The sequence below is a fragment of the Tessaracoccus rhinocerotis genome (assembly GCF_007197885.1).
Lineage (GTDB): Bacteria > Actinomycetota > Actinomycetes > Propionibacteriales > Propionibacteriaceae > Arachnia > Arachnia rhinocerotis.
In genome coordinates this window covers 1-56864 of sequence record NZ_VKKG01000008.1, presented here as the reverse complement: position 1 = coordinate 56864, position 56864 = coordinate 1, and the positions used below count along the sequence as shown (strand labels likewise).

Annotated in this window: 54 protein-coding genes and 2 tRNA genes (1 of these 56 running past the window's edge); 49 read left to right on the top strand and 7 right to left on the bottom strand. The window is 68.9% G+C overall.

Going from position 1 to position 56864, the window contains the following annotated elements:
• The 6 genes in view from FOJ82_RS15755 to FOJ82_RS15730 are tightly spaced (at most 34 nt apart) and all read left to right on the top strand, a layout consistent with a single transcriptional unit that may run on beyond the window.
• Window positions 1-166: the final stretch of a ParA family protein gene (locus FOJ82_RS15755; protein WP_185975854.1), read on the top strand. Its footprint begins 677 nt before the window's first position; only the last 166 of its 843 coding nucleotides appear in the window; its start codon lies beyond the left edge, outside the window; its stop codon occupies window positions 164-166.
• The gene (locus FOJ82_RS15750) at window positions 151-555 is read left to right on the top strand and encodes a hypothetical protein (RefSeq protein WP_143939451.1); all 405 of its coding nucleotides are present in this window, start codon (window positions 151-153) and stop codon (window positions 553-555) included. The genes FOJ82_RS15755 and FOJ82_RS15750 overlap by 16 nt, the downstream gene beginning before the upstream one ends.
• Window positions 552-1394, top strand: coding sequence for a segregation and condensation protein A (locus FOJ82_RS15745; RefSeq protein ID WP_246099926.1), 843 nt, complete (start codon window positions 552-554; stop codon window positions 1392-1394). Before FOJ82_RS15750 ends, FOJ82_RS15745 begins: the two co-directional genes overlap by 4 nt.
• Window positions 1391-1975 carry an SMC-Scp complex subunit ScpB gene (scpB, locus tag FOJ82_RS15740; protein WP_143939450.1) on the top strand — a complete coding sequence of 195 codons (585 nt, stop codon included), beginning with the start codon at window positions 1391-1393 and terminating at the stop codon, window positions 1973-1975. Before FOJ82_RS15745 ends, scpB begins: the two co-directional genes overlap by 4 nt.
• Window positions 1972-2733, top strand: coding sequence for a pseudouridine synthase (locus FOJ82_RS15735; RefSeq protein ID WP_143939449.1), 762 nt, complete (start codon window positions 1972-1974; stop codon window positions 2731-2733). The genes scpB and FOJ82_RS15735 overlap by 4 nt, the downstream gene beginning before the upstream one ends.
• A gap of 34 nt (window positions 2734-2767) precedes the next feature.
• On the top strand, window positions 2768-3790 hold the full coding sequence (locus FOJ82_RS15730) for an FKBP-type peptidyl-prolyl cis-trans isomerase (protein ID WP_185975853.1): 1023 nt from the start codon (window positions 2768-2770) through the stop codon (window positions 3788-3790).
• A gap of 10 nt (window positions 3791-3800) precedes the next feature.
• On the opposite strand, the gene gluQRS is transcribed toward FOJ82_RS15730, so the two are convergent.
• The gene (gene gluQRS / locus FOJ82_RS15725) at window positions 3801-4733 is read right to left on the bottom strand and encodes a tRNA glutamyl-Q(34) synthetase GluQRS (RefSeq protein WP_246099925.1); all 933 of its coding nucleotides are present in this window, start codon (window positions 4731-4733) and stop codon (window positions 3801-3803) included.
• 64 nt (window positions 4734-4797) lie between these two features.
• Here gluQRS and FOJ82_RS15720 point away from each other — a divergent pair, with 64 nt between their 5' ends.
• The 15 genes from FOJ82_RS15720 to FOJ82_RS15655 all read left to right on the top strand — a co-directional run bounded on the left by FOJ82_RS15720 (window position 4798) and on the right by FOJ82_RS15655 (window position 19771).
• On the top strand, window positions 4798-5745 hold the full coding sequence (locus FOJ82_RS15720) for a helix-turn-helix transcriptional regulator (protein ID WP_143939446.1): 948 nt from the start codon (window positions 4798-4800) through the stop codon (window positions 5743-5745).
• Window positions 5745-6713 carry a helix-turn-helix transcriptional regulator gene (locus tag FOJ82_RS15715; RefSeq protein ID WP_185975852.1) on the top strand — a complete coding sequence of 323 codons (969 nt, stop codon included), beginning with the start codon at window positions 5745-5747 and terminating at the stop codon, window positions 6711-6713. The genes FOJ82_RS15720 and FOJ82_RS15715 overlap by 1 nt, the downstream gene beginning before the upstream one ends.
• 10 nt (window positions 6714-6723) lie before the next feature.
• On the top strand, window positions 6724-6927 hold the full coding sequence (locus tag FOJ82_RS16365) for a hypothetical protein (RefSeq protein ID WP_185975851.1): 204 nt from the start codon (window positions 6724-6726) through the stop codon (window positions 6925-6927).
• Window positions 6928-6961: 34 nt separating this feature from the next.
• A complete protein-coding gene (tatA, locus tag FOJ82_RS16360; RefSeq protein WP_185975850.1) occupies window positions 6962-7276 on the top strand; it encodes a twin-arginine translocase TatA/TatE family subunit in 315 nt (104 codons plus the stop codon).
• Between the two features lie 2 nt (window positions 7277-7278).
• Window positions 7279-8151, top strand: coding sequence for a twin-arginine translocase subunit TatC (gene tatC, locus FOJ82_RS15705; RefSeq protein WP_143939443.1), 873 nt, complete (start codon window positions 7279-7281; stop codon window positions 8149-8151).
• Window positions 8148-9065: a diacylglycerol/lipid kinase family protein gene (locus tag FOJ82_RS15700; protein WP_185975849.1), complete on the top strand. Its 918-nt coding sequence runs from the start codon at window positions 8148-8150 to the stop codon at window positions 9063-9065. Before tatC ends, FOJ82_RS15700 begins: the two co-directional genes overlap by 4 nt.
• Window positions 9066-9111: 46 nt before the next feature.
• Window positions 9112-11847, top strand: a complete 2736-nt coding sequence (locus FOJ82_RS15695; protein ID WP_143939466.1) for a DEAD/DEAH box helicase — start codon at window positions 9112-9114, stop codon at window positions 11845-11847.
• A gap of 363 nt (window positions 11848-12210) precedes the next feature.
• Window positions 12211-12987, top strand: a complete 777-nt coding sequence (gene hisF, locus FOJ82_RS15690; protein WP_143939442.1) for an imidazole glycerol phosphate synthase subunit HisF — start codon at window positions 12211-12213, stop codon at window positions 12985-12987.
• On the top strand, window positions 12984-13394 hold the full coding sequence (locus FOJ82_RS15685) for an HIT family protein (protein WP_143939441.1): 411 nt from the start codon (window positions 12984-12986) through the stop codon (window positions 13392-13394). The genes hisF and FOJ82_RS15685 overlap by 4 nt, the downstream gene beginning before the upstream one ends.
• A gap of 101 nt (window positions 13395-13495) precedes the next feature.
• Complete coding sequence (locus FOJ82_RS15680; protein WP_221933201.1) at window positions 13496-14008, top strand: aromatic ring-opening dioxygenase LigA; 513 nt, start codon at window positions 13496-13498, stop codon at window positions 14006-14008.
• 243 nt (window positions 14009-14251) lie between these two features.
• Window positions 14252-15994, top strand: a complete 1743-nt coding sequence (locus FOJ82_RS15675; protein WP_143939440.1) for an acetolactate synthase large subunit — start codon at window positions 14252-14254, stop codon at window positions 15992-15994.
• Window positions 15991-16497 (top strand): acetolactate synthase small subunit, encoded by a 507-nt coding sequence (gene ilvN, locus FOJ82_RS15670; RefSeq protein ID WP_143939439.1) that lies wholly within the window; start codon window positions 15991-15993, stop codon window positions 16495-16497. The genes FOJ82_RS15675 and ilvN overlap by 4 nt, the downstream gene beginning before the upstream one ends.
• Window positions 16498-16540: 43 nt before the next feature.
• A complete protein-coding gene (gene ilvC / locus FOJ82_RS15665; protein ID WP_143939438.1) occupies window positions 16541-17569 on the top strand; it encodes a ketol-acid reductoisomerase in 1029 nt (342 codons plus the stop codon).
• Window positions 17570-17690: 121 nt separating this feature from the next.
• Entirely contained in the window at window positions 17691-18209 is a 519-nt protein-coding gene (locus FOJ82_RS15660) for an NfeD family protein (protein ID WP_143939437.1), read from the top strand.
• 44 nt (window positions 18210-18253) lie between these two features.
• Complete coding sequence (locus tag FOJ82_RS15655; RefSeq protein ID WP_143939436.1) at window positions 18254-19771, top strand: flotillin family protein; 1518 nt, start codon at window positions 18254-18256, stop codon at window positions 19769-19771.
• 85 nt (window positions 19772-19856) lie between these two features.
• Here FOJ82_RS15655 and FOJ82_RS15650 read toward each other — a convergent pair whose 3' ends face one another.
• Window positions 19857-20918 (bottom strand): 3-isopropylmalate dehydrogenase, encoded by a 1062-nt coding sequence (locus tag FOJ82_RS15650; RefSeq protein WP_246099924.1) that lies wholly within the window; start codon window positions 20916-20918, stop codon window positions 19857-19859.
• 122 nt (window positions 20919-21040) lie between these two features.
• Between FOJ82_RS15650 and cimA the strand changes: the two genes are divergently transcribed.
• From cimA to FOJ82_RS15625, 5 genes are all read left to right on the top strand, one after another.
• Window positions 21041-22645, top strand: a complete 1605-nt coding sequence (gene cimA / locus FOJ82_RS15645; RefSeq protein WP_143939434.1) for a citramalate synthase — start codon at window positions 21041-21043, stop codon at window positions 22643-22645.
• 48 nt (window positions 22646-22693) lie between these two features.
• Complete coding sequence (locus tag FOJ82_RS15640) at window positions 22694-23500, top strand: fumarylacetoacetate hydrolase family protein (protein WP_143939433.1); 807 nt, start codon at window positions 22694-22696, stop codon at window positions 23498-23500.
• Window positions 23497-24414: a CPBP family intramembrane glutamic endopeptidase gene (locus FOJ82_RS15635; protein WP_143939432.1), complete on the top strand. Its 918-nt coding sequence runs from the start codon at window positions 23497-23499 to the stop codon at window positions 24412-24414. The genes FOJ82_RS15640 and FOJ82_RS15635 overlap by 4 nt, the downstream gene beginning before the upstream one ends.
• Before the next feature lie 80 nt (window positions 24415-24494).
• Window positions 24495-24566: transfer RNA gene (locus FOJ82_RS15630), tRNA-Gln, on the top strand.
• A 46-nt stretch (window positions 24567-24612) separates the two neighbouring features.
• Window positions 24613-24688, top strand: a tRNA-Glu gene (locus FOJ82_RS15625).
• A gap of 71 nt (window positions 24689-24759) precedes the next feature.
• Here the strand turns inward: FOJ82_RS15625 and FOJ82_RS15620 are convergent.
• A complete protein-coding gene (locus tag FOJ82_RS15620; RefSeq protein WP_143939431.1) occupies window positions 24760-25485 on the bottom strand; it encodes an IclR family transcriptional regulator in 726 nt (241 codons plus the stop codon).
• Window positions 25486-25593: 108 nt separating this feature from the next.
• Here FOJ82_RS15620 and leuC point away from each other — a divergent pair, with 108 nt between their 5' ends.
• The 11 genes from leuC (at window position 25594) to FOJ82_RS15565 (ending at window position 38244) form a co-directional block, all read left to right on the top strand.
• The gene (gene leuC / locus FOJ82_RS15615; RefSeq protein ID WP_143939430.1) at window positions 25594-27000 is read left to right on the top strand and encodes a 3-isopropylmalate dehydratase large subunit; all 1407 of its coding nucleotides are present in this window, start codon (window positions 25594-25596) and stop codon (window positions 26998-27000) included.
• Between the two features lie 2 nt (window positions 27001-27002).
• A complete protein-coding gene (gene leuD / locus FOJ82_RS15610) occupies window positions 27003-27617 on the top strand; it encodes a 3-isopropylmalate dehydratase small subunit (RefSeq protein ID WP_143939429.1) in 615 nt (204 codons plus the stop codon).
• Between the two features lie 110 nt (window positions 27618-27727).
• Complete coding sequence (locus FOJ82_RS15605) at window positions 27728-29782, top strand: prolyl oligopeptidase family serine peptidase (RefSeq protein WP_143939428.1); 2055 nt, start codon at window positions 27728-27730, stop codon at window positions 29780-29782.
• Window positions 29783-29828: 46 nt separating this feature from the next.
• On the top strand, window positions 29829-30611 hold the full coding sequence (locus FOJ82_RS15600; RefSeq protein WP_143939427.1) for a lysophospholipid acyltransferase family protein: 783 nt from the start codon (window positions 29829-29831) through the stop codon (window positions 30609-30611).
• Window positions 30612-30659: 48 nt separating this feature from the next.
• Complete coding sequence (locus FOJ82_RS15595; RefSeq protein WP_143939426.1) at window positions 30660-31775, top strand: D-alanine--D-alanine ligase family protein; 1116 nt, start codon at window positions 30660-30662, stop codon at window positions 31773-31775.
• Window positions 31775-32701 (top strand): thiamine-phosphate kinase, encoded by a 927-nt coding sequence (locus tag FOJ82_RS15590; protein ID WP_143939425.1) that lies wholly within the window; start codon window positions 31775-31777, stop codon window positions 32699-32701. The genes FOJ82_RS15595 and FOJ82_RS15590 overlap by 1 nt, the downstream gene beginning before the upstream one ends.
• Before the next feature lie 71 nt (window positions 32702-32772).
• Window positions 32773-35274, top strand: coding sequence for an FtsK/SpoIIIE family DNA translocase (locus tag FOJ82_RS15585; protein ID WP_143939424.1), 2502 nt, complete (start codon window positions 32773-32775; stop codon window positions 35272-35274).
• 32 nt (window positions 35275-35306) lie between these two features.
• Window positions 35307-36737 carry a 30S ribosomal protein S12 methylthiotransferase RimO gene (gene rimO / locus FOJ82_RS15580; protein WP_143939423.1) on the top strand — a complete coding sequence of 477 codons (1431 nt, stop codon included), beginning with the start codon at window positions 35307-35309 and terminating at the stop codon, window positions 36735-36737.
• Window positions 36734-37342, top strand: coding sequence for a CDP-diacylglycerol--glycerol-3-phosphate 3-phosphatidyltransferase (gene pgsA / locus FOJ82_RS15575; RefSeq protein WP_143939422.1), 609 nt, complete (start codon window positions 36734-36736; stop codon window positions 37340-37342). The genes rimO and pgsA overlap by 4 nt, the downstream gene beginning before the upstream one ends.
• 51 nt (window positions 37343-37393) lie before the next feature.
• On the top strand, window positions 37394-37879 hold the full coding sequence (locus FOJ82_RS15570; RefSeq protein WP_143939421.1) for a CinA family protein: 486 nt from the start codon (window positions 37394-37396) through the stop codon (window positions 37877-37879).
• A gap of 89 nt (window positions 37880-37968) precedes the next feature.
• A complete protein-coding gene (locus FOJ82_RS15565; protein ID WP_143939420.1) occupies window positions 37969-38244 on the top strand; it encodes a helix-turn-helix domain-containing protein in 276 nt (91 codons plus the stop codon).
• Window positions 38245-38262: 18 nt separating this feature from the next.
• Here the strand turns inward: FOJ82_RS15565 and FOJ82_RS15560 are convergent, their stop codons facing one another.
• Window positions 38263-39033, bottom strand: a complete 771-nt coding sequence (locus FOJ82_RS15560; protein WP_143939465.1) for a DeoR/GlpR family DNA-binding transcription regulator — start codon at window positions 39031-39033, stop codon at window positions 38263-38265.
• Between the two features lie 250 nt (window positions 39034-39283).
• On the opposite strand from FOJ82_RS15560, the gene FOJ82_RS15555 reads away from it, so the two are divergent.
• The 4 genes from FOJ82_RS15555 (at window position 39284) to rny (ending at window position 43124) form a co-directional block, all read left to right on the top strand.
• Window positions 39284-39478: a DUF3046 domain-containing protein gene (locus FOJ82_RS15555; RefSeq protein WP_143939419.1), complete on the top strand. Its 195-nt coding sequence runs from the start codon at window positions 39284-39286 to the stop codon at window positions 39476-39478.
• A gap of 161 nt (window positions 39479-39639) precedes the next feature.
• Complete coding sequence (gene recA / locus FOJ82_RS15550; RefSeq protein ID WP_143939418.1) at window positions 39640-40695, top strand: recombinase RecA; 1056 nt, start codon at window positions 39640-39642, stop codon at window positions 40693-40695.
• A complete protein-coding gene (locus FOJ82_RS15545; protein ID WP_143939417.1) occupies window positions 40685-41209 on the top strand; it encodes a regulatory protein RecX in 525 nt (174 codons plus the stop codon). Before recA ends, FOJ82_RS15545 begins: the two co-directional genes overlap by 11 nt.
• A 307-nt stretch (window positions 41210-41516) precedes the next feature.
• Window positions 41517-43124: a ribonuclease Y gene (gene rny, locus FOJ82_RS15540; RefSeq protein ID WP_143939416.1), complete on the top strand. Its 1608-nt coding sequence runs from the start codon at window positions 41517-41519 to the stop codon at window positions 43122-43124.
• Window positions 43125-43136: 12 nt separating this feature from the next.
• Here rny and FOJ82_RS15535 read toward each other — a convergent pair whose 3' ends face one another.
• Entirely contained in the window at window positions 43137-44024 is an 888-nt protein-coding gene (locus FOJ82_RS15535; protein ID WP_143939415.1) for an aldose 1-epimerase family protein, read from the bottom strand.
• 58 nt (window positions 44025-44082) lie between these two features.
• Here FOJ82_RS15535 and miaB point away from each other — a divergent pair, with 58 nt between their 5' ends.
• Window positions 44083-45561: a tRNA (N6-isopentenyl adenosine(37)-C2)-methylthiotransferase MiaB gene (miaB, locus tag FOJ82_RS15530; RefSeq protein ID WP_143939414.1), complete on the top strand. Its 1479-nt coding sequence runs from the start codon at window positions 44083-44085 to the stop codon at window positions 45559-45561.
• Window positions 45562-45654: 93 nt separating this feature from the next.
• Here the strand turns inward: miaB and FOJ82_RS15525 are convergent, their stop codons facing one another.
• On the bottom strand, window positions 45655-45852 hold the full coding sequence (locus tag FOJ82_RS15525) for an antitoxin (RefSeq protein WP_143939413.1): 198 nt from the start codon (window positions 45850-45852) through the stop codon (window positions 45655-45657).
• A 109-nt stretch (window positions 45853-45961) separates the two neighbouring features.
• Here FOJ82_RS15525 and miaA point away from each other — a divergent pair, with 109 nt between their 5' ends.
• From miaA to FOJ82_RS15505, 4 genes are all read left to right on the top strand, one after another.
• Window positions 45962-46915, top strand: coding sequence for a tRNA (adenosine(37)-N6)-dimethylallyltransferase MiaA (miaA, locus tag FOJ82_RS15520; RefSeq protein ID WP_143939412.1), 954 nt, complete (start codon window positions 45962-45964; stop codon window positions 46913-46915).
• Window positions 46915-47730, top strand: a complete 816-nt coding sequence (gene dapF, locus FOJ82_RS15515; protein ID WP_143939411.1) for a diaminopimelate epimerase — start codon at window positions 46915-46917, stop codon at window positions 47728-47730. The genes miaA and dapF overlap by 1 nt, the downstream gene beginning before the upstream one ends.
• A gap of 71 nt (window positions 47731-47801) precedes the next feature.
• The gene (gene hflX, locus FOJ82_RS15510; RefSeq protein ID WP_246099923.1) at window positions 47802-49232 is read left to right on the top strand and encodes a GTPase HflX; all 1431 of its coding nucleotides are present in this window, start codon (window positions 47802-47804) and stop codon (window positions 49230-49232) included.
• Window positions 49225-51222, top strand: coding sequence for an ATP-dependent DNA helicase (locus FOJ82_RS15505; protein ID WP_143939409.1), 1998 nt, complete (start codon window positions 49225-49227; stop codon window positions 51220-51222). The genes hflX and FOJ82_RS15505 overlap by 8 nt, the downstream gene beginning before the upstream one ends.
• 6 nt (window positions 51223-51228) lie before the next feature.
• Here the strand turns inward: FOJ82_RS15505 and lexA are convergent, their stop codons facing one another.
• A complete protein-coding gene (gene lexA, locus FOJ82_RS15500) occupies window positions 51229-51999 on the bottom strand; it encodes a transcriptional repressor LexA (RefSeq protein WP_143939408.1) in 771 nt (256 codons plus the stop codon).
• Between the two features lie 227 nt (window positions 52000-52226).
• On the opposite strand from lexA, the gene FOJ82_RS15495 reads away from it, so the two are divergent.
• The 3 genes from FOJ82_RS15495 to FOJ82_RS15485 all read left to right on the top strand — a co-directional run bounded on the left by FOJ82_RS15495 (window position 52227) and on the right by FOJ82_RS15485 (window position 56172).
• Window positions 52227-52562 (top strand): hypothetical protein, encoded by a 336-nt coding sequence (locus tag FOJ82_RS15495; protein WP_143939407.1) that lies wholly within the window; start codon window positions 52227-52229, stop codon window positions 52560-52562.
• Between the two features lie 191 nt (window positions 52563-52753).
• Entirely contained in the window at window positions 52754-53281 is a 528-nt protein-coding gene (gene nrdR, locus FOJ82_RS15490) for a transcriptional regulator NrdR (protein ID WP_143939406.1), read from the top strand.
• A gap of 41 nt (window positions 53282-53322) precedes the next feature.
• Window positions 53323-56172, top strand: coding sequence for a vitamin B12-dependent ribonucleotide reductase (locus tag FOJ82_RS15485; RefSeq protein ID WP_143939405.1), 2850 nt, complete (start codon window positions 53323-53325; stop codon window positions 56170-56172).
• Window positions 56173-56864: the final 692 nt, after the last annotated feature.

The window sequence follows — 56864 nt, the reverse complement described above, 5'->3', positions numbered from 1 at the left end:
GGCGTTCGGCGAGGACGTGTTCCACACCGTCATCCGCCGCACGGTGAAGTTCCCCGAGACCACCGTCGCGGGTGAGCCCATCACCACCTACGCCTCCGCCTCGCCCGGCGCCGACGCGTACCGGCAGCTCGCACGGGAGGTGCTGCAGCGATGCCAGGACCAGTGAGGAAGGGCCGCGCGACGCTCCCGGGCGCCAACGAGCTCTTCCGACCCACCCGCGCCCAGCGGGCGGCGGCCGAGCGCGTCGGCACACCGTCGCAGGACCCCCGCCGGGAGGCCTCCGGCGAGGCCGACCAGGGCGGCGAGAAGGCCGCCGCGCAGGGCGCGCAGACTCCCGCAGCCACCGGACGCGTCCGGCACGACCAGAAGATCACCGTCTACTTCTCCTCCGAGGAACTGTTCGCCCTCGAGGACGCCACCTTGAACCTGAAGCGGCACCACGGCCTCGCGCTGGACCGTGGCCGCCTCGTGCGAACCGCCGTCGCACTGGCCCTCGCCGACATCGCGGAGAACGGCGAGGGATCCGCCGTCGTGGAAGAGTTGCGCCAGCAGTGAGGAGCAGGCGGGGCAGGTCGCACGGCCGCCCCGAACACCAGGACCAGGTGGCGGGATTCGACGTCCACCTGGACAACTTCGAGGGGCCGTTCGACCTGCTCCTGCAGCTGATCGGACGCCGCGAACTGGACGTCACCACTGTTGCCCTCAGCCAGGTCACCGACGAGTTCATCGGCTACGTCAAGGCCGGTGGCGAGGTCTGGGACCTTGACAAGACGAGTTCCTTCCTCCTGGTCGCAGCCACCCTCCTCGACCTCAAGGCCGCCCGCCTCCTGCCCGGGGGAGAAGTCACCGAACCCGAGGACCTTGCAGCCCTCGAGGCCCGCGACCTCCTCTTCGCCCGCCTCCTGCAGTACCGCGCCTTCAAGCAGCTGGCCGACTGGGTGGCCGGCCACATCGACGCAGCCAGCCTCACCCACTGGCGCCCGGGAGGCCTGGAGGACAAGTTCCGCTCGGTCCTGCCGGAGGTCGAGCTGCCCGTGGGGCCCGACGACGTCGCCCGCCTCGCCGCAGCCGCCCTGACACCCAAACCGGTCCCCACCGTCGAGCTGACCCACCTGCACGGCGCCAACGTCAGCGTCGTGGACCAGGTGGCGCAGGTGTCGCGGAGGCTGCGGGAGGCCGGCTCCCTCACGTTCCGTGCCCTCGTCGACGGGTGCGACCGCCTCACCACGGTGGTGCGGTTCCTCTCCATCCTGGAGCTGTTCCGCGCCCGGCAGGTGTCCTTCGAACAGGCCGGGGCGCTCACCGAGCTCCACGTCCGTTGGGTGGCCGGCGACGACGCGGAACTGCCCGAGGTCGACGAGTACGACCAACTTCCCGAACCGGAGGACGAATGAGCCTTTCAAGAGCGCTGGAGGCCATGTTGCTGATGGCCACCGAACCGGTCGCCGCAGCCGATCTCGCCGCTGCGCTGGAGGTCCCCGAGGTCGAGGTCACGGCCGAGCTGGAGGCGATCGCCCGGCACTACGCGGACACCGAACGCGGCTTCGAGTTGCGTCGCGTCGCGGGCGGGTGGCGCCTGGCCACGGCTGAGGACCTGGCCGAGGTGATCGAGGCCTGGGTGGTCTCCGACCAGCGTTCCCGCCTCAGCCAGGCGGCGCTCGAGACCCTGTCGGTGATCGCCTACCTGCAGCCCGTCACCCGCGGCCGGATCGCAGGCATCCGCGGTGTCAACGTCGACGGCGTGGTCAAGACGCTGCTCGTGCGCGGCCTGATCTCCGAGGCGGGCGAGGACCCGCACAGCGGCGCCATGACCTTCACCACCACGTCCCTGTTCCTGCAGAAACTGGGCCTCGACTCCCTGGACGAACTGCCCGACTTGGCCCCGCTGCTGCCCGACGCCGTAGCCTTGGAGGCTGAGCTCACAATGCTCGTCGGGGAACAACCTGTCTCCGACCACCCGCAGGAGGACGAATGAACGCCACCGAGCCCGAAGGCACCAGGCTGCAGAAGGTGCTCGCCGCCGCGGGGATCGCATCCCGTCGCGCCAGCGAGATCATGATCGACCAGGGACGCGTGGAGGTCAACGGGCGCGTGGTCACCGAGCAGGGGATGCGCGTCGATCCCGAGCGCGACACCATCCGGGTCGACGGCGCGCGCATCCCACCGCCCCGCCGGCACCTCTACGTGCTGCTCAACAAGCCCCGCGGTGTGGTCTCCACCCTGGAGGACCCGGAGGGCCGCCCGACCCTCAGCGACTACCTGCCCCGCACCAAGGAGCGGCTGTTCCACGTCGGGCGTCTCGACACCGACACCGAGGGCCTGATCATCCTCACCAACGACGGCGACTTCGCCCACAAGCTGGCGCACCCGTCCTACGAGGTGCCCAAGACCTACCTCGCGGAGGTGGTCGGCAACGTCGAGAACCGCACCATCAAGCGCCTCGAGAAGGGCGTCACCCTCGAGGACGGGCCGGTGCGACCGGACCGGGTGTCGCTGAAGACGCGCGGTGAGGGCCGCAGCCTGCTGACGATCACCCTGCACGAGGGCCGCAACCGCATCGTGCGACGCATGATGGACTCCGTCGGCCACCCGGTCGACAGGCTGGCGCGAGTGGCCATCGGTCCGGTGCGCCTCGGGTCCCTGAAGGTCGGCACCACCCGCGACCTCACACGTGAGGAACTGGGCGCCCTGCTGGACCTGATCGAGGTTGAGAAGGGCTCGGATCCCCGATGAGGGCTGGTTCCGGGCGTCGGGTAGGATTCCCGGCGTGAGTTTCACCCGTGACCTGAATCGTCCCCGCCGCGCGCTCGTGGCCCTCGTCGCAATCGCCGGACTCGGGCTCAGCGCCTGTGGCCAGTCGACCACCGACGGCACCCCCACCCCGGACACCGAGGCGACGTCGACCGCCAGTGCCGGCGAGTCGCCGAGCACCAGCCCGTCCCCGACGGCGACGATCACGCCATCCACTGACCTGGAGGCCATCACGGTCACGGAGGGCGACGTGCCCGAAGTCACCATCCCGGCGCCCTGGGGCATCGACGAGACCCGCACCAAGGTCCTCGTACCGGGGCCGGAGGGTGGGCAGGTGCTCACCGAGACCAGCACCGTCAGCCTGAACTACGCCGGGTACAACGGCCGCACCGGAGAGGTCTTCGACAGCTCTTGGGAACGCGGCGCACCCACCTCCTTCTCACTGCAGGAAGTGGTTCCCGGATTCACCAAGGGCCTCACCGGCCAGAGCGTCGGCTCCCGCGTCCTGATCGCGATGCCGTCCGAGGACGGCTACGCCCAGGGCAACCCCAACGCCGGCATCGAGGTCGGCGACTCGCTGGTGTTCGTCGTGGACATCATCAGCGCGAACTTCGAGGAGGCCACCGGAGCGCCGGTCGAGCCGGCCGCCGAGCTGCCCGTCGTCGACATGGCCAGCGGCACGCCGGAGCTCTCCGCACCCTCGGGCGAGCCCCCCACCGAGCTCGTGGTCCAGCCGCTGGTCCAGGGCGCCGGCACCGCCACCGTCTCGGAGACCTCGACCATCCAGGTCAAGTACCGCTCCTGGGTGTGGGCCACGGGCGAACTCCTCGAGGACGCCTGGCGTCCGCAGCAGGGTCCGCTCGACTCCCTGATCGAGGGCTGGAAGCAGGGACTCGCGGGACTGCCCACCGGCACCCGGGTCATGCTCGTGGTGCCTCCGGAGCTGGCCTACCCCGACGGCGACGCCCAGACCGGGCTCGACGCCGGCCAGACCCTCGTCTACGTCATCGACATCCTGGACGCCACCAGCGCGTCCTGACGCCGCTGGCTCACTGCCCGCGCAGCACACCCTCGGTGTCGTCCCACACTGCGCCCAGCCAGAACGCCCCTCCCGCAGGGGGGAGTCCATCCTCGGGCATCGCCTCCAGCGCGGCCGTCGTTGTCTCCTGCGGCCCCAGGCCCAGCGACGCCGTGAGCGCGGAGAGCACCCGGCGTGAGTCCCAACGGCGCTCGGCCAGGTCCGCCAGCGTCACAGAACCGTCCCGCTTCGCCAGGCGTGCACCGTCGGGGTTGGTCACCAGCCCCACGTGCGCGTAGCGCGGGGGAGTGCCGCCCAGCTGAGTCGCCAGCCAGGCCTGCCGGGGCGAGGACGACAGCAGGTCGGCACCGCGGGTCACCTGCGTGACGCCTTGGGCGAGGTCGTCGACCGTCACCGCCAGGTTGTATGAGTACGCCCCGTCCCCGCGCACCAGCACGAAGTCGTCGACGAGTCCCGTGACCTCCCCCAGCTGCAGGTCCGTGACCGTGAACGCGGCGCCCTCCGCGCGGACCCGGATCGCCGCGGGTCGATCCTCGCGGCGGCGGGCAGCCTCGGCGCTGCTCAGGCGCGCGCAGGTGCCCGGGTAGGGGCGGTGGCCGTCGTCGTGGGGCGCTGAGGAGGCCTCGGCGATCTCGCGGCGCGTGCAGAAGCACTCGTACGTCCGCCCCGAGAGTGCGGCCACGGCAGTCGCGTAGGCCTCCAAGCGCTGCGACTGCCACACGACGTCGCCGTCCCAGTCGAGCCCGAGCCCTCGCAGGTCCTCGAGCTGCTGCTCCGCCACCCCCTCGGCTGCCCGCACCCGCGCCTCGTCGAGGTCCTCGACGCGCATCAGCCAACGGCCACCGGAGCGGCGCGTGAGCAACCAGCCGGCCAGGGCGGTACGCAGGTTGCCGAGATGCAGCTGGGCAGTGGGGCTGGGTGCGTAGCGGTCGGTGACTGACACGCACCCATTGTGGCCCGGGTCCAGACCACGGTGCGGTAGCCTGCGCGGCAGGAAGGGGTGTTCAGTGAGGAAGGCCAAGTCAGAGCGGTTGATCAACCTGCTCATCCTGTTGCTGCATTCGCGCGGCTACGTGACCCGCACGCAGATCCGGGACACCATCGAGGGCTACGCGGACCAGAGCGACCAGGCCTTCGAGCGCATGTTCGAGCGGGACAAGGACGAACTGAGAGCAGCAGGGGTACCGATCGTCACCGGCTCGAACCACCCGGACTCCGACGAGCACGACGGCTACCGGGTGCTGCGCTCCGAGTTCGAGCTGCCGCCCGTGGAGTTCACCCCCGAGGAACTGGCGGTGCTCGGTGCGGCCAACTCGGTGTGGCAGGAGAGCATCGCGGCGCAGCGCACCACCGAGGCGCTCGAGACCCTCCGGGCCGCCGGGGCGGACCCGGACCCCTACCGGCTGGACACCCTGCGCCCGCGGATCCCCGCCGAGCCCGGGTTCGACGAACTCCTGCGCGCCCTGCACGAGCGTCGCCTGGTGACCTTCGGATACCGGGACGAGCAACGGCGCGTGCAGCCCTGGCGGCTGCAGCAGCGCGGCGGCCGCTGGTTCCTGCTGGCCTTCGACCTGGACCGCGACGCCCCGCGCCACTTCAAGCTCGCCCGTTTCACGGGTGCTGTCACGCCCATCGGGAAGCCGGGTGCGTTCGAGCTCCCGGGCGCCGACGAGATGGACCGGCTCCTCCGCGGCGACGTCCCCGACGAGACCGCGACGGCTGTCGTCGCCCTGCGGGACGGGACCGGCGGGGACCTGAGGCGCAGCGCCGAGCCCCTGGCCTGGGACGGCCCCCTGCCGGAGGGGTTCAGGGCCTTCGGCGTGAGCCGGCCCCGCCCGGGCCTCATCGTCGACGAGGTGTGCGCGCTCGGCGCCGACGCCGTCCTGCTCGAACCCCTGCAGCTCCGGGCACGGGTCGTGGCTCGACTCAACGACGTCGTGGAGAGGTGGGGATGATGGCCAACGCATCCCAGTTGGAACGGCTCCTGAACCTGATCCCTTACCTGCAGACGCGCGAGCACGCCGAGGTCTCCGAGGTGGCTCGACACTTCGGCGTGACCGCGAAGCAGGTACTCGCCGACCTCGAGGTGCTGCAGTTCTGCGGGTTGCCCGAGGGCTACTACGACGACCTGTTCCACGTCGACCTCGAGGGAGCGCGCGAGGACGGGTTCATCTCGTTCAGGAACGCGGAGGTCCTCACCCGGCCGCGCAGGCTCCGGATCGACGAGGCCTCGAGCCTGATGTTGGCGCTGGAGGCGTTGCTGGAGATCTCGGGAGGCGAGGATCCCCACGCCCGCAGCGCACTCGCCAAGCTCCGAGGGGTGCTGGGGGACGTGGATCCCGCCGTCTCCGTGGACGTCGCGGGCGGGCTCCCCGAGCACCGCGAGGCACTGCGCCGTGCCATCGACGAGCACCGGGTGGTGGAGATCACCTACACCGCGCAACGCAGCGGCCCGCACCGTGTCGAGGTGGAGCCCGTGCTGCTGCGCGTCGTCGACGGTGCCACGTACCTGGAGGGCTGGAGCCGGGTCCGGGACGGCTGGCGCTCCTACCGCCTGGACCGGATGGACGACGTCTCGCCCACCAGCGAGCAGTTCGAGCCCAGGGCGGACCCGCCGTCGGCCGAGACCACCTGGTTCAATGACGCCGACCAGCTGACCCTGGGGCTGGATCCGCGCGCCGCGTGGGTGCTGGAGTACTTCCCGGTCACCTTCAGTGAGCGATCCGAGGATCACATTTGGGTAACTTTCCCGGTCGGGTCCCGGGAGTGGGCTACCGGGCTCCTGCTGCGCCTGGGCGCGCAGGTGAGGGAGGTCTCCGACGGCGATCTCGCGGCCGCCGCGGCGCGCGAGGCCGCCGCCGCCCTCGACCTGTACGAGATGGTCGGTGGGACCGATGCGGGCGATCCGCCCTCGTCCGGGTAGCATTCGTCGCGTGATCTGGGTCTACGTTTTCCTGGGCATCGGCCTGGCAGGACTGGTAACCGCGATCTCCTATGCCGTGTGGCTCGCCCACAAGGCCTCCGACCTGTACAGCGAGGTACGAATGCTGGGGCGGAGGGCCGAGGAGGCGGGCGAACTGTTGGCGCGCATCGAGCTGCCCGCGGAACGCACGACTACACTCGATGGAGCAAGCTAGCCCGGGCTACAACCCGGGGAAAGAAGGATTTGAAATGCCTGGTGGATGGGAATGGCTCATCATCCTGGCCATTGCGCTGCTGTTGTTCGGTGGTTCGCGTCTGGCCGGACTCGGCAAGGGCGTCGGTCGCTCTATCCGTGAGTTCAAAGAAGAGGTCAAGACCGACGAGGTCGAGGCGAAGAAGGACCCCGAGGTCGTCGACGCCGAGATCGTGCAGCAGCAGCCCGCACCGCGTCAGGACCCCGCGCAGATCGACAACCGCAGCCTGGACCTCGAGGCCCGTGAGCGCGAGCTCGCAGCCCGCGAGGAGGAACTGCGTCGTCAGCGCGAGGCCGAGACCGGAATCTGACGATGGCCACAACCGCCACCGAGCCCGAGGCACAGAAGCGTCGGCTCGGTTGGCTGCGCCCTCCCAAGATGGAGGAGGGCGGCACGATGGCACTGATGGACCACCTGAAGGAGGTCCGCTACCGCGTGACGATCAGCGCGGTAGCCATCGTCCTGACCTCTCTCGGATCGATCTTCTTCTACCGGGAACTGGTCCAGTTCATCATGCAGCCGTACTACACGGCAGAGGCGCAGGTGCGGGCCGCAAACCCTGCTGCCGAGCTGATGATCACGAACGATGGTGTCATCGCGCCTTTCACGCTGGCTGTCATCGCCTGCGTCATGTCGGGGCTCGTGCTCGCCTGCCCGGTCTGGATGTACCAGATCTGGGCCTTCGTGGCGCCGGGCCTGGTCTCGCAGGAGAAGAAGTACGCCCTCGGGTTTCTGGGGGCAGCCATCCCCTTGTTCCTCCTGGGATGCGCTGTTGGATACGTCGTGTGGCCCAAGGGCATCGCCGTGATGCTGGGGTTCACACCCGAGAACATGGACATCGTCAACCTCCTGGAGATGACGGCGTTCCTCTCGATGGAGATCAAGATCATCTTGGTTTTCGGTATCTCGTTCCTGCTGCCGGTGATCCTCGTCGCCCTGAACATCGCAGGCGTCGTCAAGGGCTACCAGCTCGGTCGGGCTCGCCGGTTCGTGATCTTCGGCACGTTCGTCTTCGCCGCGGTGGCGACTCCTTCCACGGATCCCTTCTCGATGTTGGCTCTGTCGCTGCCGATGACGATTCTGTACTTCTTGGCTGAGATCATCTGTCGGATCCTCGACAAGAAGAAGGGCATCACGGAAGAAACCGCCTCCGAGTTCGCAGTCGATGTCGAGGACGGTAAGTGACGCGGGAGCTGGCGAAGCCCCGCCTCTACACGGTGATCGTCAACGAGCGCTCCGGTGGCGGCAGGGCCGGCCGGCAGCTGCAGAAGGTGGTGCGCCACCTGCACGACCACCTTCCCACCGCGGAGCTGCACATCGTCCGCTCGGAGTCCTTCCAGGACGCCGAGCGGTCCTGCCGCGCGGCCGCCAACGCCTGCCGTGACGGCGACGCCGTCGTCGTGATGGGCGGCGACGGCATGGCCCATCTCGGACTCAACGCCTGCGCCGACACGGAGGCCACTCTCGGGATCATCCCCGCCGGCACCGGTAACGACTTCGCCCGCGGCATCGGTCTGCCCAAGTCGGTGGAGCAGTGCGTCGGGGTGATCGCCGCTGGACGCACCCGCCGCGTGGACCTGTCCAAGGTCTCGAACGCCACCTACGCCGAGCGTTACGTCGGAGCCGTCGTCTCGAGTGGCTACGACGCCCGCGTCAACCGGGCCACCAACGACATCCACCTACGCTTCGGCCCCCTCAGCTACGGCTACATCGCCCTGCGCGAACTGCGGGACTTCTCCCCGCTGCACTACCGGCTCACCATCGACGGCGAGGAGCGCAAGCTGGAGGCGATGCTCGTTGCCGTGTGCAACACCGGGATGTTCGGGGGCGGCATGAAGATCTCCCCGGAGGCCGACCCCACCGACGGGTTGCTGGACGTCACCATCGTCCACCCCACCAGCCGCGCCACCCTGCTGCGGCTCCTGCCCATGATGTACACCGGCGGCTTCACTAAGAACCCCGCCGTCGAGCAGTTCCGCGCCCGGACTGTCGAGATCGCGGGCGACGACCTGTTCGTGATGGGTGACGGTGAGGAACTCGGATCGGTGCCGGCCACCGTCAGCGCGGAGGCTGACGCGCTTCGCATCTTCGTGCCCTGAGCGCTGCTACGTTGTTGGAGTGAGTGACGACGTACCCTCGGCCGCCCTGGACCAACGAGTCGTCGAGTTCGCGGACAGCTACGAATTCGGCCTCGACGAGTACCAGCTGGACGGCTGCCAGGCCCTCGCCGACGGTGGGGGAGTCCTCGTGGCGGCCCCGACAGGGGCTGGCAAGACCGTCATCGGCGAGTTCGCGGTGTTCCTGGCGGTGCAGGAGTCCCGCAAATGCTTCTACACCACCCCGATCAAGGCGCTGTCCAACCAGAAGTACCACGACCTGGTGGAGTCCTACGGGGCGGAACGGGTCGGTCTCCTGACGGGCGACTCGTCGGTGAACCCCGACGCGCAGATAGTGGTCATGACCACCGAGGTGCTGCGCAACATGATCTACGCCAACTCCCCGACCCTGTCCAACCTCGGCTACGTCGTCATGGACGAGGTCCACTACCTCGCCGACAGGTTCCGAGGCGCAGTGTGGGAGGAGGTCATCCTCGGCCTCGACGACTCGGTCGCGATCGTGGCACTGTCGGCGACGGTGAGCAACGTCGAGAGCTTCGGCGAGTGGTTGCGCACCGTGCGCGGCGAGTTCTCGGTGGTGGTCTCGGAACGCAGGCCCGTCCCGCTGTTCCAGCACGTGATGGTCGGCGACAAGCTCCTGGACCTCTTCGACGGCGTGGCTCCCACCGCCCAGGAGCTGCCGTCCGAGCGCATGGCCCGGGTGAACAAGGAACTGCTGCAGGTCAGCAAGTCCGAGGCGTTCCGGGTCCGCGACGACTCCCGAAGGCCGCGCGGGCGGTCTGGGCGCGGCAAGTCCCGGCACGGCCGCGGTTCCGGCAGCTTCGGTGACGCCACCCACCCCAGGTTCGCCACCAGGCCGATCCGGCGGGCGGACATGGCGCGTGTGCTGGCGCGGGCGAAGCTGCTGCCGGCGATCTGTTTCATCTTCTCCCGCGTCGGCTGCGACGCCGCGGTCGGCCAGGTGATGGGCTCCGGCGTGGTCCTGACCAGCCGGGTGGAGGCGCGCGCGCTCGGGGAGATCGCCGACCGGCACGTCGCCGGCCTCTCGTTCGAGGACCTGGAGGCGCTGCGCTACGAGGACTTCCGCCAGGCGTTCTGCGCCGGCGTCGCCGCCCACCACGCGGGCCAGCTCCCCGCCTTCAAGGCGATCGTCGAGGAGGGTTTCGTCACCGGTGCCCTGAAGCTGGTCTTCGCCACCGAGACGCTCGCCCTCGGCATCAACATGCCCGCGCGCACCGTCGTGCTCGAGAAGCTCGTCAAGTACAACGGCGAGGCCCACGTCGACATCACCCCCGGCGAGTACACCCAGCTCACGGGACGCGCGGGGCGGCGGGGGATCGACACCCGTGGGCACGCCGTCGTGCTGTGGCAGTCGGGAATGGACCCCAGGGCCGTGGCAGGCCTGGCCTCGCGGCGGACGTACCCGCTGAAGTCCAGCTTCGCGCCCACCTACAACATGGCGGTGAACCTCACCTCGATCCTCGGCCGCTCCGACGCGCGCGAGATCCTGAACCAGAGCTTCGCCCAGTTCCAGACCGACAAGTCCGTCGTCGAGGCGACGCGGTCCGGCCGGCAGGTCACGGAGGACCTGACCGACGCCCGGCAGGCCATCGAGTGCCACCTGGGCGACTTCATGACCTACGCGGCCATCAGGGAGGAGATCTCACAGCTCGAGAACTCCTCGGCGAAGGAGCGTCGCGCACAGTGGAAGAGCGACGTGGAGTCCGCCATGCGCCGGTTGGTGCCGGGCGACGTCATCCACGTCCCACGCCAGGGCTGGTGCGTCGTGCTGGCTGCCAGCAACAAGGAGGCCGGGGCGCAGGTGATCTCGGCGGACCACACGGTCCTGCGGATCCGACCGCACGACCTCGTGGCCGTCCCGGAGCCCGTCACGAGGATCCGGGTCCCGCGGAGCTTCAGCCTTTCCGACCGCAAGTCCCGGCGAAACCTGCTGGAGTCGATGTCCGACCGGCTTGTCTCCGTGGATCCCGAGGAGCCGCAGCCGCAGCCCAACCAGACCGACGAGGAACAGGCTCGTCGCATCAGCGAGCTCCGCAAGGAGTTGCGGGCCCACCCCTGCCACGAGTGCGAGGACAGGGAGACCCACGCCGTCGCGGCCGCCAAGGTCATCCGGCTGGAGCGGGAGGTCGCGCGGCAGCACGCGAAGCTCGCCGGCCGGACGAACTCGCTGGCCTTCCAGTTCGACGCCGTGTGCGGGGTGCTGTCCGAGCTGGGCTACCTCGACGGCGACGAACTGACCGACGCCGGCCGGATGCTGCGACGCATCTACAACGAGCTCGACCTCGTCGCCGCCGAGTGCGTCCGCAGGGACGTCTTCCACGGCCTCGACGCCCCGCAGCTGGCGGCGGTGCTGTCAACGCTGCTGTACGAGTCCCGCCCCAGCAGGGACGCCCCGACCCCGCGCATGCCCGACGCCGACAGCGAGCGTGCGCAGTCCGAGCTGAGGCAGGTGTGGCTGGAGGTGGGGCGCCTCGAGCGGCAGCACCGCCTCGACCGCGGCCGTGAGCCGGACATCGGGTTCGCGGAGGTGGCGTGGCGCTGGGCCAGTGGCCAGGAACTCGCCAAGGTGCTGCGCGAGGGCCAGCTGTCGGCCGGTGACTTCGTGCGCTGGGTGCGCCAGGTCATCGACTTCGCCGGGCAGCTCGCCAACGCCGTCGGTCCCGGCGACCTGCGCCGGACCTGCCGCGAGGTCGTCAACTCGATGCGCCGCGGGGTCGTGGACGCCGACATCGACGAGGACTGACACGCAAGGGGCTCCGCCCCTTGGACCCCGACACAAGGGGCTCCGCCCCTTGGACCCCGACACAAGGGGCTCCGCCCCCGACACAAGGGGCTCCGCCCCCGACACAAGGGGCTCCGCCCCTTGGACCCCGACACAAGGGGCTCCGCCCCCGACACAAGGGGCTCCGCCCCCGACACAAGGGGCTCCGCCCCCGACACAAGGGGCTCCGCCCCCGACACAAGGGGCTCCGCCCCTTGGACCCCGACACAAGGGGCTCCGCCCCTTGGACCCGGGAGCCACGAGCTCGCTTCGCTCGCGCGACCTTCTGTTCCGACGAACCAAGCTCGCTCCGCTCGCGGTTCGTCGGTTCCGTAGGATGGGCCCATGTCTGTTGCACTTCGCGTGATCCCCTGCCTCGACGTCCACGACGGACGAGTCGTCAAGGGCGTGAACTTCCAGAATCTCCGCGACGCCGGGGACCCCGTCGAGCTGGCCGCCAGCTACTCCGCCGCCGGCGCCGACGAGCTCTGTTTCCTCGACATCTCCGCCTCGTCGGAGGGGCGCGCCACCACCAGGGACATGGTCCAGCGCTGCGCTGAGACGGTGTTCATCCCGCTGACAGTCGGCGGGGGAGTGCGCGCCGTCGAGGATGTCGACTCGCTGCTGCGCTGCGGTGCGGACAAGGCCGGCATCAACACCGGTGCGCTCGCCCGGCCAGGCGTCATCGACGAGATCGCCGCCCGCTTCGGCAACCAGGTGCTGGTGCTGTCCCTCGACGCGAGGCGGGAGCCGGGCATGCCGTCCGGGTTCGGCGTCACCACGCACGGCGGTCGCAAGTCGGCCGGGCGCGATGCCGTCGAGTGGGCGCGGGAGGCTGTGGACCGCGGGGTGGGCGAGGTCCTCCTCAACTCCATGGACGCCGACGGCACCACCGACGGGTTCGACCTCGAGATGCTCCGGGCCGTCCGCAAGGTGGTCGACGTGCCCCTGATCGCCTCCGGAGGGGCGGGGACCGCCCAGCACTTCGTCGAGGCCGCCGACGCCGGCGCCGACGCCGTGCTGGCGGCCTCAGTCTTCCACTACCGCACGCTCACCGTGGCCCAGGTCAAGGAGGCCCTCCGGGCCGGCGGCCACACCGTTCGCGAAGGAGTTGTCGCATGACCGAGTCCGACTGCCTGTTCTGCAGAATCGTCTCCGGCGAGATCCCGTCGAAGCAGATCCACTCCGACGACGCCTCCGTCACGTTCCTGGACATCTCGCCCTGGCAGGAGGGCCACGCCCTGGTCATCCCGCGAAGGCACGTGGCCGACGCCCTCGCCGACGAATCGGTGCTGGCCGAGCTCGCCCCGGCAGTGGTGGCCGTCGGGAACCTCCTGAAGGAGAGGCTGGGCGCCAGCGCCTGCAACATCCTCACCAATGCCGGTGCGGACTCCGGCCAGGAGGTCTTCCACGCCCACGTGCACGTCATCCCGCGCTACGCGGACAACCCCGGCATCGCCAACCTGCGGGGCCCGGTTGAGTCCGACCTGGACGAGGTGCACGCCCGGATCACCGGGAAAGGTCGATAAACCGACCCCGGTGTGAGCCGCTGCGGGGCACCTGCGTAGCCTTCTGGATGTCGAGTTCTCCGGGGGACAGGTCCCCGGAAGACACATACTAAGGAGCAGGTATGAAGACCACGAAGATCGTGGGTGTGCTGTCCATCATCGCTGGCTTTGTCATGGCAATCGCCGGCATCGCCACTTACGTCACAGTCAGCCAGCAGCTGGCCTCCGAGAACATCACCGTCCCCGGCGACGCCGCCTTCCTGGCCGGCGACAAGGTCGACGGCCCCTTCTCGGCGTTCGCCCAGGCAGACATCATCAACAAGCACGCGCTGGCCGCTTCCGAGGGCAAGACCTACGCCGAGCTCGGCAGCCTCGCCGGCGAGGCGCGTGAGGCCGGGGACGAGGAGCTGGCCCAGACCTACACCGAGCAGCGCGCCACCGTCATGAACGCCTCGTTCCTGCGGGCCTCGCTGTTCACCTCCGTCGTCGCCTTCGGCGTCGCCGCACTGGTGATCGGCCTGGGCATCCTGTTCGGCCTCATCGGCTGGGCGCTGACCTCCGTCGCAGGCAGTCGGGCCGTCACCGTCCCGGCGCGGGACAACCTCGGCGATCGGGAGAAGGTCGCAGTCTCCTGACAACCGAGAACCGCTTCATCTGGACGGACCGCACCCCTCGGGGCGCGGTCCGTCTCAGTATTCAGAACAACAGTGACCGAGTCCTTGACACTGCGCGGCCGGTGCGCAATTGTGGCTGCGTGACCACCAGCCTGATCGTAGCCAGCTAAGCGTTTCGCATACGCCGAAACGCTCCCTCGAGTGCCCTCGTGGCGCCGGGGGTTTTTTGTTGGGCAGGATTGGGCGACAACCGAAGGGAGTGCAATGTCGCATAAGGACGACCGCATGCTGACGGGCGCACAGGCGCTCGTCGAATCACTCGAGCGGGTCGGTGTGGACGTAGCCTTCGGCATTCCCGGTGGCGCCATCCTGCCCGCCTACGACCCCCTCTTCGACTCCTCGATCCGCCACATCCTCGTGCGCCACGAGCAGGGCGCGGGCCATGCCGCCGAGGGCTACGCGATGGCCAGTGGCCGGGTCGGCGTCTGCATCGCCACCTCCGGCCCCGGCGCCACCAACCTGGTGACGCCCATCGGCAACGCCTACATGGATTCCACGCCGCTGGTGGCCATCACAGGGCAGGTGAACTCCAACTCCATCGGGACCGACGCGTTCCAGGAGGCGGACATCCGCGGCATCGTGATGCCCATCACGAAGCACAGCTTCCTGATCAAGCGCACCGAGGACATCCCGCTGGCGATCCGCGAGGCCTTCCACATCGCGGCGACGGGCCGGCCCGGCCCGGTGCTCGTCGACATTGCGAAGGACGCGCTGGTCAACACCGCGCCCTTCATGTGGCCCGAAGAGCTCGACCTGCCCGGGTACAAGCCCACCACGAAGCCGCACGTCAGGCAGATCCGCGCGGCGGCCAAGCTGATCTCGGCCTCGAAGCGCCCTGTCCTCTACGTCGGTGGCGGCGTGATGAGCGCCCGTGCCTCGAAGGAACTCGCCGAACTGGTCGAGTTGACCCGTATCCCGGTGGTCACCACCCTGATGGCCAGGGGGGTGCTCCCGGACAGCCACGAGCTGAACATGGGCATGCCGGGCATGCACGGCACGGTCGCGGCCGTCGGTGCGCTGCAGAAGGCTGACCTGCTGGTCGCCGTCGGCACCCGCTTCGACGACAGGGTCACCGGCAGGCTGGACACCTTCGCGCCACACGCGAAGGTCATCCATGCCGACGTCGACCCCGCGGAGATCGGCAAGAACAAGCCGGTCGACGTGCCGATCGTCGGCGACGCCAAGGAGACCCTGCGCCTGCTGGCGGAGGCCATGGCGGACCTGCCGGCGCCGGACGCCGACCCGTGGCGCAAGCAGCTGGTGGGCATGAAGACTCGCTACCAGCCGACCTGGGACGAGGCCCCCGACGGGCGGCTCTCGCCCCAGGAGGTCATCCAGCGCATCGGGCAGCTCAGCCCCGACGACGCCATCTACGTCGCCGGGGTCGGGCAGCACCAGATGTGGGCCGCGCACTTCCTGCCGCACGAGCAGCCCTCGAAGTGGCTCAACTCGGGCGGCTCGGGAACCATGGGCTTCTGCGTCCCCGCAGCCATGGGTGCCAAGGTCGCCGAACCCGACCGGATGGTGTGGGGAATCGACGGTGACGGCTGTTTCCAGATGACCAACCAGGAACTGGTCACCTGCGCCCTGAACAACATCCCGATCAAGATCGCGATCATCAACAACCACTCGCTCGGCATGGTGCGCCAGTGGCAGACCCTGTTCTACAACGAGCGGTACTCCAACACCGACCTGCAGACCGAGTCCATCCCCAACTTCCCGATGCTCGCCGAGGCGATGGGATGCGTCGGGCTGCGCGCCACGAACGAGGAGGAGATGGAGGCCGCGATCAAGCAGGCCCTCGAGATCAACGACCGTCCCGTCGTCGTGGAGTTCGTCGTCCACAAGGACGCGATGGTCTGGCCGATGGTCGCCGCGGGCACCAGCAACGACGAGATCCAGGTGGCCCGTGACATGGCCCCCGACTGGGAAGAGGAAATCCTGTGACCACGCACACGCTCAGCGTCCTCGTCTCCAACCGGCCCGGGGTCCTGACCCGGATCGCCGCGCTGTTCTCGCGTCGCGGCTACAACATCGAGTCCCTCGCGGTCGGTCCCACCGAGCGCCCCGAGGTGTCGCGGATGACCATCGCAGCCCAGGTGGAGGACGAGGCCGCGCTGGAGCAGATCGTCAAGCAGCTCAACAAGCTGATCGAGGTCCGCAAGGTGCTCGAGCTCGGCCCCAACACCGTCAATCGCGAGATGGTGCTGGTCAAGGTGAAGGCCGACGTCAACAGCCGCAGCCAGATCATCGACGTCGTCTCCCTGTTCCGGGGCAAGGCCGTCGACGTCAGCCCCGAGTCCATCACCATCGAGGCCACCGGTGCGCCCGACAAGCTCGCGGCGCTGCTGGAGATGCTCTCCCCCCACGGCATCCAGGAACTCGTCCAGTCCGGGCAGGTGGCACTCGGCCGCGGCGCCCGAACCATGGCCGAGACCAAGTCCAAATAAGATTCCCAACGAGACCCCTCAACACTGAAGGAAAGACAAGCAAATGGCAGAGATGTTCTACGATTCCGACGCCGACCTCTCGATCATCCAGGGTCGCCAGGTCGCCGTCATCGGCTACGGCTCGCAGGGGCACGCCCACGCGCTCAGCCTGCGTGACTCCGGCGTCGACGTCCGCGTCGGCCTGCGCCCCGGCTCCAAGTCCGCCGCCAAGGCCGAGGCAGAGGGCCTGCGCGTGCTCCCCGTGGCCGAGGCCGTGGAGGAGGCGGACCTGATCATGATCCTGGCTCCCGACCAGGTGCAGCGGAAGGTCTACGCCGAGGACATCGAGCCCAACCTCGCGCCCGGTGACGCCCTCTTCTTCGCCCACGGCTTCAACATCCGCTTCGGCTACATCAAGGCCCCCGAGGGCGTCGACGTGTGCATGGTCGCACCCAAGGGCCCCGGACACCTGGTGCGTCGCGAGTACGCCGAGGGTCGCGGCGTCCCCGCGATCATCGCCGTCGAGGTCGACGCCACCGGCAACGCCTGGCCGCTGGCCCTCAGCTACGCCAAGGCCATCGGCGCGCTGCGCGCCGGCGGGATCAAGACCACCTTCACCGAGGAGACCGAGACCGACCTGTTCGGCGAGCAGGCCGTGCTCTGCGGCGGCGCCTCCGCGCTCGTGCAGGCCGGGTTCGAGACCCTCGTCGAGGCCGGCTACCAGCCCGAGGTCGCATACTTCGAGTGCCTGCACGAGCTCAAGCTCATCGTCGACCTGATGTACGAGGGCGGCATTGCCAAGCAGCGCTGGAGCGTCTCCGACACCGCCGAGTTCGGCGACTACGTCTCCGGTCCGCGCGTCATCGACGAGCGGGTCAAGGCCAACATGAAGGACGTCCTCACCGACATCCAGAACGGTGCCTTCGCGCAGCGCTTCATCGACGACCAGGACGCCGGTGCACCCGAGTTCAAGAAGTTCCGCGAGGCCGGCGAGGCCCACCCGATCGAGGCCACCGGGCGCGAGCTCCGCAAGCTGATGAGCTGGGTCAAGGGCTCCGACGACGACTACGTCGAGGGCTCGGCCGCACGCTGACCCCACGACGAGGGCCCCGGGACGCGACACAGCGTCCCGGGGCCCTTGCCATGTGCGGGTCGGGCGGGCCCGGCGAACCCCTCGGACGCTAGACTGGTGGGACAACATCGGGGGTGTACGAGTGGCGCTGTTTCTGACGATCGGGATCATCGGGATCGTGGTGGTCCTGGCCGCACTCCTCCTCGGTGACCTGATCGAGGGCCTGATCAACGTCGACGCCTTCGGCGGTGACCTCTTCTCGCTGGCCGGCCTGGCCGCCTTCACCGGGGCGTTCGGCTTCGGGGGCTACATCTCCATGGCGCTGGTCGACGTCACCTGGCTTGCAGTCGTCGTCGGGCTGCTGGCCGGAGGAGTGGCCTTCTGGGGCGCCACGGCGTTCACCCGCTGGCTGAAGCGCAGCGAGGCCGCTGCCTCGTTCCACTCCGACAAGCTGATCGGCTCCACCGCGAAGGTGATCACCGACATCCCGGCCGGCGGGTACGGCGAGGTCCGCATCTACGGCAGCGGCGGTTCCCGCAAGCGCGCCGCCCGGGCCGGCACCGCCATCGCCTCGGGGACAGAGGTCTGGGTCTCCGGGATCCTCTCGCCCACGGCAGTGGAGGTCACTGCCACCCATGAACTTCCGGCCCAGCCGGAATGAACCCGACGGGTTCAAGGATCCAGCACCAACGACAGGAATGACACATGCCTGAACTGCCTCCACTCCTCGTGGGGATCGGCGGAGCGGTACTGCTCCTCGTCCTCATCGTCTGGCTGATCGCCAGCCGCTACAAGGTGGCCCGCCCCAACGAGGCCTACATCATCACCGGCCAGAAGGGCAAGGCCGTCACCAACCCGGAGACCGGTCTGGTCTCCACCGACCTGAGCGGCCAGAAGGTCGTCATGGGCGGCGGCGTCTTCGTGATCCCCTTCGTCCAGCGCCTCCACATCCTTGACCTGTCCTCGCGACGGATCATGGTCCAGATCCGCGCCGCCGTCTCCGGCCAGGGCATCAAGCTGAACCTCGACGGCGTCGCCATCGTCAAGGTGGGCGGCAACGTCGACTCCATCCGGGCCGCCGCGCAACGCTTCCTGATGCAGCAGGACGAGATCGAGACCTTCACGCAGGAGACCCTCGCGGGCTCCTTGCGCTCGATCGTCGGTTCGCTGTCGGTGGAGCAGATCATCCGTGACCGCGCGGCCTTCGCCCAGCGTGTCGCCGACGAGTCGGAGTCTTCGCTGACCGGCCAGGGCCTGGTGCTGGACACCTTCCAGATCCAGGACATTACCGACGACGGCACATACCTCACCGACCTCGGCCGGCCCGAGTCCGCCAAGCTCGCGCGCACCGCCGCCGTCGCCGAGGCGGAGGCCCGCCGCGAGGCCGAGCAGGCCCGTCTGATCGCCGAGCAGGAGATCGCGATCGCCGAGCGTGCGCTGGTGCTCAAGGAGGCCGAGATCAAGGCCGAGACCGACGCCGCCCGCGCCAAGGCTGCGGCCGCCGGCCCGCTGTCGCAGGCCGACCAGGACCAGGCCATCCTGGCCGAGCAGGAGAAGGTTGCAGTCCGGCAGGCCGCCCTCAAGGAACGCCAGCTGGACACCGAGGTGCGAAAGCCTGCGGACGCGAAGCGCTACGAGATGGAGACCGAGGCCCAGGGCCGCCGCAACTCCGAGATCTTCGAGGCCGAGGCCCGCAAGGCCGCCTCGATCGCCGCTGCCGAGGCCGAGGCCGAGAAGGCCCGTCTCACCGGTGTCGGTGAGCAGTCCCGTCGTTCCGCACTGGCCGAGGCCGAGGCCATCGAGGGTGCCAAGCGGGGTGAGGCCGAGAAGGCCCGCCGTATCGCAGAGGCCGAGGCCGTCCGGGCCGAGGGCGAGGCCGAGGCGGCATCCGTCCTGGCCGTCGGTTCCGCAGAGGCCGAGGCGATGGACAAGCGCGCTGCGGCGTTCGAGAAGTACAACGACGCCGCCGTGCTGCAGATGCTCATCGAGGTCCTGCCGCAGGTCGCCCGTGAGGTCGCGGCCCCGATGTCGAACATCGACAAGCTGACCGTGGTCTCCACCGACGGCGCCGGCGCGTTGCCGAAGCAGGTCAACGACAACGTCCTCCAGACGGTGGAGATGATCAAGAACACCACCGGGATCGACCTCATGAACATCCTGCGGAACAAGGTGGACTCCGCTGCCGGCGGCACCATCGCCGGCGACGTGGTCAAGCAGGACTGACAGCCCTTCAACAAACGGCCCCCTCCGCCTGGGCGGAGGGGGCCGTTGTCGTACGCGGAAGGCGGTCGCAGCTCGGCGCCGGACCTCAGGCCAGCTGGGCGGCGATCCTGTCGCCGATCTCCGTGGTGGAGCCTGCATCCGCGCCGCGGGCGGCGATGTCGGCGGCGACGGCCGCGTCGATCCTGATTGCCTGGTCGACCCGCCCCAGATGGGCGAGCAGGAGCGCCATGGAGGAGATGGCTGCGGTCGGATCGGCGATGCCCTGGCCCGCGATGTCGGGCGCGGACCCGTGCACGGGCTCGAACATCGACGGGAACTCGCCCGAGGGGTTGATGTTCGCGCTGGCAGCCAGGCCGATGCCGCCGGTGACGGCGGCGGCCAGGTCCGTGACGATGTCGCCGAACAGGTTGTCGGTGACGATGACGTCGAACTGGGACGGGTTGACCACCATGGCGATCATGGCGGCGTCGATGTGGAGGTAGCGACGCTCGACGTCGCCGTACTCCTCGCCGACCTCGTTGAAGATGCGGTTCCACAGCGAGCCGGCGTTGACCAGCACGTTGTGCTTGTGCAGCAGCGTGATCTCCTTGCGGCGGGCGCGGGCACGCTCGTAAGCGTCGCGCACGACGCGCTCCACGCCGTAGGCGGTGTTGACGGACACCTCGGTTGCCAGCTCCTGCGGCGTACCGGTGCGCACGGCGCCACCGTTGCCGCAGTAGAGGCCCTCGGTGCCCTCGCGCACGACGACGAAGTCCACCTCGCCCTTGGAGACGACGGCCTCGGAGAGCGGGGTCGGGACCCCGGGGTAGAGCTTGGACGGCCGCAGGTTGACCGCGTGGTCGAACGCGAAGCGCAGTTTCAGCAGCAGCCCACGCTCCAGCAGGCCGCTGGGGATGGACTTGGACCCGGGCGCGGCGCCGACCGCCCCGAGGACGATCGCGTCGACGTGCTTGAGCTCCTCCAGGACGGTGTCCGGGAGCACCTCGCCGGTGCGCTGCCAGCGCTCGGCGCCGAGGTCGTAGTCAACGAACTCGAAGGCGTCCTCGCCGGCGACGGCGCGCAGCGCCTTCAGGGCCTCGGCCGTCACTTCGGGCCCGATTCCGTCGCCGCCGATGACCGCGATCTTCTTGCTCGTCTCAGTTCCCATGCGCTGAACCATAGCGATCGGTGCCGCATGAGCGCGTTTCGGGCGTGGACGTCGTCCCAACTGGCGAGACGTCCGGGTTAGGCTTTCCGGAACACCACCCCCGGCGGATGCAGGAAGTAGCCATGACCACCACTCCGACAGTGCCCGAAGAGTTCCACATCTTTGACACCAGCCTGCGCGACGGCGCGCAGCAGGAAGGGTTGCGACTCAGCGTCGCGGACAAGCTGCGAATCGCCGGCTACCTCGACGAGCTGGGAGTGACCTTCATCGAGGGGGGCTGGCCGGGCGCCAACCCCGCGGACACGCAGTTCTTCGTCGAGGCGAAGGAACTGGAACTGCGCAACTCGAAGCTGGTGGCATTCGGCGCCACCCGCAAGGCGGGCGCCACCGCGGCCACCGACCCGCTCACGAAGGCACTCGTGGACGCCGGCACCGACTACATCTGCATCGTGGCCAAGAGTCACGACGAGCACGTCACGCGGGCGCTGCGCACCACCCTCGATGAGAACCTCGAGATGGTGACCGACACCGTGACGTACCTGCGGGAGCAGGGCAAGCACGTGTTCGTCGACTGCGAGCACTTCTTCGACGGCTACCGCGCGAATCCGGAATACGCCCTCAGCGTCGTGCGGGCGGCCTCGGAGGCGGGTGCTGAGGTGGTCATCCTGTGCGACACCAACGGCGGCATGCTCCCGAGCTGGATGGGCGACGTCGTGAGCGCGGCCGCGCAGACCGGCGCCAACCTCGGCATCCACTGCCACAACGACACCGGCTGCGCGGTGGCGAACACGCTGGCCGCGGTCGAGGCCGGCGTCATGCACGTCCAGGGCACGTTCAACGGCTACGGGGAGCGCACCGGCAACGCCGACCTGTCGGCGGTCATCCCCAACCTCCAGATCAAGTTCGGCTGGGAGCTGCTGCCGCCGGCGAACCTGGCCGAGATCACCCGCGTCTCGCACGCGATCGCGCTGGTGGCCAACCAGCCGCTCCTGGGTCGGCAGCCCTACGTCGGCGCCAGCAGCTTCGCCCACAAGGCCGGCCTGCACGCCAGCGCCATCAAGGTGGACGCCAACCTCTACCAGCACATCGACCCCACCCTGGTGGGCAACGACATGCGCATGCTGATCTCGGACATGGCCGGGCGGGCGAACATCCAGATCAAGGGCGACCAGCTGGGCTTCGACCTCAGCGACCGCGAGCTCGCGGCGCGCGTGACTGAGCGGGTCAAGGCCAAGGAGGCCGAGGGATACAGCTACGAGTCGAGCGACGCCAGCTTCGAGATGTTGCTGCGCGACGAGCTCGGACTCCTGCCGCAGCCGTTCCAGGTCACCTCGTGGCGGGTGTTCACGGAGGAGCGCCACGGCGAGACCATCTCCGAGGCCACGGTGAAGATCACCGCCAAGGGCAAGCAGGAGATGGTCGTGGGTGAGGGCAACGGCCCGGTCAACGCATTGGACCACGCGCTGCGCAAGGCGATCGCCGCGGCCTACCCCGCCGTCGAGTCCTTCGAGCTCACCGACTACTCGGTCCGCCTGCTCGACGAGGGCCACGGCACCGACGCCACCGTCCGCGTCCTGATCAACACCTCCTACGAGGGGAGCACCTGGACCACGGTCGGCGTGGGCACCAACGTCATCGAGGCGTCCTGGGAGGCGCTGTTCGACGCGCTGGTCTACGGCATCTTCACCCACGTGGAGCCGGAGCTGCGCCCCGAGACCGCGGCCTGAGCCCACGGGGGATCGGCCGGGGCCACGGGAGCAACTACGCTGTAGCCCATGCGTATTGCTCGTTTCGCCGCCGCCGGTCAGGATCCGGCCTACGGCATCATCGAACTGGCCCTCGACGGCGGGGAGAACCCCGACTCGATCGCGGTGATCACCGGCGACCCGCTAGCCGGTGTCCCCGTCAACTACACCGGCGAGCGCCATGCGCTGGCCGACGTCCGGCTGCTCGCGCCGGTGATCCCGCGCAGCAAGGTGGTGGCGGTGGGCAAGAACTACGCCGACCACGCCGCCGAGATGGGCAGCGAAGTGCCCGCCGGCGCCCCGCTGGTGTTCTTCAAGCCCAACACCTCGGTGATCGGCCCCAACGACCCGATCGTGCGGCCCGCCGGGGTCTCCGAGCTCCACTACGAGGGCGAGCTCGCCATCATCATCAACCGGTTCTGCAAGGAGGTGCCGCCGGAGCGCGTGCCCGAGGTCATCTTCGGCTACACCATCGCCAACGACGTCACGGCCCGCGACTGGCAGCACGCCGACTCCCAGTGGTCCCGCGCCAAGGGCTCGGACTCCTTCTGCCCCCTCGGCCCCTGGATCAACACCCACCTCACCGTCGCGGAGGCGGAGGACCTCGGCCTGGAGACGCGCCTGAACGACGAGGTGCGCCAGCAGGGCAGCACCTCGCAGATGGTGCGCGGCATCACCGAACTGGTCAGCTTCATCTCCGGCTTCACCACCCTGCTCCCCGGTGACGTCATCCTCACCGGCACCCCCGCCGGCGTCGGCGCGATGGCCGACGGCGACACCGTCCACGTCTCGATCGACGGTCTGGGCACCCTGAGCAACCCGGTCACGGGGCAGTGAGCCAGCAGCTGTTCACGCCGGAGGCCGACGAGCCCTCCGGCGGGCTCGGCTACCCCCTAGTCCTGACCGAACCGGTCAGGAACCCTGTCAAGCCCATTATGGGGGTGCTGCTGGGCGTGCTCGCGTTCGTGATCCTCGTCCCGGTGGTGTCGCAGCTCGTCCTGCGCCTCACGTGGCTCCTGCGGGGCCGGCCGCCCTTCGAGCAGTACCAGGCCGACGCGCTGGCCTACGAGCTGCCCGAGGGGCTGCTCGCGTCCCACCTCGGACTGGCGATGCTGATTGTGATCTCGGTGCTGCTCGCCCGGTACCTGCACGCCCGCGGCTGGCGCTGGCTGGTCTCGGTGCAGCCGGGCGTCCGATGGCGTTACCTGCTGGCGTGCCTGCTCGTCGCGCTCGTCGTGCTGAATGCAGTGCTGTGGCTCTCCTTCGCCTTCGTGGAGATGCCGGCCTTCCGGGCCCCACAGGCCAACTGGGCGGTGTTCCTGGCCATCATCCTGGTCACCTCACCGATCCAGGCCGCCGCGGAGGAACTCTTCTTCCGGGGCTACGTCCTCCAGGCCCTCGGCACCGCCTTCCAGCAAGCCTGGGTGGGCATCGTCGGCTCGGCCCTGCTGTTCGCCCTCTTCCACGGGGTCCAGAACCCGGCACTGTTCGTGAACCGGTTCGCGTTCGGCCTGGTCGTCGGCTTCCTGGTGTGGCGCACGGGTGGGCTAGAGGCAGCGATCGGTGCGCACGTCGTGAACAACGTCTTCGCCTTCGGGTACGGAATCTTCACCGGGGGAGTGGCCGCCACCAAGGCAACCAGCGCCATCGGCTGGGACAAGGCCTTCTTCGACGTGCTGGGCTTCGCTCTGTTCGCGCTGGCCGCCTGGTGGGTGGGCAGGCGGATGCGGGTGGCCACCACGACCCCCTGAACCATGGCGGCGGCGTCCGGTTTGTTGCCCGGTCAGGATTTGGTGTAGAGTTTCCACTCGTGCTCGCCAGTCGAGCACGGTGGGGTATAGGGTAATTGGCAGCCCGACTGATTCTGGTTCAGTTAGTCTAGGTTCGAGTCCTAGTACCCCAGCGGAATGTGACAGCAACCATCTGGATGCACTAGCATTTCACCGCCTGGCCCCGTTGTGTAGCGGCCTAGCACGCCGCCCTCTCAAGGCGGTAGCGCGGGTTCGAATCCCGTCGGGGCTACCAGTGCGAAACACCCCGCGATCCTCACCGGATCGCGGGGTGTTCTGGTGTTCCAGGGCTGGTCTGGGATCCGGTCAGTCGGCGTTGCCGGAACGGCGCAGGACCTCGCTGAGGCGCTCGGCCGCAGCCATCACGGCGGGCGCGTGCAGCCTGCCCGGCTGGCGGGTGAGCCGCTCGATCGGGCCGGAGACGCTGACGGCCGCGATGATCCGTCCCGACGGCGCGAGCACGGGTGCCGAGACCGACGCCACGCCGGCCTCGCGCTCACCGACGGACTGGGCCCAGCCGCGACGCCTCACCGTCTGGAGCGAGGCCGAGGTGAAGGCTGCCTGCTCGAGCAGCTTGGGGAGCCGGTCGGTCTCCTCCCAGGCCAGCAGCACCTGGGCGGCCGATCCTGCGGTCATGGACAGCTGCGCCCCCACCGGGATCGTGTCCCGCAGGCCAGTGGGGCGCTCGACCGCGGCGGCGCAGATGCGCATGTCGCCCTGCCGGCGGTAGAGCTGCGCGGACTCCCCGGTGATGTCGCGCAGGCGGGTGAGGATGGGGCCGGCCGTGGCGACCAAGGGATCCTCGGAGGCCGAGTCGGCGAGTTCCACCAGGCGGGGTCCGAGCACGAACCTGCCCTGCAGGTCCCGCCCGACGAACCTGTGGTGCTCGAGCGCGACCGCGAGCCTGTGCGCCGTCGGGCGCGCCAGACCGGTGGCCGTGACCAGACCTGCCAGGGTCAGGGGATTCTGCTCGAGCGCCGCCAGGACGGCCGCCGCCTTGTCCAGTACGCCAACTCCACTACTGCTGTCCATATGGCGAGACTAGCGTTTCGAATGGCGGACACGCAAGAGTATTCTCTTCGCAGTTGGCTGACACTTCAGTCAGCACAACGAACCAAACAGCACTCAAGGGGTGGGAACATGGGTAAGACCCTGGCGCAGAAGGTCTGGGACGCACACGAGGTGCGCTCCGTCGACGGCGAGCCGGACCTGCTCTACATCGACCTGCACCTCGTTCACGAGGTGACCAGTCCGCAGGCCTTCGAGGGGCTGCGCATGAACGGGCGGAAGGTCCGTCGGCCCGAGCACACGCTCGCCACCGAGGACCACAACACCCCCACGCTGAACATCGACAGGCCCATCGCCGATCCCGTCTCCCGCACCCAGGTCGAGACCCTGCGCAGGAACGCCGAGGAGTTCGGTATCCGGATCCACTCGCTGGGCGACCGTGACCAGGGCGTCGTGCACATCATCGGCCCCCAGCTGGGCGTGACCCAGCCCGGCATGACCATCGTGTGCGGCGACTCCCACACCTCCACCCACGGCGCGTTCGGTGCGCTGGCCTTCGGCATCGGCACCTCCGAGGTCGAGCACGTGCTGGCCACCCAGACGCTCCCGCAGAAGAAGCCGAAGATGATGGCCGTCAACGTCGACGGTGACCTGCCCGACGGCGTGACCGCCAAGGACCTCGTGCTGGCGCTCATCGCGAAGGTGGGCACCGGAGGGGGGCAGGGCTACATCGTCGAGTACCGCGGCTCCACCATCGAGCAGCTCTCCATGGAGGGCCGCATGACCATCTGCAACATGTCCATCGAGTGGGGCGCCAAGGCCGGCATGATGGCTCCCGACGAGACCACCTTCGCCTACCTGAAGGGGCGCCCGCACGCCCCCGAGGGTGCGGAGTGGGACGCCGCCGTCGAGTACTGGCGGACGCTGCGCACCGACGACGACGCCACCTTCGACTTCGAGGTGGACATCGACGCCACCCAGCTGACGCCCTTCGTGACCTGGGGCACCAACCCCGGCCACGGCGTTCCGCTGGGCGCCACCGTCCCGGCCCCCGAGGACTTCGAGTCCGAGGTGGAGCAGGCCACCGCCAGGCGGGCCCTGGAGTACATGGACCTCGAGCCTGGCACCCCGATGCGCAACATCACCGTGGACACCGTCTTCCTGGGTTCGTGCACGAACGGCCGGATCGAGGACCTGCGCCTCGCGGCCTCCGTCCTGCAGGGCAGGAAGGTGGCCGACGGCGTGCGCATGCTCGTCGTGCCCGGATCGGCCCGCGTGCGCCTGCAGGCCGAGGAGGAGGGCCTCGACAAGGTCTTCCTGGACTTCGGTGCCGAGTGGCGCGCCGCCGGCTGCTCCATGTGCCTGGGCATGAACCCGGACCAGCTGAAGCCGGGGGAGCGAGCTGCTTCGACGTCCAACCGCAACTTCGAGGGCCGGCAGGGCAAGGGCGGACGCACGCACCTGGTCTCGCCCGCCGTCGCAGCCGCCACCGCCATCACCGGGCACCTGAGCGCGCCCGCAGACCTGATCGGAGCCTGAGCATGGAAGCCTTCAAGTCACACACCGGCATCGGGGTCCCGCTGCGCCGCTCCAACGTGGACACGGACCAGATCATCCCGGCCGTGTACCTCAAGCGCATCACGCGTACCGGGTTCGAGGACGGGCTGTTCTCGGCGTGGCGCAACGACCCCGACTTCGTGCTGAACAAGGAGCCCTACAAGCACGGCACGATCCTGCTGCCCGGCCCCGACTTCGGCACCGGGTCCTCCCGTGAACACGCAGTCTGGGCGCTCCAGAACTACGGGTTCAAGGTGGTCATCGGCACCCGCTTCGGGGACATCTTCCGGGGCAACTCCGGCAAGGCCGGCCTCCTGGTGGCCGCCGTCGACGAGCCCACCATCCAAGCCCTGTGGACCGCGGTGGAGACCAGCCCCGAGCAGGAGCTGACGGTGGACCTCGAGTCGCAGACCATCTCGGTGGGGGACGCAAGCTACCCCTTCGAGATCGACGCCCACACCAAGCACCGCCTACTCAACGGCCTGGACGACATCTCGTCCACGCTGCAGCACGAGGCCGACATCGACGCCTACGAGGCGTCGCGTCCCAGCTTCAAGCCGCGGACACTGCCGGCCTGCACCGCCGACAACATGGCCTGATCCGCACGACGCAGGAGCCGCCGTCCCGGAAGGGGCGGCGGCTTCGTGCTTGCGCGGCAGGGGGCACCTGCGCCGGTCGGTAGCCTTGGGGAGTCGACGAGGAGGAGAGCGTGACTGATCCCCACCAATGGCTGGAGGACGTGGACGGTGCGGCGGCCCTGGACTGGGTCCGGGCGCGCAACGCCGTCACCGAGGACGAACTGGCCGGGAGCGAGGAGTTCCGTCGGCTGGAGTCCGAGCTGCGGGCCATCTACGACTCGCAGGACAGGATCCCCGTGCTCGCCAAGCGCGGGGAGTGGTTCTACAACTTCTGGCGTGACGCCGAGCATCCCCGCGGGCTGTGGCGGCGCACCACCCTGGCCGAGTACCGGAAGGACTCCCCGGCCTGGGAGACGGTGCTCGACGTCGACGAGCTCAACCGTCTCGAGGGCGAGAACTGGGTCTGGCACGGCGTGGAGTTCCTCCGCCCGGACCAGCCGCGCTGCCTCGTCGCCCTCTCGCGCGGCGGCGCCGACGCCGACGTGACGCGCGAGTTCGACGTCGAGTCGAAGACCTTCGTCGAGGGCGGGTTCGAGCGCCCGGAGGCCAAGGGCCAGCTGAGCTGGATCGACGAGGACACGGTCTACCTCGTGACCGACACCGGAGCGGACAGCACCAACCTGGCCGGCTACGCGCGGCTGGCGAGGCGCTGGCGACGCGGCACCCCCATGGAGCAGGCGGAGGTCGTCTTCGAGGGTCCGGCCGACAACGCCGGCTACGGGATCCGCGCAATGCGCGACCGGACCCCGGGGTTCGAGCGCGACCTCCTGTTGCACTACCTCGACAGCCGAAACTCGGTCCTGTACGTGGCCGACGAGTCCGGCGCCTTCGTGCCCCTGGACGTCCCGGACTCCGCGGACAAGGACGTGCACCGCCAGTGGCTCCTGCTCGGGCTGCGCGAGGACTGGAGCATTGGCGGCCGCACCCATCCCGCGGGCGCGCTGCTCGTGGCCGACCTCGACGAGTTCCTCGCAGGTGGGCGGAACCTGGACGTCCTTTTCGAGCCCACGGCCTCCACCGCGCTCGAGGACGTCACCTGCACGCGCGACCACATCGTGATGACGGTGCTGGAGGACGTCAGCAGCAAACTGGTTGTCGCCCACCACGGTGACGACGGCTGGAGCACACGCCCCTTCGGCGGCCTTCCCGAGTTCGGGAGCATCCACGCGGCAGCCGTGGACGACGAGGCCGGTGACGAGCTGTGGCTGGTGGTGACCGACTACCTCAGCCCCAGCACCCTGATGTTGGGCGATGTCGCCCCCGGGGCGGGTGCCCCGGAGGTCCTGCGCAGCGAGCCCGAGTTCTTCGACGCGTCCACCCACGTGACCGAACAGCACTTCGCCACCTCGGCCGACGGGACCAGGGTGCCGTACTTCCTGGTGCGGCCTCGGGACCGGGCGTGGGACGGCACCAGCCCAACACTGCTCTACGGTTACGGCGGGTTCGAGATCTCACTGACGCCCGGCTACGCACCGGCGGTGGGCAAGGGCTGGCTGGAGGCCGGAGGAACGTTCGTCGTCGCCAACATCCGGGGCGGCGGCGAGTACGGACCGGCCTGGCACCAGGCCGCGCTGCGGGAGAACCGCCCGCGCGCCTACGAGGACTTCGCGGCCGTCGCGCGCGACCTCATCGCCTCGGGCATCACGTCGCCCGAGCACCTGGGGATCCGCGGCGGGAGCAACGGCGGCCTCCTGACGGGGAACATGCTCACGCAGTACCCGGAACTCTTCGGGGCCGTGGTCATCCAGGTGCCGCTGCTGGACATGCGCCGCTACCACCTGCTGCTGGCCGGGGCCTCCTGGACGGGCGAGTACGGTGACCCGGACAAGTCGGAGGACTGGGAGTTCATCCAGCGCTTCTCCGCCTACCACCTGCTCGACGAGGTGGCCGGGCAACTGCCCCCGACCCTGCTCCTGACCTCCACGCGCGACGACCGGGTGCACCCCGGCCACGCCCGCAAGTTCATGGCCAAACTGCTCGAGACGGACCAGCCGGCGCTCTACCACGAGAACATCGAGGGCGGCCACGGCGGAGCCGCCGACAACGGCCAGCGGGCACACATGGATGCCCTGTACCTGACCTTCCTCCGGCGGCACCTGATGCCCGCAACCGACCCGGTCGCGTGAGGGTGGCGCGCGTGGGACCCCGATCCCGGTCGCTAGGCTGACGCCCATGTCACCGACGACCAAGCCCTGGCGCCTCCCACTGGCGCGTGTGAACCGCGAGCCCGCGCCCCCCGTCTACCGGGGGCTGGCGCAGCTGGTGCGGCTCGTGCTGCCGCTGTTCGTGACCCGCAACTGGGCCGGCCGTGACAAGCTGCCCGCCACAGGCGGGGTGTTGATCGTCGCCAACCACATCTCCAACTTCGACGTGCTCGTGCTGGGCGAGTTCGTGATCATGGCCGGGCGCTGGCCCCGGTTCCTCGGGAAGTCCGAGATCTGGAGGGTGCCGGTGATCGGGTGGCTGGCCCGCGCCTGCGAGCAGATCCCAGTGCTCCGCAACACCGCCAACGCCAAGGACTCCCTCGTGCATGCCAGGCGGGCGCTCGAGCAGGGCAGGGCCGTGGCCATGTACCCCGAGGGCACGATCACCGCCGACCCGGACTTCTGGCCCATGACGGGGCGCACGGGCGCGGCCCGGCTGGCGCTCGAGACCGGTGTCCCCGTCATCCCGATCGGCCAGAGCGGCGCGGAGAAGGTACTGGGCGGCAAGCGGCTCGAGTGGTGGCGACTGTTCAGCCTGCGACGCCGTCGCGTGAGCCTGTTGATCGGGGACCCGGTGGACCTGAGCCGCTTCGCGGGCGAGGGCGAACCGACGAAGGAGACCCTCGACGCCGCCACCGTCGCCATCCTCGACGCCATCACCGAACTGGTCGAACAGGTCCGCGGCGAGGAGGCACCCGAGGAACGCTGGGACATGCGGGTCGGGGCGCGGGTTCCCCAACTTCGGCGCTGACGGCCCAAGCACTACGATTTGCGACGGAACCAAAACCGTGGAGGTCTCGTGGACAAGCGCATCAGGGTCGCACTCATCTTCGGCGGGCAGTCGCCGGAGCACGGCGTCTCCTGCCTGACGGCCGCCAGCGTGCTCGGCGCGATCGACCGCGACCGGTTCGACGTGGTCGGCGTCGGCATCGCCGCGTCCGGGCGGTGGACCCAGGTGCCCCTCGACGTCGTGGCGTCCTACCGGATCGTCGAGGGCCGCGTCCCGCACGTGGCCGAGCCCGAGCACGACGCCGTCTGGATGGTGGGCGCCGACGGCTGCGAGGTCGCCACCCGTGACGGCGAGCGTCTCGTCGACGTCCACGGCGTCGACGTCGCCTTCGCCCTGCTGCACGGTCCCTTCGGGGAGGACGGCACCATCCAGGGCCTGTTCGAGATGATGGGCATCAAGTACGTCGGCTCCGGAGTGGCAGCCAGTGCCATCGGGATGGACAAGCACCACATGAAGGTGGCCTTCGCGGCGGCAGGGCTGCCCGTGTGGCCCTTCGTCGTGGCCACCGACCAGCGCTGGCGGGACGAGCCAGCCGCCGTGCTGGCGGAGGTGGACACCCTCCAGTACCCGGTCTTCGTCAAGCCCGCCCGCGGGGGGTCGTCCCTCGGCATCACCCGCGTCACCGACTCCGCGGGGGTGCAGGCGGCGATCGAGGCTGCCCGCGCCTACGACCCGAAGGTGGTCATCGAGCAGGGCTTCGTCGGAGCCCGCGAACTCGAGTGCGCCGTGATCGCCAACCCCGCGGCCACCGGAGGCTGCGACGTGTCCGCCGTCGGGGAGATCCGCGTCCATGCCGAGGACGGCTTCTACGACTTCGAGGCGAAGTACATCGCCGACGACGAGGCCTCGCTCGACGTGCCGGCCGACATCGCGCCCGAGCTGTCGCGAAGGATCCAGGACATCGCCGCCCAGGCCTTCAACGCGGTTGGATCCGAGGGCCTGGCCCGCGTGGACGTGTTCGCCGACACCGACGGCGAGGTGTGGGTCAACGAGATCAACACCATGCCCGGCTTCACCGAGATCTCCATGTACCCCAAGCTGTGGGAGCACAGCGGGACCAGCTACCCCGAACTGGTGGCGCGGCTGATAGATCTTGCACTCCTGCGCCCGGTCGGGCTGCGCTGATGGACGTCGGGGAGTTCGAGCTGATCTCCGACGTCACCGCCGACCTCCCGGCGGGCGACGACGTGCTCCTCGGCGTCGGTGATGACGCTGCGGTGCTGCGGCCGGCCGGCGACGTGGTGGTGACCACCGACATGCTCGTGGACGGCATCCACTTCAGGCAGAACTGGTCACCGGCCTTCCAGATCGGCCGCAAGGCCGTGGCCGTCAACGTCTCCGACGTCGAGTCCATGGGGGCGGTGCCGAGCGCGATCGTGATGGCGCTCGGGCTGCCCGCCGAAGCCGAACTCGACTGGGTGCGCGAGCTCTCGGCAGGGGTGCGCGACGAGGCCGCCCGTGCCGGAGTCAGCCTGGTCGGGGGAGACACGGCTCGGTCCGGGGCGGTTGTCATCACGGTGACCGCGCTGGGCAACCTCGACGGGCGCGCTCCCGTCACCCGATCGGGCGCGCGGGAGGGCGACCTCGTCGCCGTCGCTGGCCGGCTCGGCTGGGCCGGTGCGGGACTGACCGTCCTGCAACGGGGTTTCGGTTCGCCCAAGGAACTCGTGGCCGAGCAGCAGTGCCCCAGCGTCCCGTACGGCCAGGGCCGTGTGGCCTCCGAGGCGGGTGCCACCTCCATGGTGGACATCTCCGACGGACTGCTCGCGGACCTCGGCCACGTGTGCGCGGCCTCCGGCGTCGGAATGGACCTGGCCACCAGCAACTTCGAACTGCCGGAGGCCATCCAGCGCGTCTCGGCCGCCACCGGAGTCTCGCCGTGGAACTTCATCCTCGCCGGGGGAGAGGACCACGCCCTCGCGGCGACCTTCCCCGCCGGCACCGAACTGCCCGCCGGTTGGCGGCGGGTCGGCGTCGTCACGGGGTCCGGCGAGGTCACCGTCGACGGGGAGCGGTGGGAGGGCCCGCGGGGCTGGACGCACTTCGGCTGAGGCCGGCGGACCTGCCCGCCGGGCGGAGTGGGGTCCAAGAAATCCGCCTGCTTTCCGCTAACGTGCAACCCATGGCGTCCCGCGGAACTTCCTCGTCGCGGAACTCCAGTACCAAGACGCGTTCGACGTCGCGGGCTGCCAGTTCCAGCAAGAGCACCAAGACCACCCCCTCCAAGCCGAGGGGTGGCTCGAGCACACGCAGAACCACCGCCCGCCCGGCGGCGAAGAAAGCGGGACCGAACCCGGTCCTGGCGTTCCTCGGTGCCGTCCTGGGCGGGCTCGCCAGCGGGGTGGGCGCGATCGCACGCAGCTTCGGTGGGGCCGCAGAGGACGTCGACCCCAAGCTCCGCCGCGACGGCGTGGGGCTGTTCATGCTCGCGCTGGCCATCGTGGTCGCGGCGCGGCTGTGGTTCCAGCTCCCCGGGCCCGTCGGATCAGCCATCGAGGTCGGCGTCACAACCATCTTCGGGTCGCTGGGGGTGGCGGTCCCGGCCGTCCTGTTCCACGGGTCCTGGCGGGTGCTGCGCCACCCCCGCGACGTGGATGCCGCCCCGCGCACGGGCATGGGCTGGACGTTGATCACCTTCGGCGGGCTCGGCCTGGTCAACGTCGCGGCGGGCCTGCCCCGTCCGGACGACATGCCCGCGCTGCGCGATGCGGGCGGCATCCTCGGGTTCCTGTCCTCCAGCCTGCTCACGGACCTCATGACGGCGTGGGTCTCCGTACCGCTGCTGGTCATCCTCACCCTGTTCGGCGTGATCGTGGTCGTCGGTCGTCCGCTGCACGAGATCGTCGGCGGGATCGGGGCCGTGCTCAGCACCCTGGTGGAGCGTCCCGAGGGTGAGGAGGACGAGCGCCCGAAGAAGGGGAAGAAGCTTAAGCTGGGCGTCGACGTCCCCTACGACACCCCCCTGGTCGAGGACGACGCCGAGGCCACCGGGGGCGACGCCTACGACTGGGAGGCCGCCGAGACCGACGTCCTCGTCCGCGAGCCCGAGGCCGAGCAGCCCGCGGCGGTCAAGGCCCCGCCCGGCAAGCGGCGTGACTCCCTGCCGCCCCCGGAGCACACCCCCGCCCCCGCGCGTGGGGAGCAGCTCCAGCTGAGCGGCGACATCGTCTACCAGCTCCCGCAGGACAACATGCTGGTGCCGGGCTCCAAGCCCAAGGCCCGCACCGAGGGCTCTGACCGGGTGGTCCGCCAGCTCACGAGCACGCTGGGCGAGTTCGAGATCGACGCCCGCGTGACCGGCTACACCCGGGGCCCGACGGTCACCCGCTACGAGGTCGAGCTCGGCAGCGCGATCAAGGTCAGCAAGGTCACCGGTCTGGCCGACAACATCGCCTACGCCGTCGGCTCCAACGAGATCCGCATCCTGACGCCGATCCCCGGCAAGTCGGCCATCGGGATCGAGATCCCGAACACGGACAAGGAGGTCGTCAGCCTCGGAGACGTGCTGCGCTCCAACAAGGCACGAAACGACCACCACCCGCTCACGGTGGGCCTCGGCAAGGACGTCGAGGGCGGCTTCGTGGTGGCCAACATGGCCAAGATGCCGCACCTCCTCGTCGCCGGCGCCACCGGTTCCGGCAAGTCCAGCTTCATCAACTCACTGATCACCTCGATCATGATGCGCTCCACGCCCGAGGAGGTGCGCATGCTCCTGGTCGACCCCAAGCGCGTGGAGCTGAACCAGTACGAGGGCATCCCGCACCTGGTCAGCCCCATCATCACCAACCCCAAGAAGGCCGCCGAGGCGCTGGCGTGGGTGGTCCGTGAGATGGACATGCGCTACGACGACCTCGCAGCCTTCGGGTTCCGCCACGTCGACGACTTCAACAAGGCCGTCCGGGCGGGACAGGTGAAGCTGCCGGAGGGTTCCGAGCGGGTGCTCGCGCCCTATCCGTACCTGCTCGTTGTGGTCGACGAGCTCGCCGACCTCATGATGGTGGCGCCCCGCGACGTCGAGGAGTCGGTGGTGCGCATCACGCAGCTGGCCCGTGCCGCAGGCATCCACCTCGTGCTCGCGACGCAGCGCCCCTCCACCGACGTCGTCACCGGCCTGATCAAGGCCAACGTCCCGTCCCGGCTGGCGTTCGCGACCTCGTCGATGACCGACTCCCGCGTGATCCTGGACCAGCCCGGCGCCGAGAAGCTCGTCGGCAAGGGCGACGGCCTCTTCCTGCCGATGGGTGCGGGCAAGCCCATCCGCGTACAGGGTGCCTGGGTCAACGAGTCCGAGATTCGCGACGTCGTCGCCCACATCACCGCGCAGCTGGCGCCCAACTACCGCGAGGACGTGGCCGCACCGGCCGCGGAGAAGAAGGTCGTCGACGACATCGGTGACGACCTGGAACTGGTCCTGGACGCGGCCCGCCTTGTGGTTGAGCTCCAGCTCGGGTCGACGTCGATGCTGCAGCGCAAGCTGCGGGTCGGCTTCGCCAAGGCGGGTCGACTGATGGACATCCTCGAGAGCCGCGGCGTCGTCGGGCCCTCCGAGGGCTCCAAGGCGCGTGAGGTCCTGGTCAAGCCCGACGACCTCGAGGAGCTGCTGGTGAACCTCGCGGAGGGCTGAGCCCGCCGGGTTGGTGCGATACTGGCTCTGACATGACTGCCACTGAAGAACTGCGCAAGGTTCACATCTCCACGCTGGGTTGTGCCCGCAACGACGTCGACTCCGAGGAACTGGCCGCCCGGCTGGAGGCCGGGGGCTTCTCCCTGGTCTCCGACCCCGAGCAGGCCGAGACCGTCGTGGTCAACACCTGCGGTTTCGTCGAGCAGGCCAAGAAGGACTCGATCGACACCCTCCTGGCCGCCGCGGAACTCAAGGAGGGCGGCGCGACGAAGGCGGTGGTCGCCGTCGGCTGCATGGCCGAGCGCTACGGGGTCCAGCTGGCCGAGGAGTTGCCGGAGGCCGACGCCGTCCTCGGGTTCGACGACTACGCCGACATCGCGGACAAGCTCCGCCTCATCCTCGACGGGAACGCACCGGCGTCCCACGTGCCCCGGGACCGACGCAAGCTGCTGCCGCTGGCACCGTCCGAGCGCGCCCGTGCGGCGCACGGTGTGGCCGTTCCCGGCCACGCGCCGCTGCCGGACGGCCTGGCGCCCTCGACGGGGCCCCGCACCATGCGTCGACGGGTCTCCGACGGACCGTCGGCGCCCCTGAAGATCGCCTCCGGCTGCGACCGCCGCTGCTCCTTCTGCGCAATCCCGTCGTTCCGGGGCAGCTACCTCTCGCGCCCCATGGTCGACGTCGTCGAGGAGGCGCGCTGGCTCGTCGAGCAGGGCGTCCGCGAGGTCTTCCTGGTCTCCGAGAACACCTCGAGCTACGGCAAGGACCTCGGTGCCGACGAGCGGCTGGAGGAGTTGCTGCACCACCTGTCCGAGGTCGACGGCCTCGACTGGATCCGCGTGTCCTACCTGCAGCCGGCGGAGATCCGCCCCTCGATGCTCGAGGCGATGCTGCACACGCCCCGGGTGGTCCCGTACTTCGACCTGAGCTTCCAGCACGCCTCGCCGGCCGTGCTGCGCTCCATGCGCCGCTTCGGAGACCCGGACTCCTTCCTGGACCTCATCGGCCGGATCCGGGCGGCGGCGCCGCGGGCGGGCATCCGCAGCAACGTGATTGCAGGCTTCCCCGGTGAGACCGAGGCCGACGTCGAGATCCTGCGCCAGTTCATCATCGACTCGCAGCTCGACGTGCTCGGGGTCTTCGGGTACTCCGACGAGGACGGCACCGAGGGTGAACGCCTGCCCGGGCACCTCGGGGAGGCCGAGGTGGAGGACAGGCGCGCGCTCCTGGCCGATGTCGCCCTTGCAGTCAACGAGGCGCGGGCCGCCGACCGGGTGGGGCAGGCGGCGACAGTGCTGGTGGAGGAGGTCGGCGACGAGGTGGTGGGCCGCGCACCCCACCAGGGACCCGAGACCGACGGCGTGGTGATCCTGTCCGGGCACGTGGACGTGTCCGTGGGAGACTTCGTCGAGGTCGAGTTCACCAGTTCCGAGGGGATCGACCTGATTGGAGCAGCCCTGTGAACACGGACGACGCCGCACCGGAGACGAAGCCGAGCAACTTCAACGTCCCCAACATCCTGACTGTCGTCCGGATCATCCTCGTGCCGGTGTTCCTGGTGGTGCTGTTCATGCACCCGCACGACCAGGGCTGGCGCCTGGCCGCCACCGCCGTGTTCACCGTCGCCATCCTCACGGACCTCGCTGACGGCCACATCGCACGCAAGTATGACCTGGTGACTGATTTCGGCAAGCTCTGGGACCCGGTGGCGGACAAGGCCCTCACGGGTGCGGCCTTCGTCTCGCTCGGCATCCTGGGCGAGCTGTGGTGGTGGATCATCATCGTGATCCTGCTGCGCGAGTGGGGGATCACCTGGCTGCGCGCCGCGATCGCGAAGTACGGGATCATGCCGGCGAACAAGGGCGGCAAGGCCAAGACCGTGACCCAGTCCCTCTCGCTAATCCTCTTCCTGCTGTGGCTCGAACCGCTGCCGTCCTGGATCGGGTACGTGGCCTGGGGCCTGATGTGGCTGGCCCTCGCCCTTACCGTGGTCACCGGCCTCGACTACATCCGCCAGGCGATGGGGATCCGCCGCGACGCCATCGCCCGCTCCCGCGCCGGCTCCTGACCGCGTGGCTCGGCTAGGCTCGGGTCAGTACCGCAACCGAGGAGACCATCGATGACAGCTGATTCCGCCAAGGAACTGATCGACCTCATGGCCAAGCGCTCCGTCACGCTGGCCACCTGCGAGTCCATCACGGGCGGAGGCATCGGTGCGGCCCTCACCTCGGTCCCGGGGGCGTCCAAGGTCTACCGCGGCTCCCTGGTCACCTACGCCAAGGACCTGAAGGCCGCGCTCGCGGGCGTCGACGAGGAGCTGATCGAGACCGAGGGCGTGATCAACGAGCTGACCGCCGTCCAGATGGCGCTCGGCGCGCAGAGTCGCTGCAACGCGGACTGGGCCGTCGCCACCACCGGCGTGGCAGGACCAACGGAGGTCGACGGCGTCAAGGTCGGCACCGTCTGGTTCGCCGTCGTCGGACCCGCGCCGGGGATGTCGCCACGGCCGAAGTACACCGAGCTGAAGCACTTCGAGGGGGACCGGCAGGACATCCGGGCCGCGGCCATCGACCACGCGGTCGCGATGCTCCTGCGCGTCCTGTGACCTTTTCGCCGACCGCGGAATAGATTCGAGCCGGACCGCGTTCCACCGAGTGATGCGGGCATGGTGCCCGCAAGGTAGGTAGGTCTGAGATGAAGACGATCCTGATCCGAAAGGTCATGGGTGAAACCCTCCGGGAGCTCCGCGTGGGCGCTTCCATGACCCTCCGCGAGGTCTCTGTCGCCAGCATGGTCAGCCTGGGATACCTGAGCGAGATCGAACGCGGGCACAAGGAGGCGTCGAGCGAGGTGCTGTTCTCGATCTCGGCAGCCCTGGGCGTGTCACTGTCCGACCTGCTGGCCATGGTCAGCGAGAAGATCGCCGAGATCGAGGCGGAGACGCCCCACCGGGTGGCCCTCGCCGCCTGACCGGCGGGACTGGGCGTCTCAGGCGGGGTTGCCGGGATCCGGCGCGGGCACGACGTGCACGTCGATGCCGGCCTCCCGGATCCGTGCCAGCTCGGCGGGGGAGGCGGTCGAGTCCGTCACCAGCACGTCGATCTCGCTGAGGTTGGCCATCTTGGCCAGTGTGACGGTGCCGATCTTCGACGCGTCCCCGACTGCGATCACGCGTTGTGCGCGCTCGATGAGGGTGTGGTTGGTGCGCGCCTCGACTTCGTCGTGCGTGGTCAGGCCGCCCTCTGCGCTGATCCCGTCCGCGCCCACGATGGCCGTCCCGATGTTGACCAGCCGCAGCGTGGCCTCGGCGAGCGACCCCACGAGCTCCAGCGAGTTGGAGCGCAGCACCCCGCCGGCGATCAGGACGCGGGCCTGGTCCTGCTCCGCCGCCTCCAGGCCGATGCTGAGCGAGTTGGTGATGATGGTGAGGTCGTCGCGGTGCTGGAGTGCCCGCAGCACCTCCGCGGCCGTCGTGCCGCCGGTGAGGCCGATCGCGTACTTGCCCTGGGGGATCATGTGGGCCGCGGCGATCGCGATCCTCGACTTCGAGGCCTGGTTGCGGCCGTCGCGGAGCCGGACGGGGAGTTCGTTGACGCCCTGGGTCGGGCGAGCACCACCGTGGGTGCGGTCCAGCAAGCCCTGCGCCGCCAGCGCCGCGACGTCGCGGCGGATCGTGGCCTCCGAGGCCCCCAGGTCCTTGGCCAGCTTGGACAGGGGGAGTTGCCCGTGCTCGTTCAGCATCGCGAGCAGCGCAACCATGCGGTCCGAGCGCTTGTTGGACGGTGTGCCGTTGCTCAACTTGGCCTGCCCTTCATTGGTGTGTGCCCGTGCGCGAACCGTTGCGCACTTCGCGGCCACACTTTACGGGTCGATGCGCGAGTTGAGCGAATGAGCAGGCATCCGCGCACTGGGACTGATCGATCCTCGCGTCTGGGGGGACTTGGGTGCCCCTGTTGTCGTCCTGGCTCGTCGTGCGGAGCCACCCGTCGGCATCGGCTACCGTTGCGGGGTGCGAGAAGCTGAGCTGTGGGCGAGACTGGACCAGGTGCTGCCGGGCGGCTACGCGTCGGTGTGGGCCGAACAGGTGGTCCTGGCCGACCTCGGAGGACGCACGGTGAGGGAGTCGCTCGTCGAGGGCCTGCCCTGCAAGCGAATCTGGCGAGCGGTCTGGGCGCAACTGGAGCTGCCTCAAACTCTTCGCTAGCGTGTCGCGCGACATTCGAACAGATGTTCGGCTAGTGTGTGTTTCGCTGCTGGTTCTCCACAGGGCAGGGCGCTTCGTGGAGGACTGTCAGTCCAAAAACCTAGAGTGTGGGTCGAGCACATGTGGTCCGCCGGATGCGGGCTTCGAAGGAAGGAGCAACCATGGCCGTTGCGGATCGCGCCAAGGCGCTGGAAGCGGCACTGTCGCAGATTGAGAAGGTTCACGGCAAGGGGTCCGTCATGCGCCTGGGCGCTGACACCCGTCTGCCGATTGACGTCATCCCCACGGGCTCCGTGGCGCTGGACGTCGCGCTCGGAATCGGTGGGCTGCCCCGCGGCCGCGTCGTCGAGATCTACGGTCCGGAGTCGAGCGGCAAGACCACCGTCGCCCTCCACGCGATCGCGAACGCCCAGCGTGAGGGTGGCATCTGCGCGTTCGTGGACGCCGAGCACGCGCTGGACCCGTCGTACGCCGAGAAGCTCGGCGTCAACACCGACGACCTGCTGGTCTCGCAGCCGGACAACGGTGAGCAGGCCCTCGAGATCGCGGACACGCTGGTGCGCTCCGGTGCGCTGGCCCTCGTGGTCATCGACTCGGTGGCCGCGCTGACGCCGCGAGCGGAGATCGAGGGGGACATGGGTGACTCGCACGTCGGCCTCCAGGCCCGACTGATGAGCCAGGCGCTGCGAAAGATGACCGGCGCCCTGAAGAACTCCAACACCACGGCGATCTTCATCAACCAGCTGCGCGAGAAGATCGGAGTGATGTTCGGTTCGCCCGAGACCACCACCGGTGGCAAGGCGCTGAAGTTCTACTCCTCCGTCCGCCTCGACGTCCGTCGCATCGAGACCCTCAAGGACGGCACCGCCAGCGTGGGCAACCGCACGCGCGTCAAGGTGGTCAAGAACAAGGTGGCACCGCCCTTCAAGCAGGCCGAGTTCGACATCATCTACGGCGAGGGCATCTCCCGGGAAGGCAGCCTGATCGACCTCGGCGTCGAGTCCGGGATCATCCGCAAGGCCGGTGCCTGGTTCACCTACGAGGCGGACCAGCTCGGCCAGGGCAAGGAGAACGCCCGCAACTTCCTGCGGAAGAACCCGGAGATCGCCGCGGAGATCGAGAAGCGCATCCGCCTGCACCTCGGAGTCGACAAGGACCCGAACGCCCCGGAGGAGCGCATCAACCCGGAGACCGGAGAGGTCGAGGTTGACTTCTGAGCCGCTCGACGGCCCGAGCCGTGACCAGCAGGTGGAGTTCGCGTACCGCATCGCGCTCCGCCTGCTGGAGGCACGGGGACGCAGTGAGCACGAACTGCGAACCGCCATGCGGAAGAAGGAGGTCCCGGGCGACATCGCCGACGAGGTGATGGATCGCCTCAAGGAACTCCGCTACGTCGACGACGAGGCGTTCGCCGAGTCGTTGGTCGGGAACCGAGTGCGCGTGTCCAGACGTGGCCGGACCAGGATCCGGCGCGAGCTCCAGGACAAGGGCATCGACCGCGATGCGGTCGAGGAGGTCCTCGCGGGGCTGGACCCGGAGGACGAGTGGGCAGCGGCCCGGGCGTTCGCCGAGAAGAAGGCCCGCTCCATGGGGAGGCTCGAGCGCCACGTGGCGACGCGTCGCCTGCGGGGGGCGCTCGCTCGCAGAGGTTTCGGGATGGACATCGTTGCCGGCGTCAGCGCCGAGATCCTCGGCGCGCTGGGGGACGAGCGGCCGGACGAAGTCGACTGACCCGGGGCGGCCGTGCCGGCAACGGTGCCGTGCTTGTGTTTTCCACAGGTGGGTCATAATCTCGGAGCAAGGTCTGTATGACCCCGCATGAAGACACCGCCTGCCCCCGTGGCGGGACAAACTGGAACACTGAACTGAAAAACCTGGGCCCTGAGCCACCCGGCTCCCGGTCGTGAAAACAGGTCCTGACAAGCTCATACGTCGTAACTGAGTCGATTCGTCGACCCAGCGTCCAGCGCCGCCAGCTGCTGGGCGCCCAGTGGTGCACCCCTGCGGGAGGCATGACCTCGAGGCAGAGGAGCGCGCAATGGAGTGGATTGGCTGGATCGTCGCCGGGGTGCTGGCGGTGGTCGTGGGGGTCATGGTGGTTCGCCACCGTCGGGCAGAGCTCGGGCTCGTCGAGGAGCAGGCCCGGATGGAGAAGCGTTCCCGCTCCGTGGCGGCATCCATCCGTGAGCAGGCTGAGGAGGCCGCCGGCCACCTCCGGGCAGATGCCGAGCGGGCCCTCGAGCACGCGCAGGAGCGCGCCAAGGAAGCCATGGCCGACGTCGACCGGCGTCGTGCCGAGATGGAGTCCTCGATCGCATCCCAGCGCAACGAACTCCGAGAGATCAGAGCGGCCCAGGAACGTCAGGAGGCCCGGCTGCACGAGCGGGAGGACCGGGTCGCCGCGGATGCCGAGGGACTGCAGGCTCGCGCCGAGCGGCTCGAGGCGCAGCGCCTGGCCCTGAAGGACTCCAGGGCCCAGTTGGAGCAGGAGACGGAGCGGGTCAACTGCGAACTGGAGCGGGTGGCGGGGCTCACCGTGGCTGCGGCGCGCGACGAGGTCATGGCCGAGGCCGAGCGGCAGGCCAAGCTTGCTGCGACGGGACTGGCCCGCGACATCGAGCAGCGCGCCCGCAGGGACGCGGACAAGACCGCGCGCAGCATCGTCACCACGGCGATCCAGCGGGTCGCCTCCGAGCAGACCAGCGAGTCCGTGGTCTCCAGCGTCGACCTGCCCTCCGATGACATGAAGGGACGCATCATCGGGCGCGAGGGACGCAACATCCGTGCCTTCGAGCAGATCACCGGCGTCAACGTCCTCATCGACGACACTCCCGAGTCCGTGCTGCTCTCCAGCTTCGACCCGGTGCGCCGGGAGACGGCACGCCTCACCCTCGTCGACCTCGTGGCGGACGGTCGGATCCATCCGGCCCGGATCGAGGAGGCGTTCGACAAGAGCCAGCGCAACATGGACGAGCGACTGAACCGCGCTGCCGAGGACGCGCTGGCCGAGGTCGGGATCGTGGACCTGCACGAGGACCTCGTCCCGGTCGTCGGGGCGCTGGCGTTCCGCACCTCCTACGGGCAGAACGTGCTGCGCCACCTCGTGGAGAGTGCTCACCTCGCCGGTGTGATGGCGGCGGAGCTTGGCCTGGACATCGCGTTCTGCAAGCGCGCCGCGTTCCTGCACGACATCGGCAAGGCACTGACCCACGAGCACGAGGGGCCGCACGCGATCGTCGGGGCGGACCTGTTGCGGCGCCACGGGGAGCACCCAGACATCGTCCACGCCGTCGAGGCGCACCACAACGAGGTCGAGCCGCACACTGTGGAGGCCATCCTCGTCCAGGCGGCCGATGCCATCTCCGGCTCCCGGCCCGGTGCCCGCCGCGAGCCCCTGGAGGCGTACGTGGAGCGGATGGAGCACCTCGAGTCGATCGCCACGAACCACGCGGGAGTCGAGCGCGCCTACGCGATGCAGGCGGGCCGCGAGCTGCGTGTCATGGTCGCCCCGGACGTGGTCGACGACGCCGGCTCGCAGGCCCTGGCCCGCGACCTGGCGAAGGAGATCGAGAAGAACCTCACCTACCCGGGCCAGATCAAGGTGGTGGTTGTCCGGGAGTCGCGCGCCATGGAGACGGCGCACTGACCCCGGACGTCCTCACAGCGCCCTGACGCCCCACACCGAACTCGCGGAGCCACCCGGCTCCAGCCGGATCATCCCGGCGTGCGTCGGGCCCTCGTTGAAGGCGTCGGGGCCGCAGGTCATGGGCTCGACGGCCACAGCGTGGCGCTCCGGACGGGTCGTGTAGACCTGCACCCACGGCAAGGTCTCGTCCGCCCAGACCTGGACGGCCCTGTCCGGCCCCCTCAGCTCAACCGCCCAGGACGCGTCCCGGGGGGACGTGAAGGCCGTGTCCAGCTCGACCTCACCCAGCGGGCGCGCCTCACGGAAGTCGAACTCCTCGCTGATCGGGACCACGGCTCGCGGCAGGAGCCGCTCGGCGTCCACGTCGAGCTCCTCGTCGAAGGGCAGCAGCAGCGTGACGTCGGCGAGGTCCCCGAACTCGAAGTACGGGTGGACGCCGTAGCCATAGGGCAGGGCAGTGGTGCCGTCGTTGACGACGTCCACCCGGACCCGCAGCCCGTCGGTTCCGACGGTGTGCGTGATGGTGGCGGTCAGGACGCCGGACCAGCCCCGTTCGGGGAAGAGGGTGTGGCGCTGCACAACGGAGTCGGCGTCGTGGGAGACCAACTCCCAGGCGCGGCCGGTGTTCAGTCCGTGCAGGGCCGTGTTGCGGGGGAACTCGTTGACGGGCAACTGCTCCGTGCGCCCGTCGAACTCGTAGCGACCGTCGGCGATGCGGTTCGGCCACGGCAGCAGCTGCTGGCCCTGGCTGTGCTGGGCCGGCTCGTCGGGCCCGAAGGTCCACAGGAGCTCCTGCCCGTCGACCGTGATGCTGCGCAGCGTGGCGCCCACCTCGGTGACGACGGCTCGGTACCGACCGTGGCTGATTTCGTACTGGGTGCCGGTGGGCTGAAGTGTCATGGCAGGAGCCTACTGACGGTTTCTCCACACGGGGAAGCCCGTCTAGAGTTGTCCCACCATGTCGAACACCCGCACCTACAACGTCATCACCTATGGCTGCCAGATGAACGTCCACGACTCCGAGCGCATCTCGGGTCTGCTGGAGGAGGCAGGGCTCAGTCGGGTGGAGGCGACTCCGGAGTCACCTCTCGGTGGCGGTGCCGACGTCGTCGTGTTCAACACGTGCGCCGTCCGCGAGAACGCCGACAACCGGCTCTACGGCAACCTGGGCCACATGGCCCGGGTGAAGGCCGAGCACCCCGGCATGCAGATCGCGGTTGGCGGCTGCATGGCCCAGAAGGACCGGGACGTCATCCTGAGCAAGGCACCCTGGGTGGACGTTGTCTTCGGCACCCACAACGTCGGCTCGCTGCCCGTGCTGCTGGAGCGCGCGCGGGTGGAGGAGGAGGCGCAGGTCGAGATCGTCGAGGCGCTCCAGAACTTCCCCAGCAACCTGCCCAGCCGGCGGGAGTCGCCGTACTCCGCGTGGGTGTCGGTCAGTGTCGGCTGCAACAACACTTGCACCTTCTGCATCGTCCCCGCGCTCCGCGGCAAGGAGACCGACCGCCGGCCGGGCGACATCCTGGCCGAGATCGAAGTGCTGGTGGCGCAGGGCGTCCAGGAGATCACGCTGCTCGGCCAGAACGTCAACGCCTACGGCGTCGAGTTCGGTGACCGCCAGGCGTTCGCCAAGCTGCTGCGCGCCTGCGGCCGGGTCGAGGGCCTGGAGCGGGTCCGCTTCACCTCGCCCCACCCGAAGGACTTCACCGACGACGTGATCGCGGCGATGGCAGAGACGCACAACGTGATGCCGCAACTGCACATGCCGCTCCAGTCGGGTTCGGACTCGATCCTGAAGTCGATGCGACGCTCCTACCGCAGCGAGCGCTACCTCGGCATCATCGAACGGGTCCGCAAGGCGATGCCGCATGCGGCCATCACCACCGACATCATCGTCGGCTTCCCGGGCGAGACCGAGGAGGACTTCGAGCGCACCATGGAGGTGGTGGCCGCGTCCAGGTTCGCCGCCGCGTTCACCTTCCAGTACTCCAAGCGCCCCGGGACCCCAGCCGCCGAGATGCCGGACCAGGTTCCCAAGGAGATCACCCAGGCCCGCTATGAGAGGCTGATCCAGCTGGTCAACGAGATCTCGTGGGAGGAGAACCGCAAGCTGCAGGGGACTGAGGTCGAGGTCATGTTCGCGCTCGGCGAGGGACGCAAGGACACCGAGACCAACCGCATGAGCGGCCGGGCGCGGGACAATCGCCTGGTGCACGTCAGCGTCGGCGATGACCTCGCCGAGCGCCCCCGCCCGGGTGATGTCGCGTTGGCCACCGTGACCCACGCCGCGCCGCACCACCTGAACTCCGACCTGCCCATCCGGGGGCTGCGGCGCACGCGGGGCGGCGACGCGTGGGAGGCAGCCACCGCACCTGCCGCGGCGCCAGCCGGAGTGGGCCTGGGGATGCCGGCCTTCGGCAGGCCCGCCGGGACCTGAGGCCGGTCGGCAGGACAGAGGAGGGGCTGGGAACCATCTGGGTTCCCAGCCCCTCCTGTTAGGGCCTCCGCGGCAGGCGCGGTGACTCCTGACTCAAGCCTGGCGGCGGGGTTCATCCCTGCCCGCGAGGTCGTCGGCCTTGTCCCTGAGGAAATCCTGGCCCTGGTCGACCCTGTCCGCGTGCTTGCCGTCGGTCCTGTCGTCGATGAAGTCGCCGCCCCTGTCGATGGCGTCGTCGATCTTGTCTGAATGCTTGGCGACCTGGTCGCCGACGTTGTCGAGCAATCCCATGGATGACCTCCCAAGGGTTCGGGTACATGGACGGTTCCATCATGCACCCCCTCCGTGGTCAGCGGAAGGGGAAAGCCCGGAACCACCGGCACCCCACTGCGGTGGCAGGATGGTCGCCGTGAACACGCCCGCCATCGTCCTCGTCGGTCCCACCGCCACCGGCAAGTCCGAGCTGGCCGTCGAGATCGCGGTGCGCCTGGGGGAGCTGGGACGCCTCAGCGAGGTGGTCAACACGGACTCGATGCTCGTCTACCGTGGAATGGACATCGGGACGGCCAAGCCGTCGGTGGCGGAGCGGCGGGGCGTGACCCACCACCTGATGGATGTCCTCGACGTCAACCAGCGCGCCACCGTGGCCCAGTTCCAGGAGCTGGCGCGGTCGGCGATCGCTGACATCCGTGACCGCGGTGGGGTGCCCGTGGTGGTGGGCGGTTCCGCCCTCTACACGCGCGCCATCCTCGACGGCTTCGAGTTCCAGGCATCCGACGCACAGGTGCGTGCCAGGTGGGAGGCCGAGTTGGACAGGGTCGGCCCCCACGAGCTCCACCGCCGACTGGCGGAGATCGCCCCGGACTCGGCGGCGAAGATCGATCCGGGCAACGGCAGGCGGACCGTCCGTGCGCTGGAGGTCAACGAGCTCACCGGCGGCCACCGGCCTTCGCTGCCAGCGTGGACCTATGAACTCCAGGACGTCCACCAGTTCGGGCTCGAGCAGGACCGGGCGGTGCTCGACGAGCGCATCAACTTGCGGGTCGAGCGGATGTGGGAACAGGGACTGGTGGAGGAGGTGCGGGGGCTGCTGGACCACGGGCTCCGCGAGGGCGTGACTGCCGTGCGGGCCATCGGCTACCGGCAGGTGGTCGACTTCCTGGACGGCGTGACGACGGAGTCGGAGGCGAAGGAGCTGGTCAAGAAGGCCACCAGACGCTTCGTGCGCAAGCAACTGGGCTGGTATCGCCGCGACCCGAGGATCCACTGGCTGGAGGCAGGCAGGCCCGGCAACCCCGCCGAAGTGCTCACGAGAGTAGGCTTGCTCCCCAACGACGGCAGCGGAGGGGAATAATGCGAAGGTTCACGTTCCTCAAGGGCCAGGCCACCCTGAACGACTTCATCGTCATCGAGGACCACCATGGCATGCAGGACCTCTCGCCGAGCTTCGTCCAGCAACTCTGCGACCGCCGCGGTGGGATTGGTGCCGACGGGCTGCTCCGCGTCGTTCGCGCCCAGCACGTGAAGGACTGGCAGGGGGATCCGGAGCTTTGGTTCATGGACTACCGCAACTCCGACGGCTCGGTGGCGGAGATGTGCGGCAACGGGCTGAGGCTGTTCGCGCGGCACCTGATGAACGAGCAGCTCGTCCCCTCCGGCCGCTTCAGTGTCGCCACCCGGGCGGGTGTCAAGGAGGTCAGGATCGCCAGGGGCGGGCTGATCTCGGTCGACGTGGGGCGGCCCCGCACGTCGCCGGAGCCCGTGACCGTCAACCACGGCGGCTCCGAGTGGGAGGCGACCGTCGTCGACGTCGGCAACCCCCATGCTGTGGCATTCGTGGACGCGTCCGAACTCTCGGCTCTTGACCTGTCCAGGCAGCCCACATGGAGCCCTGAGGCGACGTTCCCGGATGGGGCCAACGTCGAGTTCGTGCACGAGACCGAGCCCGGCCGGATCTCGATGCGGGTCCATGAGCGGGGCAGCGGGGAGACGATGAGCTGCGGCACGGGCGTGGTGGCAGCAGCCGCCGCCTACCAGCAGCGCACCGGACACTCCGGACAAGTGGTCGTGACCGTCCCGGGCGGAGAACTGACCGTCGACGTCGAGGGTGCACACGCCTGGCTGACGGGTCCGGCCGTCATCCACATGCGGGGCGAGTACTGGGCCTGAGCCGCAGTTGTCCACAGCCTGTCGGGTCCTGCTTGGAGGGTCGTGGTCGGCCTGCGACAATGGGAGCCACGATGAATCGACCTGACAACGAACCCACCGGTCCCGAAGCACACCTCGACGACGAGTTCACGGACTTCGACGGGGACCAGGAGGATCTCGCCGCGCGACGCTCACTGCGCCGCGTGTCCGGCATGCGCACCGAGCTGGAGGACATCAGCGAGGTCGAGTACCGCCAGCTCCGGCTGGAACGCGTCGTCCTCGTGAGCGTGTGGACCAGCGGCAGCCAGGCCGACGCCGACAACGCGATGGCCGAGCTCAAGCTGCTCGCTGAGACGGCGGGCTCGGAGGTCCTGGAGGCGCTCGTCCAGCGCCGCAGCTCGCCGGACCCAGCCACCTACATCGGCAAGGGCAAGGTCGAGGAGGTGGCAGAGGTGGTCCATGCCACCGGCGCGGACACCGTGATCTGTGATGGAGAGCTGGACGCGTCACAACTGCGAAACCTCGAGGACCGGCTCAAGGTGAAGGTGGTGGACCGCACCGCGTTGATCCTCGACATCTTCGCCCAGCACGCCAAGAGCGCCGAGGGCAAGGCGCAGGTGGAGCTGGCCCAGCTCCAGTATCTCAAGCAGCGACTCCGAGGCTGGGGCGGGAACCTGTCCCGCCAGGCGGGCGGCCGCGCGGCCGGGGGCGCGGGCATCGGCGGTCGCGGACCGGGTGAGACCAAGATCGAGACCGACAGGCGACGCATCTCGCACCGGATCTCACTGCTGCGCAGGCGTCTCAAGGACATGGAGTCGACCCGCGAGGGCAAGCGCGCCGAACGCCACCGCAACCAGGTGCCGTCCGTGGCGATCGTCGGCTACACCAACGCAGGGAAGTCGTCGCTGCTGAACCGACTCACCGGCGCGGGCGTGCTGGTCGAGAACGCGTTGTTCGCCACGCTTGACCCGACGACGCGACGCACGCAGACCAGCGACGGACGGGAGTACACCCTCACGGACACCGTCGGATTCGTCCGCCACCTGCCCCACGACCTCGTCGAAGCGTTCCGGTCCACCCTCGAGGAGTCCGCACAGGCGGACCTCCTGCTCCACGTCGTCGACGCGTCCGACCCCGATCCCGAGGGCCAGATCACCGCGGTCCGCCAGGTCCTCGCCGAGATCGAGGCCCTCACGGTCCCCGAGCTGATCGTCTTCAACAAGGCCGACCTCGCGGACAGGACCACCCTCCTGGCGCTGCGGGCGAACCACCCTGAATCGATCATCGTCTCCGCCCGCACGGGCGAGGGGATCGAGGAGTTGGCACTCGCCCTGGCAGATGCCCTTCCCCGGCCCGAGGTGGAGGTCCACGTCGTGGTGCCGTACGACCGCGGTGACCTCGTCGACCGCATCCACCGGACCGGCCGAATCCAGGAGCTGGCGCACACCGTCGACGGCACGGAGGTCCGTGCGTTCGTCCGGCCGGCCCTGGCCGACGAACTGGCCGAGTTCTCGCATGGCTGATGAACTGACCCACCAGGTACTGCAGGCCGCTGTATCAGGAATCGAGGGTCGGGAGCGTCCGGGGCAGCTGGCCATGGCTGATGCCGTGGCCGAGAGCCTCGTGCTCGGCCGTCACTTGCTCGTGCAGGCGGGAACCGGAACGGGCAAGTCGCTCGGCTACCTGGCGCCGGTGCTCGCGCACGTGTCCGGCACCGACGAACGAGTCGTGATCGCGACAGCGACGCTGGCGCTCCAGGCCCAGCTTGCCAACAAGGACATCCCAGCGGCGCTGGATGCCGTCGAGGAGGTCTCGGGGAAGCGACCCAAGGCCGCGATCCTCAAGGGACGCACGAACTACGCCTGCCTCTACCGGGCCCGGTCCGGTGGCGTGTCGGCGCAGGGGTCGTTGGTCGGCTCCGAGGACATCCAGGAGGCAGCACCGGACCTGGACTCGGTCAGCAGGTTGGGCGTCGAGGTGCTCGCCCTGCGGGAGTGGGTCGAGGAGGAGGCCGAGCGCGGCGGGTTGGCGGATCGCGACGACGCCCCGACGCACACCAGCGCGGGCTGGCAGCAGGTCTCCATCCCCACCAGGGAGTGTCTGGGGGTGGCCGCCTGTCCGTTCGGGCAGGAGTGCTTCGTCGAGAAGTCCCGGGAGGAGGCCCGATCGGCCCAGGTCGTGGTGACCAACCACGCCCTGCTGGCAATCAACGCAATGCACGGTCGGACCGCGCTGCCGGAGCACTCGGCACTGATCGTCGACGAGGCGCACGAGTTGACCTCGCGGATCACGACGGCAGCCACGAACGAACTCACGCCCATCATCATCGAACGTGCGGCCAAGCGGGCCCTGACCTGGCTCGAGGACGACCTCGCAACCGAGTTCCTGGCGTGTGCTGACACCCTGCGGGACGCGCTGGAGGAGTCGGAACCGACCCGCATCGAGTCGTCGTCCGCGCCCGTCACCTACGCGGCTGCGCAGATCAGGGACGTGAGCAGGCGTGCCGCCAGCGCACTGTCCGGCAAGCACGACGACCCGGAGCGCACGCAGGCGACGGCCGCGGTCAAGGAGGTCTTCGACATCGCGGCCAGGATCGCCGGCCTGGCTGACGCTGACGTCGTCTGGGTGAGCGACTCCGAGTTCCGTGGGCGCGCCGTCTGGGTGGCGCCCTTGAACGTCTCCGGACTGCTGCGTTCCGAGGTGTTCGGGGAGACACCCACCGTGCTCACCTCCGCGACCCTTGTTCTGGGCGGCGACTTCTCGTCGTTCGCCGGCAGCGTCGGCCTCTCCCGCTCGGACGAGGTGGCGGACGACGTCGCTCCCGACGAGCTCGAGCCGCTGTCCTGGCGGGGTCTGGACGTCGGATCACCCTTCGACTACCGCTCCCAGGGGATCCTGTACGCCACCAAGTCGCTGCCCAAGCCCGGCCGGGACGGGCTGACCCCCGAGGTCCTCGCGGAGATCGCACAGCTCGTGTGGGCCGCGGGTGGCCGGACGCTGGGCCTCTTCGCCTCGAGGCGCAATGCGGAGCAGGCGGCGGCCCACTGCAGGCGTGAGTTGCCGGACTTCAAGATCCTGTGCCAGGGCGACGCGCAGCTGTCCGAGCTGCAGCGGGAGTTCATCGCCGACCCAGAGACCTGCCTGTTCGGCACGATGTCGCTGTGGCAGGGAGTCGACGTGCCTGGTGAGACGTGCCAACTCGTCATCATCGACAAGATCCCGTTCCCGCGTCCCGACGACCCGCTCATGCAGGCGAGGAAGAAGGCGGTCGACGACGCCGGGGGCAACGGCTTCATGAGCGTCGCTGCCACCCACGCGGCGCTGTTGCTGGCGCAGGGCACCGGCCGGCTGATCCGACGAAGCGAGGACAGGGGAGTGGTGGCCATCCTGGACCCCCGGCTCGTCACCGCCCGGTACGGGCGCTTCCTGTCGAACTCTCTGCCCGGGTTCTGGCCGACCACGGACCCGGACATCGCCGTCCGGGCCCTCCGGCGACTTCGTGGCGAGGAGTAGGCCGGCTCAGACCCGGCGCAGGACCGCCACGACCTTGCCCATGATCCTGGCGTGGGTGCCGTCGATCGGGTCGTAGCTGTCGTTGTGCGGCATCAGCCACACCTGGCCGTCCTTGCGCTTCAGTGTCTTGACGGTGGCCTCGTCGTCGATGAGGGCCGCCACGATGTCGCCGTTGACGGCGTCGTCCTGCTGGCGGACCACCACGAGGTCCCCGTCGCAGATGGCCGCCTCCACCATCGAGTCACCGCTGACCTCGAGCATGAAGAGGGTGCCTTCTCCCACCAACTGCTTCGGCAGGGCGAACATGTCCTCCACGCGCTGCTCGGCCAGGATCGGGCCGCCGGCCGCGATCCGACCCACGAGCGGTGCGCTCACGGTGCCGGGGGCGTCGTCGTAGCTCTGCTCGGGAGGCAGTTCCCGGACAGGTTCGGAGGGCTGTTCAGCCGACGGGATCGTGACCACGAGCGCCCGGGGGCGGTTGGGGTCACGCCTCAGGAAGCCCTTCTCCTCCAGCACCTTGAGCTGGTAGGAGACGCTGGAGGTGGATGCGAGGCCCGCCTGGCGTGCGAGCTCCCGGATCGAGGGCGGGTAGCCCATGGTCTCGACGGCGTCCTTGATCACCTGGAGGATCCGACGCTGCCGGTGTGTCAGTCCGAATGCGTCCGCCGGACCGTCGGGGAGGATCGCGATCCCCTCCAGATCCGCCTCGACCTGTGCCGCCGTGGGACGGCCCGCCCTGGATGCTCGCTTCGGTGGTGTCTTTCGCTCGTCTGCCATGCCACCAAGCATATCGAACAAATCCGAACACGTGTTCGATGTCTGCGGGAGTGTCGCGCCGCGTCTCCCTACTGTCAGTGGCGCGTGGTGTCGTGGTGACTGGACGACACGCCGAGAGAGATGATTCGAACGATCGTTTGATTCGCGCAGGATTCTCGGGTAGCGTTCCATTCGAACAGACGTTCGACATCCCGCGGATTGCGGGTGTCGTGGACAAGGAGAGCCTCATGAGCATCGCGGTTGCAGCACCCGGTACCCGTACCGCCACCACCAGCCCCGGTCACCGCCTCGCGACGCCGGGCGGTCGGCCGAACCTCGGCCGGCCGCTCGCCAAGCCGGTCCCGGCAGCCCTCCCCGGTAAGGACCGCAACGCTGCGGCTTGCCTCGTGACGGCCCGTCCCCGTCGGCAGTTCGCCCTCGGGTTGAAGGTCGCTACTGTTGCTCTTCTGGCAGTGGCCGGCGTGGGGGTCTCGGCAGCTGAGTTCGCCACTTGGGGCACTCCTGACCCGGCCGTCGAATACGTCCAGGGCGATCCCGCCTGGGCGCACGTCGAGGACCGCTGAGCGCGACTCGCTCGGAGGTTTCGGCGACACGCCGTTGGGTGTTGACCCGTAGGGCGCACGGATCTAAGGTTCACTAGATCTAGTAGTTACGCCGGTGTGTTTACCCAACAGGTTGTGGTTTGGGTGGCACACTGGAGATCAAGTGAAATCCGGTCGCCAGCAGTGGGCCGGTATACGAGAGGATCCCGGCCGTGCATTGTCCGTTCTGTCGCCACGAGGACACCAAGGTGTCGGACTCGCGCGCGACCGAGGACGGCTCGGCCATCCGCAGACGCCGCACATGTCCCGTGTGCGAGAGGAAGTTCACCACGGTCGAGCAGGTACAGCTCACGGTCGTGAAGCGCTCCGGCGTCACGGAACCGTTCAATCGAGACAAGGTCATCAAGGGCGCCACCAAGGCATGCCAGGGGAGACCTGTCACGCCAGCCCAGCTGGCTGCCCTCGGCCAACAGGTCGAGGAGTCCCTGCGGTCGAGTGGTCAGGCCGAGATTCCGGCCGAAGCCGTCGGCGTCGCCATCCTCGGACCGCTGGGTGAACTCGACCCGGTCGCGTACCTGCGGTTCGCCAGTGTCTACAAGAACTATGAGTCGGTCGATGACTTCGCGGCCGAGATCGAGGCCATGAGGGCCAGGTTGGACGAGTCCTCAGCAACCACCGAGGGACGACAATCGTCGCGACCCGGACCGAAGTCAGTCTCGCAAGAGCCCCTGATCGGCTGACCCCGATCATTCCCAACCACAGCACAAGTGAGGATCCAGTTATGACCACGACTGCCACGAAGCCAACCGCAGGCCGTGCCCGCAAGTCGAACCAGGCCAAGGCTTCGAAGGGCCTGACCATCGGCCGCGTGTTCACCAAGGAGGGCGTCCACCCGTACGACGAGGTCGAGTGGGACCGCCGGGACGTGTCGCAGGTGAACTGGAGGACCGGTGAGTCGGTCTTCGAGCAGAAGGGCGTCGAGTTCCCGAGCTTCTGGAGCGTCAACGCCTCCACCATCGTGACCACGAAGTACTTCCGTGGCGCCGTCGGCACGGACAAGCGCGAGAGCAGCCTGCGCCAGCTCGTCGATCGCGTCGTCAAGACCTACACCAAGGCCGGCGTCGAGCACGGCTACTTCGCGACGCCGCAGGACGCGGAGATCTTCGAGCACGAGCTGACCTGGATGCTGATTCACCAGTACTTCTCGTTCAACTCGCCGGTGTGGTTCAACGTGGGCACGCCGTCGCCGCAGCAGGTCTCCGCCTGCTTCATCCTGAGCGTCGATGACTCGATGGACTCCATCCTGAACTGGTACAAGGAGGAGGGCTTCATCTTCAAGGGAGGCTCCGGCGCGGGGCTCAACCTGTCCCGCATCCGCTCCTCCAAGGAGCTCCTGAGCTCCGGCGGCACGGCCTCCGGGCCGGTCTCCTTCATGCGCGGTGCCGACGCCTCGGCCGGCACCATCAAGTCGGGCGGCGCCACGCGTCGCGCCGCGAAGATGGTGGTCCTCGACGTGGACCACCCGGACATCGAGGAGTTCGTCGAGACGAAGGCCCGCGAGGAGGACAAGATCCGCGCCCTCCGCGACGCGGGCTTCGACATGGACCTGGGCGGCAAGGACATCACGTCGGTCCAGTACCAGAACGCCAACAACTCCGTCCGCGTCAATGACGAGTTCATGGAAGCGGTTGAGGCCGACGGTCGCTTCGGCCTGCGCTCCCGCAGCGACGGCAGCGTCATCGAGGAGGTCCAGGCGAGGGATCTCTTCAAGAAGATCGCCAAGGCCGCATGGGAGTGCGCAGACCCGGGCATCCAGTACAACGACACGATCAACGACTGGCACACGAACCCGGTCACCGGCCCGATCACCGCGTCGAACCCTTGCTCGGAGTACATGAGCCTGGACAACTCCTCGTGCAACCTTGCGAGCCTCAACCTCCTCAAGTTCCTCCGCGACGACGACACCTTCGACGCTGAGCTGTTCGTGAAGGCGGTCGAGCTGATCATCACCGCGATGGACATCTCCATCTGCTTCGCAGACTTCCCGACCGAGTCCATCGGGGAGACCACCCGCAACTTCCGTCAGCTGGGCATCGGGTACGCGAACCTCGGCGCGCTGCTGATGGCAATGGGCAAGGGCTACGACACCGACGGCGGCCGCTCCACTGCCGCCGCGATCACCTCGATCATGACGGGCGCCTCGTACCGCCGCAGTGCGGAACTCGCCGCCATCGTCGGCCCGTACAACGGCTACGCGGTCAACGCGGAGGCGCACCAGCTAGTCATGCGCAAGCACCAGGCCGCCAACGACTCCCAGACCGTGATGGCAGCCGACCGTGGGCTGTACAGCGTCGCCACGCGCGAGTGGGATCACGTGGTGAAGCTCGGCGCGGAGAACGGCTTCCGCAACGCCCAGGCGTCGGTGCTGGCCCCAACCGGCACGATCGGCTTCATGATGGACTGTGACACCACGGGCGTCGAGCCGGACTTCTCCCTCGTGAAGTTCAAGAAGCTCGTCGGCGGCGGTTCCATGCAGATCGTGAACCAGACCATCCCGCGCGCTCTCCGGAAGCTGGGCTACGGCAGCGAGCAGGTGGCGGCGATCGTCGAGTTCATCGGCTCCAACGGCCACGTGATCGGTGCCCCCGGCCTCGCCCAGGAGCACTACGAGGTCTTCGACACCGCGATGGGCCAGCGGGCGATTGCCCCAATGGGGCACGTCCGGATGATGGCCGCCGTGCAGCCTTACCTCTCTGGCGCAATCTCGAAGACGGTCAACCTGCCCGAGTCCGCGACGGTCGAGGAGATCGCCGACGTCTACATGCAGGGCTGGAAGCTCGGTCTGAAGGCGCTCGCGGTCTACCGCGACAACTGCAAGGTGGGCCAGCCCCTCTCCGATGGCAAGAAGAAGCCCGAGGAGAAGAAGCCCGACGCCAAGGTCGAGCCCGAGGTCCGCATCGAGTACCGTCCGAAGCGCACGCGCCTGCCCAAGTCGCGCGCCAGCCGCACCACGAGCTTCGCCGTGGCCGGGGCAGAGGGCTACATGACCTCGAGCGCTTATGAGGACGGTGGCCTCGGTGAGGTCTTCCTCAAGCTCGGCAAGCAGGGTTCCACCTTGGCCGGCGTGATGGATGCCTTCTCCATCGCCGTCTCGATCGGTCTCCAGTACGGCGTCCCGCTGGAGAGCTACGTCCAGAAGTTCACCAACCTGAAGTTCGAGCCCGCGGGCATGACCGACGACCCGGACATCCGGATCGCCCAGTCGTTCATGGACTACATCTTCCGCCGCCTCGCGCTGGACTACCTCCCGTTCGATGATCGGGCCGACCTGGGGATCTACTCCGCCTCGGAGCGTGCTCGTTACGTGGAGACCGGAAGCTACGTCACCGAGGAGGACGAGGCGGAGATGCCCGAGGCTGAGAGCCTCAAGAACGACGACGGGGACAACTTCCAGGTCGACGGCGCCCGCCAGCCCTCCCTCATCGACGCGCACACCACCGCGGAGCTGATGGAGTCGCTCACCGGAACCGCTGTCGACGCCCCACTGTGCATGACCTGTGGAACGAAGATGCGTCCGAGTGGCTCCTGCTACGTCTGCGAGGGCTGCGGCTCCACCAGCGGTTGCTCCTGACCTGATTCCAGCTCTCCTGCGTTCTCCCACTGACTCGTCAGTGCGCGGATGCGAGGGGCTGAGTCTCAGGGGAAGGACGACAGCACGACACGGATGAGAGGCCCGGGACCGAGTACGGTCCTGGGCCTCTCGCGTCTCACCAGGATTCCCGGACAGCTGCGGACCATGACGGGGGCCTTCCGGGCGGCCTGGCTGGGAGTCGAGTGAACGGGATCTTGAAACACTGCTTGGATGCCCCGTGACGGCCCCATGCCGGCGCCCCGCCGGTCGTCCCACTCGAGGCCGCTGCGGACCGGCATCGGGGGGATGCCCGTCGGCGGGAGGACGCCCTAGCCAGAGTCGATTTGCGCGCCGGTCCGAAGGGGTCTAAAGTAGGTCGAGTCGCCTCAACGAGGGGACAAGCCGGAAGCTGGCCGAGGATTTGATCCGAGGCGGCGGATGGAGTAAGGTGTGGAAGCCCCGGGAGGGAAACCTCCGAACGGGACACACACCGAACAACTCAACAGGGATCCCGAAGGGCAAGAAACGCCAAGTTGACAAGCCCACGGAATCCCGACTAAAGTTGTCCGAGTTGCCCCAAAGCTGATCAACGGTTAGTTGTGAGGTTTGGGAGCACCCGAAACTTGAGAACTCAACAGCGTGCTTAAAGTCAATGCCAATCACACATTTTGGTGTGTGGTTGTTTTACATGC

What these genes read in the sequence shown, in the direction of transcription:
- FOJ82_RS15600 (WP_143939427.1), top strand. Translation starts at nt 29,829, where the DNA reads ATGTCACCGACGACCAAGCCCTGGCGCCTCCCACTGGCGCGTGTGAAC.
- FOJ82_RS15505 (WP_143939409.1), top strand. Translation starts at nt 49,225, where the DNA reads ATGGCTGATGAACTGACCCACCAGGTACTGCAGGCCGCTGTATCAGGA.
- miaB (WP_143939414.1), top strand. Translation starts at nt 44,083, where the DNA reads ATGTCGAACACCCGCACCTACAACGTCATCACCTATGGCTGCCAGATG.
- rny (WP_143939416.1), top strand. Translation starts at nt 41,517, where the DNA reads ATGGAGTGGATTGGCTGGATCGTCGCCGGGGTGCTGGCGGTGGTCGTG.
- FOJ82_RS15750 (WP_143939451.1), top strand. Translation starts at nt 151, where the DNA reads ATGCCAGGACCAGTGAGGAAGGGCCGCGCGACGCTCCCGGGCGCCAAC.
- FOJ82_RS15655 (WP_143939436.1), top strand. Translation starts at nt 18,254, where the DNA reads ATGCCTGAACTGCCTCCACTCCTCGTGGGGATCGGCGGAGCGGTACTG.
- ilvC (WP_143939438.1), top strand. Translation starts at nt 16,541, where the DNA reads ATGGCAGAGATGTTCTACGATTCCGACGCCGACCTCTCGATCATCCAG.
- scpB (WP_143939450.1), top strand. Translation starts at nt 1,391, where the DNA reads ATGAGCCTTTCAAGAGCGCTGGAGGCCATGTTGCTGATGGCCACCGAA.
- recA (WP_143939418.1), top strand. Translation starts at nt 39,640, where the DNA reads ATGGCCGTTGCGGATCGCGCCAAGGCGCTGGAAGCGGCACTGTCGCAG.
- rimO (WP_143939423.1), top strand. Translation starts at nt 35,307, where the DNA reads ATGACTGCCACTGAAGAACTGCGCAAGGTTCACATCTCCACGCTGGGT.
- lexA (WP_143939408.1), bottom strand. Translation starts at nt 51,999, where the DNA reads ATGGCAGACGAGCGAAAGACACCACCGAAGCGAGCATCCAGGGCGGGC.
- FOJ82_RS15485 (WP_143939405.1), top strand. Translation starts at nt 53,323, where the DNA reads ATGACCACGACTGCCACGAAGCCAACCGCAGGCCGTGCCCGCAAGTCG.
- FOJ82_RS15680 (WP_221933201.1), top strand. Translation starts at nt 13,496, where the DNA reads ATGAAGACCACGAAGATCGTGGGTGTGCTGTCCATCATCGCTGGCTTT.
- FOJ82_RS15735 (WP_143939449.1), top strand. Translation starts at nt 1,972, where the DNA reads ATGAACGCCACCGAGCCCGAAGGCACCAGGCTGCAGAAGGTGCTCGCC.
- FOJ82_RS15620 (WP_143939431.1), bottom strand. Translation starts at nt 25,485, where the DNA reads ATGGACAGCAGTAGTGGAGTTGGCGTACTGGACAAGGCGGCGGCCGTC.
- hisF (WP_143939442.1), top strand. Translation starts at nt 12,211, where the DNA reads ATGTCTGTTGCACTTCGCGTGATCCCCTGCCTCGACGTCCACGACGGA.
- FOJ82_RS15650 (WP_246099924.1), bottom strand. Translation starts at nt 20,918, where the DNA reads ATGGGAACTGAGACGAGCAAGAAGATCGCGGTCATCGGCGGCGACGGA.
- FOJ82_RS15585 (WP_143939424.1), top strand. Translation starts at nt 32,773, where the DNA reads ATGGCGTCCCGCGGAACTTCCTCGTCGCGGAACTCCAGTACCAAGACG.
- FOJ82_RS15565 (WP_143939420.1), top strand. Translation starts at nt 37,969, where the DNA reads ATGAAGACGATCCTGATCCGAAAGGTCATGGGTGAAACCCTCCGGGAG.
- miaA (WP_143939412.1), top strand. Translation starts at nt 45,962, where the DNA reads ATGGTCGCCGTGAACACGCCCGCCATCGTCCTCGTCGGTCCCACCGCC.
- FOJ82_RS15640 (WP_143939433.1), top strand. Translation starts at nt 22,694, where the DNA reads ATGCGTATTGCTCGTTTCGCCGCCGCCGGTCAGGATCCGGCCTACGGC.
- tatC (WP_143939443.1), top strand. Translation starts at nt 7,279, where the DNA reads ATGGCCACAACCGCCACCGAGCCCGAGGCACAGAAGCGTCGGCTCGGT.
- FOJ82_RS15590 (WP_143939425.1), top strand. Translation starts at nt 31,775, where the DNA reads ATGGACGTCGGGGAGTTCGAGCTGATCTCCGACGTCACCGCCGACCTC.
- FOJ82_RS15675 (WP_143939440.1), top strand. Translation starts at nt 14,252, where the DNA reads ATGTCGCATAAGGACGACCGCATGCTGACGGGCGCACAGGCGCTCGTC.
- hflX (WP_246099923.1), top strand. Translation starts at nt 47,802, where the DNA reads ATGAATCGACCTGACAACGAACCCACCGGTCCCGAAGCACACCTCGAC.
- FOJ82_RS15525 (WP_143939413.1), bottom strand. Translation starts at nt 45,852, where the DNA reads ATGGGATTGCTCGACAACGTCGGCGACCAGGTCGCCAAGCATTCAGAC.
- FOJ82_RS15495 (WP_143939407.1), top strand. Translation starts at nt 52,227, where the DNA reads ATGAGCATCGCGGTTGCAGCACCCGGTACCCGTACCGCCACCACCAGC.
- FOJ82_RS15715 (WP_185975852.1), top strand. Translation starts at nt 5,745, where the DNA reads ATGGCCAACGCATCCCAGTTGGAACGGCTCCTGAACCTGATCCCTTAC.
- FOJ82_RS15570 (WP_143939421.1), top strand. Translation starts at nt 37,394, where the DNA reads ATGACAGCTGATTCCGCCAAGGAACTGATCGACCTCATGGCCAAGCGC.
- leuC (WP_143939430.1), top strand. Translation starts at nt 25,594, where the DNA reads ATGGGTAAGACCCTGGCGCAGAAGGTCTGGGACGCACACGAGGTGCGC.
- dapF (WP_143939411.1), top strand. Translation starts at nt 46,915, where the DNA reads ATGCGAAGGTTCACGTTCCTCAAGGGCCAGGCCACCCTGAACGACTTC.
- leuD (WP_143939429.1), top strand. Translation starts at nt 27,003, where the DNA reads ATGGAAGCCTTCAAGTCACACACCGGCATCGGGGTCCCGCTGCGCCGC.
- cimA (WP_143939434.1), top strand. Translation starts at nt 21,041, where the DNA reads ATGACCACCACTCCGACAGTGCCCGAAGAGTTCCACATCTTTGACACC.
- FOJ82_RS15560 (WP_143939465.1), bottom strand. Translation starts at nt 39,033, where the DNA reads ATGGTTGCGCTGCTCGCGATGCTGAACGAGCACGGGCAACTCCCCCTG.
- tatA (WP_185975850.1), top strand. Translation starts at nt 6,962, where the DNA reads ATGCCTGGTGGATGGGAATGGCTCATCATCCTGGCCATTGCGCTGCTG.
- FOJ82_RS15685 (WP_143939441.1), top strand. Translation starts at nt 12,984, where the DNA reads ATGACCGAGTCCGACTGCCTGTTCTGCAGAATCGTCTCCGGCGAGATC.
- FOJ82_RS15535 (WP_143939415.1), bottom strand. Translation starts at nt 44,024, where the DNA reads ATGACACTTCAGCCCACCGGCACCCAGTACGAAATCAGCCACGGTCGG.